General features: G+C 71.9%; 50 protein-coding genes and 2 pseudogenes (1 of these 52 cut by a window edge). 34 read left to right on the forward strand and 18 right to left on the reverse strand.

Annotated elements, in window-relative coordinates; all coding sequences use genetic code 11:
• A partial coding sequence (locus AB0N07_RS06795; RefSeq protein WP_365832798.1) for an FMN-binding protein occupies positions 1 to 590 on the reverse strand: 590 nt, incomplete at its 3' end.
• Positions 591 to 609: 19 nt separating this feature from the next.
• Entirely contained in the window at positions 610 to 1,947 is a 1,338-nt protein-coding gene (locus AB0N07_RS06800) for a ferredoxin reductase family protein (protein WP_365832801.1), read from the reverse strand.
• 152 nt (positions 1,948 to 2,099) lie between these two features.
• On the opposite strand from AB0N07_RS06800, the gene AB0N07_RS06805 reads away from it, so the two are divergent.
• From AB0N07_RS06805 to AB0N07_RS06820, 4 genes are all read left to right on the forward strand, one after another.
• Positions 2,100 to 2,789 (forward strand): response regulator transcription factor, encoded by a 690-nt coding sequence (locus tag AB0N07_RS06805; protein ID WP_365832802.1) that lies wholly within the window; start codon positions 2,100 to 2,102, stop codon positions 2,787 to 2,789.
• Positions 2,786 to 4,258, forward strand: coding sequence for a HAMP domain-containing sensor histidine kinase (locus AB0N07_RS06810; RefSeq protein ID WP_365832804.1), 1,473 nt, complete (start codon positions 2,786 to 2,788; stop codon positions 4,256 to 4,258). Before AB0N07_RS06805 ends, AB0N07_RS06810 begins: the two co-directional genes overlap by 4 nt.
• A 53-nt stretch (positions 4,259 to 4,311) precedes the next feature.
• The gene (locus tag AB0N07_RS06815) at positions 4,312 to 5,313 is read left to right on the forward strand and encodes an NAD-dependent epimerase/dehydratase family protein (RefSeq protein ID WP_365832806.1); all 1,002 of its coding nucleotides are present in this window, start codon (positions 4,312 to 4,314) and stop codon (positions 5,311 to 5,313) included.
• Positions 5,314 to 5,496: 183 nt separating this feature from the next.
• On the forward strand, positions 5,497 to 5,802 hold the full coding sequence (locus tag AB0N07_RS06820) for a hypothetical protein (protein WP_365832808.1): 306 nt from the start codon (positions 5,497 to 5,499) through the stop codon (positions 5,800 to 5,802).
• Positions 5,803 to 5,806: 4 nt separating this feature from the next.
• Here AB0N07_RS06820 and AB0N07_RS06825 read toward each other — a convergent pair whose 3' ends face one another.
• Both AB0N07_RS06825 and AB0N07_RS06830 read right to left on the reverse strand, forming a co-directional pair.
• Positions 5,807 to 6,919, reverse strand: a complete 1,113-nt coding sequence (locus AB0N07_RS06825; RefSeq protein ID WP_365832810.1) for a HAMP domain-containing sensor histidine kinase — start codon at positions 6,917 to 6,919, stop codon at positions 5,807 to 5,809.
• A 2-nt stretch (positions 6,920 to 6,921) separates the two neighbouring features.
• Positions 6,922 to 7,659: a response regulator transcription factor gene (locus tag AB0N07_RS06830; protein ID WP_365832812.1), complete on the reverse strand. Its 738-nt coding sequence runs from the start codon at positions 7,657 to 7,659 to the stop codon at positions 6,922 to 6,924.
• A 184-nt stretch (positions 7,660 to 7,843) separates the two neighbouring features.
• Between AB0N07_RS06830 and AB0N07_RS06835 the strand changes: the two genes are divergently transcribed.
• The 3 genes from AB0N07_RS06835 to AB0N07_RS06845 all read left to right on the forward strand — a co-directional run bounded on the left by AB0N07_RS06835 (position 7,844) and on the right by AB0N07_RS06845 (position 10,550).
• Positions 7,844 to 8,527, forward strand: coding sequence for a glycosyltransferase family 2 protein (locus tag AB0N07_RS06835; RefSeq protein WP_365832978.1), 684 nt, complete (start codon positions 7,844 to 7,846; stop codon positions 8,525 to 8,527).
• 5 nt (positions 8,528 to 8,532) lie between these two features.
• Positions 8,533 to 9,141 (forward strand): DUF2064 domain-containing protein, encoded by a 609-nt coding sequence (locus AB0N07_RS06840; RefSeq protein WP_365832980.1) that lies wholly within the window; start codon positions 8,533 to 8,535, stop codon positions 9,139 to 9,141.
• Positions 9,142 to 9,851: 710 nt separating this feature from the next.
• Positions 9,852 to 10,550, forward strand: a complete 699-nt coding sequence (locus AB0N07_RS06845) for a methyltransferase domain-containing protein (RefSeq protein WP_365832982.1) — start codon at positions 9,852 to 9,854, stop codon at positions 10,548 to 10,550.
• A 93-nt stretch (positions 10,551 to 10,643) separates the two neighbouring features.
• Here AB0N07_RS06845 and AB0N07_RS06850 read toward each other — a convergent pair whose 3' ends face one another.
• Both AB0N07_RS06850 and AB0N07_RS06855 read right to left on the reverse strand, forming a co-directional pair.
• The gene (locus AB0N07_RS06850) at positions 10,644 to 11,099 is read right to left on the reverse strand and encodes a hypothetical protein (protein WP_365832814.1); all 456 of its coding nucleotides are present in this window, start codon (positions 11,097 to 11,099) and stop codon (positions 10,644 to 10,646) included.
• Positions 11,099 to 12,337, reverse strand: coding sequence for a molybdopterin-dependent oxidoreductase (locus AB0N07_RS06855; RefSeq protein WP_365832816.1), 1,239 nt, complete (start codon positions 12,335 to 12,337; stop codon positions 11,099 to 11,101). The genes AB0N07_RS06850 and AB0N07_RS06855 overlap by 1 nt, the downstream gene beginning before the upstream one ends.
• Positions 12,338 to 12,407: 70 nt before the next feature.
• Here AB0N07_RS06855 and AB0N07_RS06860 point away from each other — a divergent pair, with 70 nt between their 5' ends.
• A complete protein-coding gene (locus AB0N07_RS06860; protein ID WP_365832818.1) occupies positions 12,408 to 13,766 on the forward strand; it encodes a hypothetical protein in 1,359 nt (452 codons plus the stop codon).
• Here the strand turns inward: AB0N07_RS06860 and AB0N07_RS06865 are convergent.
• Positions 13,742 to 16,602, reverse strand: a pseudogene (locus AB0N07_RS06865) (SpoIIE family protein phosphatase). The gene AB0N07_RS06860 and the pseudogene AB0N07_RS06865 overlap by 25 nt on opposite strands.
• A gap of 211 nt (positions 16,603 to 16,813) precedes the next feature.
• Here AB0N07_RS06865 and AB0N07_RS06870 point away from each other — a divergent pair.
• Positions 16,814 to 19,903, forward strand: a complete 3,090-nt coding sequence (locus AB0N07_RS06870; protein WP_365832820.1) for a beta-N-acetylglucosaminidase domain-containing protein — start codon at positions 16,814 to 16,816, stop codon at positions 19,901 to 19,903.
• Between the two features lie 79 nt (positions 19,904 to 19,982).
• Here AB0N07_RS06870 and AB0N07_RS06875 read toward each other — a convergent pair whose 3' ends face one another.
• Positions 19,983 to 20,747, reverse strand: coding sequence for an SIS domain-containing protein (locus AB0N07_RS06875; RefSeq protein ID WP_365832822.1), 765 nt, complete (start codon positions 20,745 to 20,747; stop codon positions 19,983 to 19,985).
• A 171-nt stretch (positions 20,748 to 20,918) separates the two neighbouring features.
• Between AB0N07_RS06875 and AB0N07_RS06880 the strand changes: the two genes are divergently transcribed.
• From AB0N07_RS06880 to AB0N07_RS06905, 6 genes are all read left to right on the forward strand, one after another.
• The gene (locus tag AB0N07_RS06880; RefSeq protein ID WP_365832824.1) at positions 20,919 to 21,803 is read left to right on the forward strand and encodes a MurR/RpiR family transcriptional regulator; all 885 of its coding nucleotides are present in this window, start codon (positions 20,919 to 20,921) and stop codon (positions 21,801 to 21,803) included.
• A 110-nt stretch (positions 21,804 to 21,913) separates the two neighbouring features.
• Entirely contained in the window at positions 21,914 to 26,137 is a 4,224-nt protein-coding gene (locus AB0N07_RS06885) for an NEW3 domain-containing protein (protein WP_365832826.1), read from the forward strand.
• Entirely contained in the window at positions 26,134 to 26,844 is a 711-nt protein-coding gene (locus AB0N07_RS06890) for a peptidyl-prolyl cis-trans isomerase (protein WP_365832828.1), read from the forward strand. The genes AB0N07_RS06885 and AB0N07_RS06890 overlap by 4 nt, the downstream gene beginning before the upstream one ends.
• 141 nt (positions 26,845 to 26,985) lie before the next feature.
• Complete coding sequence (locus tag AB0N07_RS06895; protein ID WP_365832829.1) at positions 26,986 to 28,362, forward strand: extracellular solute-binding protein; 1,377 nt, start codon at positions 26,986 to 26,988, stop codon at positions 28,360 to 28,362.
• Positions 28,363 to 28,388: 26 nt separating this feature from the next.
• A complete protein-coding gene (locus AB0N07_RS06900; RefSeq protein WP_365832984.1) occupies positions 28,389 to 29,384 on the forward strand; it encodes a sugar ABC transporter permease in 996 nt (331 codons plus the stop codon).
• Complete coding sequence (locus tag AB0N07_RS06905) at positions 29,381 to 30,259, forward strand: carbohydrate ABC transporter permease (protein ID WP_365832831.1); 879 nt, start codon at positions 29,381 to 29,383, stop codon at positions 30,257 to 30,259. The genes AB0N07_RS06900 and AB0N07_RS06905 overlap by 4 nt, the downstream gene beginning before the upstream one ends.
• Here the strand turns inward: AB0N07_RS06905 and AB0N07_RS06910 are convergent.
• The gene (locus AB0N07_RS06910; RefSeq protein ID WP_365832833.1) at positions 30,249 to 32,519 is read right to left on the reverse strand and encodes a glycoside hydrolase family 3 N-terminal domain-containing protein; all 2,271 of its coding nucleotides are present in this window, start codon (positions 32,517 to 32,519) and stop codon (positions 30,249 to 30,251) included. The genes AB0N07_RS06905 and AB0N07_RS06910 overlap by 11 nt on opposite strands.
• 127 nt (positions 32,520 to 32,646) lie before the next feature.
• Positions 32,647 to 33,735 (reverse strand): BadF/BadG/BcrA/BcrD ATPase family protein, encoded by a 1,089-nt coding sequence (locus AB0N07_RS06915; RefSeq protein ID WP_365832835.1) that lies wholly within the window; start codon positions 33,733 to 33,735, stop codon positions 32,647 to 32,649.
• A gap of 8 nt (positions 33,736 to 33,743) precedes the next feature.
• Between AB0N07_RS06915 and AB0N07_RS06920 the strand changes: the two genes are divergently transcribed.
• On the forward strand, positions 33,744 to 35,033 hold the full coding sequence (locus AB0N07_RS06920) for a glycosyl hydrolase (protein WP_365832837.1): 1,290 nt from the start codon (positions 33,744 to 33,746) through the stop codon (positions 35,031 to 35,033).
• A gap of 103 nt (positions 35,034 to 35,136) precedes the next feature.
• On the opposite strand, the gene nagZ is transcribed toward AB0N07_RS06920, so the two are convergent.
• The gene (gene nagZ / locus AB0N07_RS06925; RefSeq protein WP_365832839.1) at positions 35,137 to 36,627 is read right to left on the reverse strand and encodes a beta-N-acetylhexosaminidase; all 1,491 of its coding nucleotides are present in this window, start codon (positions 36,625 to 36,627) and stop codon (positions 35,137 to 35,139) included.
• Positions 36,628 to 36,772: 145 nt separating this feature from the next.
• On the opposite strand from nagZ, the gene AB0N07_RS06930 reads away from it, so the two are divergent.
• From AB0N07_RS06930 to AB0N07_RS06940, 3 genes are all read left to right on the forward strand, one after another.
• Positions 36,773 to 37,783, forward strand: a complete 1,011-nt coding sequence (locus AB0N07_RS06930) for a lysylphosphatidylglycerol synthase transmembrane domain-containing protein (protein ID WP_365832841.1) — start codon at positions 36,773 to 36,775, stop codon at positions 37,781 to 37,783.
• A 291-nt stretch (positions 37,784 to 38,074) separates the two neighbouring features.
• Complete coding sequence (locus AB0N07_RS06935; RefSeq protein ID WP_365832843.1) at positions 38,075 to 39,283, forward strand: hypothetical protein; 1,209 nt, start codon at positions 38,075 to 38,077, stop codon at positions 39,281 to 39,283.
• Positions 39,284 to 39,383: 100 nt separating this feature from the next.
• Positions 39,384 to 39,923: a hypothetical protein gene (locus AB0N07_RS06940; protein ID WP_365832845.1), complete on the forward strand. Its 540-nt coding sequence runs from the start codon at positions 39,384 to 39,386 to the stop codon at positions 39,921 to 39,923.
• 5 nt (positions 39,924 to 39,928) lie between these two features.
• Here AB0N07_RS06940 and msrB read toward each other — a convergent pair whose 3' ends face one another.
• The 4 genes from msrB to AB0N07_RS06960 form a co-directional block, all read right to left on the reverse strand.
• Positions 39,929 to 40,336, reverse strand: coding sequence for a peptide-methionine (R)-S-oxide reductase MsrB (msrB, locus tag AB0N07_RS06945; protein WP_365832847.1), 408 nt, complete (start codon positions 40,334 to 40,336; stop codon positions 39,929 to 39,931).
• Between the two features lie 13 nt (positions 40,337 to 40,349).
• Positions 40,350 to 41,738, reverse strand: a complete 1,389-nt coding sequence (gene murC, locus AB0N07_RS06950) for a UDP-N-acetylmuramate--L-alanine ligase (RefSeq protein WP_365832849.1) — start codon at positions 41,736 to 41,738, stop codon at positions 40,350 to 40,352.
• A 179-nt stretch (positions 41,739 to 41,917) separates the two neighbouring features.
• The gene (locus AB0N07_RS06955; RefSeq protein WP_365832851.1) at positions 41,918 to 42,391 is read right to left on the reverse strand and encodes an indole-3-glycerol phosphate synthase; all 474 of its coding nucleotides are present in this window, start codon (positions 42,389 to 42,391) and stop codon (positions 41,918 to 41,920) included.
• Positions 42,392 to 42,524: 133 nt separating this feature from the next.
• A complete protein-coding gene (locus AB0N07_RS06960; protein ID WP_365832853.1) occupies positions 42,525 to 43,355 on the reverse strand; it encodes a pyrimidine reductase family protein in 831 nt (276 codons plus the stop codon).
• Positions 43,356 to 43,392: 37 nt separating this feature from the next.
• On the opposite strand from AB0N07_RS06960, the gene zapE reads away from it, so the two are divergent.
• The 6 genes and pseudogenes from zapE to AB0N07_RS06990 all read left to right on the forward strand — a co-directional run.
• Positions 43,393 to 44,499 carry a cell division protein ZapE gene (gene zapE, locus AB0N07_RS06965; protein ID WP_365832855.1) on the forward strand — a complete coding sequence of 369 codons (1,107 nt, stop codon included), beginning with the start codon at positions 43,393 to 43,395 and terminating at the stop codon, positions 44,497 to 44,499.
• A gap of 153 nt (positions 44,500 to 44,652) precedes the next feature.
• Positions 44,653 to 45,045 carry a hypothetical protein gene (locus tag AB0N07_RS06970; RefSeq protein WP_365832857.1) on the forward strand — a complete coding sequence of 131 codons (393 nt, stop codon included), beginning with the start codon at positions 44,653 to 44,655 and terminating at the stop codon, positions 45,043 to 45,045.
• Between the two features lie 87 nt (positions 45,046 to 45,132).
• Entirely contained in the window at positions 45,133 to 45,711 is a 579-nt protein-coding gene (locus AB0N07_RS06975) for a carbonic anhydrase (RefSeq protein ID WP_365832859.1), read from the forward strand.
• Between the two features lie 8 nt (positions 45,712 to 45,719).
• The gene (locus AB0N07_RS06980) at positions 45,720 to 47,177 is read left to right on the forward strand and encodes a SulP family inorganic anion transporter (RefSeq protein ID WP_365832861.1); all 1,458 of its coding nucleotides are present in this window, start codon (positions 45,720 to 45,722) and stop codon (positions 47,175 to 47,177) included.
• Between the two features lie 101 nt (positions 47,178 to 47,278).
• Positions 47,279 to 48,088, forward strand: coding sequence for a slipin family protein (locus AB0N07_RS06985; protein ID WP_365832863.1), 810 nt, complete (start codon positions 47,279 to 47,281; stop codon positions 48,086 to 48,088).
• A 65-nt stretch (positions 48,089 to 48,153) separates the two neighbouring features.
• Positions 48,154 to 48,207: pseudogene (locus tag AB0N07_RS06990) on the forward strand (hypothetical protein); the annotation flags it as partial.
• Positions 48,208 to 48,236: 29 nt separating this feature from the next.
• Here the strand turns inward: AB0N07_RS06990 and AB0N07_RS06995 are convergent.
• Positions 48,237 to 48,377 carry a hypothetical protein gene (locus AB0N07_RS06995; RefSeq protein ID WP_365832865.1) on the reverse strand — a complete coding sequence of 47 codons (141 nt, stop codon included), beginning with the start codon at positions 48,375 to 48,377 and terminating at the stop codon, positions 48,237 to 48,239.
• Here AB0N07_RS06995 and AB0N07_RS07000 point away from each other — a divergent pair.
• The 3 genes from AB0N07_RS07000 (at position 48,376) to AB0N07_RS07010 (ending at position 50,052) form a co-directional block, all read left to right on the forward strand.
• Complete coding sequence (locus AB0N07_RS07000; protein ID WP_365832867.1) at positions 48,376 to 48,927, forward strand: YbhB/YbcL family Raf kinase inhibitor-like protein; 552 nt, start codon at positions 48,376 to 48,378, stop codon at positions 48,925 to 48,927. The genes AB0N07_RS06995 and AB0N07_RS07000 overlap by 2 nt on opposite strands.
• Positions 48,928 to 48,996: 69 nt before the next feature.
• A complete protein-coding gene (locus tag AB0N07_RS07005) occupies positions 48,997 to 49,854 on the forward strand; it encodes a polysaccharide deacetylase family protein (protein ID WP_365832869.1) in 858 nt (285 codons plus the stop codon).
• Positions 49,855 to 49,872: 18 nt separating this feature from the next.
• Positions 49,873 to 50,052, forward strand: coding sequence for a hypothetical protein (locus tag AB0N07_RS07010; RefSeq protein WP_365832872.1), 180 nt, complete (start codon positions 49,873 to 49,875; stop codon positions 50,050 to 50,052).
• A gap of 66 nt (positions 50,053 to 50,118) precedes the next feature.
• On the opposite strand, the gene AB0N07_RS07015 is transcribed toward AB0N07_RS07010, so the two are convergent.
• Together AB0N07_RS07015 and AB0N07_RS07020 are read right to left on the reverse strand one after the other, a co-directional pair.
• Entirely contained in the window at positions 50,119 to 50,790 is a 672-nt protein-coding gene (locus tag AB0N07_RS07015) for an ABC transporter (protein ID WP_365832874.1), read from the reverse strand.
• A complete protein-coding gene (locus AB0N07_RS07020; RefSeq protein ID WP_365832876.1) occupies positions 50,787 to 51,659 on the reverse strand; it encodes an ABC transporter ATP-binding protein in 873 nt (290 codons plus the stop codon). Before AB0N07_RS07020 ends, AB0N07_RS07015 begins: the two co-directional genes overlap by 4 nt.
• A gap of 53 nt (positions 51,660 to 51,712) precedes the next feature.
• Here AB0N07_RS07020 and AB0N07_RS07025 point away from each other — a divergent pair, with 53 nt between their 5' ends.
• The 6 genes from AB0N07_RS07025 to AB0N07_RS07050 form a co-directional block, all read left to right on the forward strand.
• The gene (locus tag AB0N07_RS07025) at positions 51,713 to 52,429 is read left to right on the forward strand and encodes an aminoacyl-tRNA hydrolase (RefSeq protein ID WP_365832878.1); all 717 of its coding nucleotides are present in this window, start codon (positions 51,713 to 51,715) and stop codon (positions 52,427 to 52,429) included.
• Positions 52,430 to 52,513: 84 nt separating this feature from the next.
• On the forward strand, positions 52,514 to 53,317 hold the full coding sequence (locus AB0N07_RS07030) for a DUF4142 domain-containing protein (protein WP_365832880.1): 804 nt from the start codon (positions 52,514 to 52,516) through the stop codon (positions 53,315 to 53,317).
• 124 nt (positions 53,318 to 53,441) lie between these two features.
• Positions 53,442 to 54,752 carry a DUF692 domain-containing protein gene (locus AB0N07_RS07035; protein WP_365832882.1) on the forward strand — a complete coding sequence of 437 codons (1,311 nt, stop codon included), beginning with the start codon at positions 53,442 to 53,444 and terminating at the stop codon, positions 54,750 to 54,752.
• Positions 54,753 to 54,824: 72 nt separating this feature from the next.
• On the forward strand, positions 54,825 to 55,577 hold the full coding sequence (locus AB0N07_RS07040; RefSeq protein ID WP_365832884.1) for a DUF4142 domain-containing protein: 753 nt from the start codon (positions 54,825 to 54,827) through the stop codon (positions 55,575 to 55,577).
• 103 nt (positions 55,578 to 55,680) lie between these two features.
• Entirely contained in the window at positions 55,681 to 56,481 is an 801-nt protein-coding gene (locus AB0N07_RS07045; protein WP_365832886.1) for a TIGR04222 domain-containing membrane protein, read from the forward strand.
• A gap of 98 nt (positions 56,482 to 56,579) precedes the next feature.
• On the forward strand, positions 56,580 to 56,612 hold the start of the coding sequence (locus AB0N07_RS07050) for an alpha/beta hydrolase (RefSeq protein WP_365832888.1). Its footprint extends 1,608 nt past the window's final position; 33 of the gene's 1,641 nt are visible here — the first part of the coding sequence; it begins with the start codon at positions 56,580 to 56,582; the stop codon falls past the right edge of the window.

Genomic DNA, 56,612 nt, shown 5'->3' on the forward strand with positions numbered 1-56,612 from the left:
GGCACCGCCGCCGTGGTCTGCGGATGGTTCGGCTGCTGCAGCATCCTCACAGCCGTGATCTTGTCGCCGGAGAAGGCCACCTGGACCTGCACGGGCCCCTTGTCGGTGTTCACCGTCGAACCCGAGACCGTCTGCGCGGCGGAGGCGGAAGAGGCTGAGGCCGAGGAGGATGCGGACGTCTTCGTGCTCGCAGCGTTCGAGTCGATCGCCGCCTGGAGGGACTCCTTGTAGGCCTCGCTGGTGATCGTCGCGCCCGACACCGTGTCGATGTCCGCGCTCTGCGCCTTCAGCGTCTCCGCGACCAGCTTCGGCACCGCCGCCGTGGTCTGCGGATGGTTCGGCTGCTGCAGCATCCTCACAGCCGTGATCTTGTCGCCGGAGAAGGCCACCTGGACCTGCACGGGGCCCTTCTCCGTCTGGATCGTCGTGCCCTTGACGACCGTGCCGGAGGAAGAGCCTGCGGAGGAGGACGCCGACGGCGTCGAGGCGGGCGCGGCGGTGGAGGTCGCAGCGCCCACGGACGGCTCGTAGCGCCAGACCGGGACCAGGCCCGCGATGCTCAGGACGACGACAGGTATGGCTCGCTTCACGATGTCTTTCCCGTCTTCCTCATCCGGCCAGGCTGAAGCGCTCGAAGTGGATCTGCTGCTTGGGCACGCCCAGCTCGCCCAGGCTGCGCAGCACCGCGTTCATCATCGGCGGCGGCCCGCACAGGAAGACGTCCCGGTCGCCGATGTCCGGCACCAGCCGCGCCAGCTCGCGCGGCGCCAGCTTGTCGGGGACGGCCGCTCCGGTGACCAGGTGCAGCACGGCGCCCTTGGCAGCCGCCAGCTCACGCAGCTCGTCGTAGAGGACGGCGTCGCGGTCCGAGGCCACGCGGTAGATGACGACCGCATGGCCCTCGATGTCCTCCAGGATGGCCCGGATGGGGGTGACGCCGACGCCGCCCGCGATCAGCAGGGACTCGGACTTCGTGCGGTGCAGCGTGGTGAAGGCGCCGTAGGGGCCCTCGGCGAACACGCGCGTGCCGACCTTCACATGCCGCAGTGCGGCGCTGCCGTCTCCCGCCGCCTTGGCGGTGAGGCGGAGGGTGCGGCCGTCGGGGGCGGCGGAGAGGGAGAAGGGGTTCGCCTGCCACCAGCGGTCGCGGGTCAGGAAGCGCCACAGGAAGAACTGGCCGGCCTGCGCGGGCATCCGGTCCAGGTCGCGCCCGGTCACGTAGATCGAGACGACGTTGTCGGACTCGTGGACGACGGCGGAGACCCGCAGCTGGTGGCGCAGGTTCCGCCACAGCGGCAGCACGAGGCGGCCGAGGACCACCGCGCCGAGGGCCACGCTCCACACGCCGTACCAGTACGTCTTCGCGGCGGACGACGCGGTGAACGTCGTACCGACCGCGACCTGGTGCGTGAACGCGAGCACCACGGCGACGTAGGTGTAGAGGTGGATGAAGTGCCAGGTCTCGTAGGCGAGGCGGCGGCGGGCGTAGCGGGCCGAGACGGCACCGACCACGAGGATGATGCCGAGCGCGACGATCGCGCGGAGCACTCCCTCGGTCGTCTCGGCGAGGTCGACGAACTCGCTGACGGGGCCGACGCCCGCGCCCTGGGCGTAGCCGAAGCTGATGAAGACGGCGTGCGCGAGCAGCGTCCACAGCAGGGCGAAGCCGGTCCAGCGGTGCCAGGAGGTCAGCCGGTCCATGCCGATCCGGCGGTCGAGCCAGGGCAGCCGGGCCACCAGCACCAGCTGGAAGGCCATGACGAGGGCGCCGTACAGGCCGGCGAGGCGGCCGATGACGATCAGGGCGTTGGAGGCGAAGCCCGCCTGGGCGAAGAAGTAGGCGACCACGGCCGCGTTCGCGGCGAGCACGGCGTACAGGCCCGTGCGGGCCACCACCCTGGGGCGTATCGCCGTGGGGGGCGCAGGGGGTGATTGGACGGTCGTCACGGGTCGGCAGCTCCTTGATCGGGTCCTGGGTGACCGAGCTTGGCTGGCGGGAGCTGTCGATAACCTGTCGTACAACTTACAAGTACTTATCGATGTGCCGGCTGTGTGCCCGGCCACACGGCCCGGCCTGCCGCGTACCGCACTATGAGCGGGTGGAAAAAGTACGCCTCCTGGTCGTGGACGACGACCCGCCCATCGCCGATCTCGTCGCGACCGTGGCCCGTTACGAGGGCTGGGACGCGGTCACCGCGAACTCCGGTGAGGAGGCGCTCAGGCTGGCCGGCGAGTTCCACCCGGACATCGTGGTGCTCGACCTGATGCTGCCCGACGTGGACGGCTTCGGTGTCCTGGACCGGCTGCGCGGCTCGGGCACGATGGTGCCCGTGGTGTTCCTGACCGCGCGCGACGGCGTCGCCGACCGGGTGGCGGGCCTGACCCGGGGCGGTGACGACTACCTGGTCAAGCCGTTCGCGGTGGAGGAGCTGATGGCCCGGCTGCGGACGGTGCTGCGGCGCAGCGCCGGACCCGGCTTCCAGCGCTCCGTGCTGCGGGTGGCGGACCTGACGATGGACGAGGACACCCGCGAGGTGCGGCGCGGCGACAAGCTGCTCACGCTCACCCCCACCGAGTACGAGGTGCTGCGCTTCCTGATGCGCAAGTCGCCGACCGTGATGACCAAGGCGCAGATCCTCGACCATGTGTGGGAGTACGGCTTCGGAGGCCGTTCGAACGTCGTCGAACTGGTCGTCAGCCGGCTGCGCCGCAAGCTCGACGACACGGGCGAGCCGCTGATCCAGACGGTGCGGGGCTTCGGGTACGTGATCCGGCAGGCGGCCGGGTGATCCGCCGGCTCCTCACGTCGTACCGGCGGCTGCGCCTCGGCACCCGGCTCGCGCTGGGCCTCGGAGCGCTGGCCCTGGTGGTGTTCGCCGTGGTCGGCACGGCCCTGACGACGTACATGCGGGACTACCTGTCGGCCCAGCTGGACGACCAGCTGGGACTCGCCCAGGTCGCGCAGTCCAAGAGCATCGCGGAGAGCGGCACCCTCGCGGGCAAGAAGTACTGGGGCTGGTACTACGCGGTGTACGACGTGTCGCACGGCGCCCCTGTGCTCCGCAAGCCCGAGGAGCCGGGCGACCTGCCCGAGGACATCGCCGGCCTCACCGCCGTGGCCAAGGCGCAGATCTCCGCGGACACGGAGGTGCTGCGCACCGAGGACATCGCGGGCCAGGGCGAGTACCGGCTGCGCAGCTGCGAGGTCAAACCCGGCGTGATCCTGGTCAGCGGGGCTCCGATGGGCGACATCGACGACACGGTACGGCGGCTGGTCACGGTCCAGGTGGTCGCCTTCGGGCTCGCCCTGCTGGCGCTGGTGCTGGCGGGCCGGCGGATGCTGCGCCGGGGCCTGAACCCGCTGAGCGACATGGCCCACACGGCCCACGGCATCGCCTCGCACGACCTGACCGAGTCGGCGGCCCGGCTGCCGCTGCGCGCCGACAAGCGGGGCGGCGGCCCGGAGGTCGAGGAGCTGCGCACCGCCTTCAACACCATGCTGGAGCACATCGACGACTCGCTCGCGGTGCGCGCGGAGGCCGAACAGCGCCTGCGCCGTTTCGTGGCGGACGCCTCGCACGAGTTGCGCACCCCGCTGATGTCCGTACGGGGCTACGCGGACCTCTTCCAGTACGCCGCCGCCAACGCCCCCGAGGAGCGCGACAAGCACCTGGCCCGGCTGCGCGCCGAGGCGGCCCGGATGGGCGTGCTCCTGGACGACCTGCTGCTGCTCGCCCGCCTGGACGCGGCGGAGGTGGACGCGCCGCTGCGGATGCAGGACACGGACCTCGTGGAGCTGGTGGACGAGGCGGCCGCCGCCTTCCGGGCGACCCATCCGGAGCGCCCCCTGAAGGTGACCTCCGGCCCGCCCTCGCTGAAGCTGCGTCTGGACCCGCACCGCATCCGCCAGGTCCTCGACAACCTGCTCACCAACGCGGCCGTGCACACGCCGGCCGGTACGCCGGTGTCGATGGCGATCGAGGTGACGGGCGACAGGGCCGTCGTGCGGGTCGAGGACACCGGCCCCGGAATTCCGGCCGCGGACCAGGAACGCGTCTTCGACCGCTTCTACCGCGTCGACAAGGCCCGCAGCCGGGACCGGGGCGGCAGCGGGCTCGGCCTGGCGGTCGCCAGTTCCCTGGTCCGCGCCCACGGCGGCACGATCGAGCTGCGCAGCGCACCGGGGTCGACGGTGTTCACGGTCTCGCTGCCGGTGCGCGCCCGGCTCCGGGGCCCCGGAGGTCTTACGGACCCGTGACGTCCCGGGCGCGGCCCACGTGTCCCGCCCGGTCGCGGCCCTAGCGTGGCCGCATGCGAGTACTGGTCACCGGCGGTGCCGGGTTCATCGGGTCCCATGTCGCGCGGGCACTGGAGGCGCACGGGCACGAGGTCGTCGTGTACGACGTCCGGGCCGATCCCGCCTCGGACGTACGCAGCCCCACGACCGTCCGCCGCGCCCTCACCGGTGTCGACGCCGTGTGCCACCAGGCGGCCATGGTCGGCCTCGGTACCGGCTTCGCGGACGCGGCCGACTACGTCTCCCACAACGACCTCGGCACCGCCGTCCTGCTCACCGCCATGGCCGAGGCGGGCGTACGGCGGCTGGTGCTGGCCGGCTCGATGGTGGTGTACGGCGAGGGGCGCTACGCCTGTGCGCGGCACGGGGTGGTACGGCCGGGCCCGCGCACGGTGGCCGACCTGGATGCCGGCCGCTTCGAGCCGCCGTGCCCGGTGTGCGGTGCGGCCCTGTCCCCCGGACTGGTCGGCGAGGACGCCCCGGTCGACCCGCGCAATGTGTACGCGACGACCAAGCTCGCCCAGGAACACCTGGCGGCCGCGTGGGCGCGCGCGACGGGCGGCTCGGCGGTGTCGCTGCGCTACCACAACGTGTACGGACCGGGGATGCCCCGTGACACCCCGTACGCGGGCGTCGCCTCCTTCTTCCGCTCGGCGCTGGCCCGCGGCGAGTCCCCGCGGGTCTTCGAGGACGGCCGTCAGCGGCGGGACTTCGTGCATGTACGGGACGTGGCCGCGGCCGACGTGGCGGCGCTGGAGGCGGGTTCGCGCGAGGGGGCGCTGACCGCGTACAACACCGGCAGCGGCGAGGTGCGCACGATCGGCGAGATGGCCGGGGCGCTGGCCGCGGCGTACGGCGGCCCGGAGCCGGTCGTCACCGGGGAGTACCGGCTCGGCGACGTACGGCACATCACGGCGGACTCGGCGCGGCTGCGCGCCGAGCTGGGCTGGAAGGCCGAGGTGGGCTTCGAGGAGGGCATGCGGGAGTTCGCGCGGGCCGGAATGCGTGAGGCATAGGCCCCCGACGGACCGGTGGTGCTGTCCGCATTCACGAAGCGGCAGCGGGCAGCACCACCACACATGGGAGCCGCCGGGGATGCGGGAGTTCACGCGGACGCACTGAGCGTGTCCACGCCTGGACGACGTCGTTGTCGTCGATCATGGCGCTGTTCGCCACAAATCAGTTGAAAGGACCGCAGAATGCTCCGGCGTACCCTCAAGCCCACCCGCACCCGGATCGCCGTGCTGCTCAGCGCACCGGTGGTCGGCGTGCTCCTCGTCGCCCCGGCGGCCTTTGCGGACACGCCGCCGCCGGGCAAGAGGGTCGACAGCGCCACCGTCATCGACAGGGCCTGCAAGCACGCGAGCGAGGACTCCGAGGACGGCGCGGACGGGACCTGCGACAAGCTCGTCGCACCGCTCCTCTCGCATGCCATCGGCCCCGGGAGCGGTCTCACCTGCCGGGAGATCTCCGCGACCGACATCGAGTGCCGCCCCGAGAGGTGACCCTTCAGGCCTCCGCCACCGGCAGGGTCACCTCGAAGCGGCAGCCGCCCGGGATGTTGCGGACGGTCGCCCGGCCCTGGTGCGCCTCCACGATGCCCCGCACGATGGCGAGGCCGAGGCCCGCCCCGGCAGGGGGAGTCCGGGCATGTGTGCCCCGCCATCCGGTGTCGAAGACGCGGGGCAGGTCCTCCTCCGGGATGCCGCCGCAGGCGTCCGTCACGGACACGACCACACCGTCCGGTGAGCGCTCCGCGGCGATCGCCACCGTGCCGTCGGCCGGAGTCCGCCGGATGGCGTTGACCAGCAGATTGCCCAGCACCCGGCTCATCTCCCTGCCGTCCACCTCCACCGGCAGGGGCTCGACCCGGTCGCCGATCAGCCGTACGCCGTGCTCGCGGGCCAGGGGGTCGGCGCCCGCGAGTGCGTCGCCGACGAGGTCGTAGAGGGAGATGCGGCTGGGGCTGAGCGCCAGTGTGCCCGCGTGGATGCGGGAGAGTTCGAAGAGGTCGCCGACCATGTCGTTGAGGCGCTCGACCTCGGTGCGGATCTGCTTGAGGTAGCGGTCCGGGTCGGCGGCGACGCCGTCCTCCAGCGCCTCCGACATGGCGCGCAGGCCGGCGAGGGGGGTCCGCAGGTCGTGGGAGATCCAGGCGACCAGTTCACGGCGGGAGGACTCCAGGGCGCGTTCGCGTTCCCGGGACTCGGCGAGTTTGGCGCTGGTGGCCTCCAACTCACGGCTGAGGGCGGCGAGTTCGGCGGTGGCGGGGCCGGCGGGCGAGGTGAAGTCGCCGCCGTCGCCGAAGGAGCGGGCGGCGAGGGTGAGGGCGCGGCTGCGGGCGGCGACCCAGCGGCCCAGCAGCAGGGCGGTGGCCAGCGAGACCACGGCGGCCATCGCGACGACGGTCGTGACGACCTTCAGGTCGTGTCCCGACAGGAACATGGCCTGCGCGACCGCGAGGGTGCCCGCGAGCATCGCGGTGACGGCGACGGCGGCGACCACACCGAGGTGCAGGGCGAGCGAGCGGCGCCGGATCAGCAGCAGTACACAGGCGCCGAGCAGTCCGGCCGCGGCGGCGCCGAGGAAGGCGAACAGGGCGATGAGGAGGTTGTCGCGCATGGTCACGCCTCCGCTCGGGAGACGTCGTCAGTGACGTCCTCGGAGCCGTCGAAGCGGTAGCCGACACCCCACACCGTCTGGATCAGCCGGGGCCTGCCGGGGTCGTCCTCGACCTTGCCGCGCAGCCGCCGTACATGGACGGTGACGGTCGACAGGTCGCCGAAGTCCCAGCCCCACACCTCGCGCATCAGGTCCTCGCGGCTGTAGACCTGGCCGGGGTGCCGCAGGAAGAAGGCGAGGAGGTCGAACTCCCGGATGGTGAGTGCGAGTTCGGCGCCTTTCTTGAGGGCACGTCGGGACGCCGGGTCGACGGCGAGCCCGGCCGCCCGCAGCAGGCCCGACGGCTGGGAGGGCCGGGTGCGGCGCAGCACCGACTCGACGCGCAGGACCAGCTCACGGGGGCTGAACGGCTTGGTGACGTAGTCGTCGGCGCCGACCTCCAGGCCGAGGATGCGGTCGTCCTCGTCGCCGCGCGCGGTGAGCATGATGACCGGCACCGGCCCCTGCCCCCGCATCCGCCGGCACACCTCCAGGCCGTCCATGCCGGGCAGCATCAGGTCCAGGACGACGAGGTCGGGCCAGTGGGCGGCGGCGCGGGCCAGCGCGTCGGGGCCGTCACCGGCCCGGTCCACGACGTACCCGGCGCGATCGAGATACCCGGTGACGACCTCGGCGACGGTGGGATCGTCGTCGACGACGAGCACCCGGGCGCCGCCCTGTCCGTACTGCTGCTGCTCCATGGAGCCAGCCTCGCACCGCGCACGCGCATACGCCGCCGTCGGCCCCTGACGTCCCTGTTTCGTAAGGAGCCGAAGCCCGATCTGCCCGATTTCCATTCGTAGGGTGAGTGCCGTGACGCCCCCTTCCGACAAAGACGTATCCGGCAAAGACGTATCCGACGTACGAGAACCGGGCGCGACGTCCGTGGACGTCGTACTCCCGTGCCTCGACGAGGCCGAGGCGCTGCCGTGGGTGCTGGAGCGCATCCCGCCCGGCTGGCGCGCGCTCGTCGTGGACAACGGCTCCACCGACGGCTCGGCGGAGATCGCCCGGGCGCTCGGCGCGAGGGTCGTGCGTGAGGCTCGGCGCGGCTTCGGTGCCGCCTGCCACGCGGGTCTGACGGCGGCCACGGCGGACATCGTCTGCTTCTGCGACTGCGACGCCTCGCTGGACCCGGCCGGCCTGGTGCCGTTCGTGGAGCGGGTCCTGGCCGGGGAGTCCGACCTGGTGCTGGGCCGGCGCCGGCCGCGGACGCGCGGCGCCTGGCCGTTGCACGCCCGCGCCGGCAACCTCGCCCTCGCCCGTCTCCTCCGCCGCCGCACCGGTCTGCGCCTGCACGACCTGGGTCCGCTGCGGGCCGCCCGTCGCGAGCCGCTGCTGTCCCTGGCCCTCACGGACCGCCGCAGCGGCTATCCCCTGCAGATGGTCGTCCGGGCCGCGGACGCGGGCTGGCGGATCGCCGAGTACGACGTCCCGTATCTGCCGCGCGCGGGCGCCTCCAAGGTGACCGGCACCTGGCGCGGCACCTGGCAGGCGGTACGGGACATGAGCCGGGTCCTGGCCGAGCCGCCGGTGGCACCGCAGGCACGCGAAGGAGTCCGCCCATGACCCCCCTGCCCACGCTCCTGGTCATCGCGAAGGAACCGAGGCCCGGGCGGGTGAAGACCCGGCTGACGCCGCCCTTCACCCCTCGGGAGGCGGCGGCGCTCGCCGAGGCGGCGCTGGCGGACACCCTGGACACCGTCGCCCGGACCCCGGCCCACCGCCGGGTCCTGGTCCTGGAGGGCGAGCCGGGCCCCTGGCTGCCGCCCGGCTTCGAGGTCGTACGGCAGTGTCCTGGCGGCCTCGACGAACGCCTGGCCGCCGCCTTCGCGCACTGTTCCGGCCCGGCCCTGCTCATCGGCATGGACACCCCCCAGGTGACACCCGAGCTGCTCACCGTGGACTTCGCCGACTGCGACGCCTGCTTCGGCCCCGCGGAGGACGGCGGCTTCTGGGCCCTGGGCCTGGCCGCCCCGGACCCGGCGCTCCTCCTCGGCGTCCCGATGTCGACACCCCGCACGGGCGCCGTCCAACGCGCCCGGCTGGCAGGCCTGCGCGTACGGGACCTGCCGCGCCTACGGGACGTCGACACGGCCCACGACGCCGAACTGGTCGCCAAGACCGCACCCACCGGCCGCTTCGCGGCCCAGCTGGCCCACCTCACGGCGGCGGACCGATGAGCGGCACGACGAACGGCGTCCCGCAACCGACAACCCGAATCGGACGCCGGCCACACACCGACAAGCCCCTGCAGGCGTCGACCCCGGCCACCGGCCTCGACGCCCAGGGATCCCACGAGGCGAGCCACTGCATGCCCCGCCGAGCGCCGGCCCCTGAGACCAACAGCACTCCACCCGGCACGCGCCCGACAAACCCGGCCGCCGACCTCAACGCCCCGAAATCCCACACGCCGAACGGCCCCAAGGCCCACCACCGACCAGCCCCTCAAACCCACACCCCCGCATCAGCCACCCACCCGACAACCCCTGCCACCGGCCTCATCACCCAGAAGACCCACACGCCCCACCGAGGGGCGATCACAGAAGCCAACAGCTCTCCACCGTCCCCCCGCCCGACGAACCCGGCCGCCGCCCTCAACCCCCAGCGGCCCTACGACCCGAGCGGCCCCACAGCCCACCACGAGCCGGCCCCGACCCCCGACAACTCCCCACCAAGCACCCGCCCCACAAACCCAGCCACCGACTTCAACACCCCGTGGCCCGCCAACGCGAGCAGCCCCATGACCCACCACGAGCCGACCCCGACGCCCGACACCCCCCCACCAAGCACCCGCCCCACGAACCCAGGCACCGGCTTCGGAGTCGTGCGGCCCTTCGTGCCGAGCCGTGTCGCGGTCCGTCGGGGCCCCGGAGACGGCCCTCGCTCAGCGATCACCCCGGTGGACGACGGCACCTGGTCCGCCGATCCCTACGCCTACGCCCTGCGCACCGGCCGCGGCCCCCTCTTCCTGCGCCGTGCCGACGGCTGGTTGCTTCTGCTGGAGGTCGAGCGGTGGTGTGCGGAGGCCGACGGTGTCGATCTGGAGGTGCTGCGGCGCTGTGAGGGTGCGGTGCTCGACGTGGGGTGCGGGCCCGGGCGGCTGGTCGTCGCGCTGGGTGAGCGGGGGCTGCCGGTGCTCGGGATCGACGTCAGCGAGGCGGCAGTGGCACGCACGGTGGCGCTCGGCGGGCAGGCGCTGCGCCGCTCCGTCTTCGAGCCGCTGCCCGCCGAGGGCCGCTGGGGCACCGCACTCCTGCTCGACGGCAACGTCGGCATCGGCGGCGACCCGCGCGCCCTGCTGGACCGCATGGCCCAACTCCTCGCCCCCGGCGGCCTGTTGATCGCCGAAACGGTGACGGACCCGGACGTCGACGAGCGGGTCCGGGTGCATGTCACCGACGCGCGAGGAGCCGTCGGCAGCCCCTTCCCGTGGGCCCGGCTCGGCACCCCGGCCCTGCTGCGGCATGCACACCGCGCGGGCTGGCGTGCCGCCGGTCAGTGGACGGCGGGAGGCCGATGTTTCGTCGCCCTGCGCAGCCGCAGCAGGAACAGCAACGCCGTCACCGGCAGCCGGCGGGCGAGGAAGTAGCCATCGACGGACAGGCCGGCCCTGGAGCACTTCGGCCCGCCACCAGGCCGCCCGGCTGCGGCACGCACACCGCGTCGGCAGCCGTGCACCCGATCACCGGACAGGCCGCTGCTTCGCCGCCCTGCGCAGCCGCAGCACGAACAACACCGCCGAGCCGCCGAAGAGCACGGCCGTCAGCAGCAGCCAGCGGGACAGGAAGCGGTCCGCGGACAGGCCGGTGGCCGACGCGTAGCGCGCCGTCACCTGCCCGCAGATCAGCGGGAACCAGACCAGCAGAAGCAGCAGCGACAGCGCGGCCGGCACCCGGACGTACCCCACCCAGCTGCGCCGCGGGCCCGCCGCCTTCACCAGCGCGCGGTCCGCCGCCGCGTACAGCGGCAGCAGCACCAGATCGTGCAACAGCGCCGCACCCACGAACCACAGCGCGACCCCGAACCAGTCCCCCGCGAGCAGCCGCACCCCCGCGTAGGCGGCGAGCGCGAACGAGCAGGCCAGCAGCAGGATCTGGAGCGGGCTGCCGAGCGGCAGCGCGAACCGGGGGCGCCTCATCACAGGTCTCCGAACGTCATCCGCGCCACCCACTTGGTGTTGAGCACACCGGGCGCCGCGGGCACGATGACCCGTGCCGGATGGCCGTGGTCGGGGGTCAGCTCCTCGCCGTTGACGAACAGGGCGAGCAGGGAACGCGGGTCGGCGACCTGGTTGGCGCGCAGGGCGGCCCGCCGGAACGCACCGTGCCGTTGCAGCGACTCCACGAAGACGTCCGGCGGATCGCCCTCGTACCCCACGAGGGCCGCGAGGTCCCGCAGCCGCACGCCCCGCCACCACTGGTCGGACGTCGACCAGCCCTCGACGCAGGCGATGGGCAACGCCGAGCTGTGCAGCGGGAGTCGGAGCAGGTCGGCGCGGCTGAGCCGGACGGTGCCGGCGCGACCGCTGACGGTCAGTCGCCACGCCTCCTCACTCCGCTCCGCCGCACTGATACCGGCGTACGCGGCGGTCTTGTTGATCTGGAAGCCGCCCGGCCCGCTGCCGGGGTCGGCGCCCCCGTGCGGGGCGAGTACGGCGGACCACCGCAGCCCGTCGAAGTCCTGCCCGACCGTCGTGGCGAACAGCAGCAGCGAGCCGCCTCCGACCAGCCCGAGGGCACCCCGCCGGGAGACGGTCGGCGGATCGGGGTCGGGGGACACCAACTCCCGCTCCTCCTCCGCTACTTGAGGCTGCTGACGCATACCGCGGAGATTGCGCAGGGCCGCCGGAGTCTTCAGCACCGCGTGCGCGACGAACGCGGCGAAGAAGACCCACGCCCCGTAGAAGTGCAGCGGGTAGAAGGAGCCGGGGAAGAGGTAGTCGAGCTGGACGTTCAGCACGCCGGTGACGAACTCGAACAGGCCGCCTCCGACCAGCAGCAGCAACGAGATCCGCTCCAGGGCGTGCGCGAGGGAGCGCGCCGGCGGCAGCGTGAACAGCTTCGGCACGACCGACCACAGCTTGGCCAGCAGGACGGGGATCAGCGTGATCCCGAGGGTGACGTGGACGCCCTGCGTGAACCGGTACAGCCAGTGCGGACCGGTCGGCCAGGAGAAGAGGTAGAAGCCGAGGATCCCCTTGTCCGGGGTCTGGTCGTTCACCGGCGACAGGTCCGGGTTGTAGGCCGCGTACGACAGCAGTCCCGTCACGAACAGCACGGTGATGCCGCCGAGCAGGACGATGCCGAGGACCGAGGTGAACCAGGGGCCGCGCAAGGGGCTGCGCCAGAAGGAGGGCGAGAAGGGAGTCCGTCTCATGCCCCGACCGTAGGTCCGGCGTGCCCCCGAAACGGGTCCGCGAACCATGACGAAACTCTGACGTCCGTGCATGTCAGCCGTCCGGGGGGAGGTTCCGCGGCCTAGCGTGTCCGCCGTGAACCGCGACCTCCGCCGAGACCTCTACGCCGCCGCGACCGCCGCGCTGCTCGTCGTGACGGCCGCCGTGGTCGGCACCGGAATCGAGCACCGCAACCGCTCCCTCTACGTCCCCTGGCCCCCGCTGCTGGCGAAATGGGAACCTCACATCGGCCCAGGCACCCCGGCGGCGATCGCCGTCGCGGTGGCCGTCGTGATCTACGGCCCCGCTCTCGCGGCCCGCCTGCCCTGGCGCCCGCTGCTGTTCGCCGTGTGGGGGGCGGGCATGGCCTGGACGTGGTCCCTCGCCCTGGTCGACGGCTGGTACCGGGGCGTGGCCCAGCGGCTCACCACCCGCAACGAGTACCTCCAGGTCATCGGCCGCTTCCACGACATCCCGCACACCCTGCGGGACTTCACCCACCACATCGTGAGCGGCCCTCACGACTGGCCGGCCCATGTCGCCGGGCACCCGGCGGGAGCGACCGTCACCTTCGTCCTCCTCGACCGGATCGGCCTCGGCGGGGGAGGCTGGGCCGGCGCCTTCGTCATCACCGTCGGTACGACCGCGGCGGCCGCGGTCCTGGTCGCCGTACGGGCGCTCGCCGACGAGCAGCTGGCCCGCCGTGCCGCGCCCTTCCTGGTCCTGTTGCCGGGCGCGGTGTGGGTGGGCGCCTCTGCGGACGGCTATTTCACGGGGGTCGCCGCCTGGGCCGTCGCGTTCCTGGCCCTGGCGGTGACGGGACACCGCCCGCGGGCGACGGGCTTCGTCTCGGGCCTTCTCTTCGGCCTGACGGCCTATCTCTCCTACGGCCTCACGCTCTTCGCCCTCATCGCCGCCGCCGTCCTCCTGCTGGGCTCCCGCCGCACCCGTCCGCTCCCCTTCCTGCTGACCGGACTGGTCGTCGTCCCCGCCGTGTTCACCGCGCTGGGCTTCAACTGGTGGGAGGCCTACCACCTGTTGGTCACGCGCTACTACCAGGGGGTGGGCGGCGTACGGCCGTACTCCTACTGGGTGTGGGCGAACCTCGCCTGCACGGTGTTCATCGTGGGCCCGGCGACGGCGGCGGCGCTGCGGCGCACCGGAGCGGCCCTCGTCGGGCGCTCCCCAAGTTCCGCCCTACGCCTGGCCGTTCTCACGACCGCCGCCCTCTTCGCCATCCTGGTCGCCGACGTCTCCGGCATGAGCAAGGCGGAGACGGAGCGCATCTGGCTGCCGTTCGCGGTGTGGCTGCTCCCGGCCTGCGCCTTCCTGGCCCGGCCGCGCGCCTGGCTCGCCGCACAGGCGGCGTTGGCGCTGCTCGTCAATCACCTGCTGCTGACCTGGTGGTGAGCTCGGGGAAGCGGCTGCTGCGTCCAGATCACCTTGCCGTAAGGCGTGTACCGGGTCCCCCACCGCTCAGTGAGCTGAGCCACCAGGAACAACCCGCGGCCCCCCTCGTCCTCCGTGAGAGCGCGCCGCAGCCGCGGCGAGGTACTGGTCCCGTCGGACACCTCGCACAGCAGCGCACGGTCGAGCAGAAGACGGAGCTGCACGGGCCCGGCGGCGTGCCGGATCGCGTTGGTGACGAGTTCGCTGGCGACCAGCTCGGTCGTGAAGGCGAGTTCGTCCAGCCCCCAGGCGGCGAGTTGTCCGGTGACCGCGGTGCGGGCGCGTGAGACGACCGCCGGGTCACTGGGCAGCTCCCACTCGGCGACCCGTTCCCGGCCGAGAACGTGGGTTCGGGCCACCAGCAGCGCCACGTCGTCGCTCGGCCGCTCCGGCAGCAGCACGTCGAGGACCGCCTCACAGGTGTCCTCCGGCGACCGGCCGGGAACACCCAGGACGGTACGGAGCCGGTCCAGACCGGAGTCCATGTCCCGCAGCCGGTCCTCGACCAACCCGTCGGTGTAGAGCACGAGTTGGCTGCCCTCGGCGAGTTCCAGCTCGACGGTCTCGAAGGGCATGCCGCCGAGGCCCAGGGGCTGGCCGGCTGGCAGGTCGACGAACTCGACCGTGCCGTCCGGGGCGACGACGGCGGGCAGGGGGTGCCCGGCGCGGGTGAGGGTGCAGCGCCGGGAGACCGGATCGTAGACGGCGTAGAGGCAGGTGGCTCCGACGATGCCGGAGTCGGCCTGCGTGCTCTCCACCGCCCAGCCCTCGCCCCGGTCCAGGCGTCCCACCAGGTCGTCGAGGTGGGCGAGGAGGTCCTCGGGCGGCAGGTCCAGGGAGCAGAAGTTGTGCACCGCGGTGCGCAGCCGGCCCATGGTGGCGGCGGCGTGCAGACCGTGGCCGACGACGTCCCCGACGACCAGGGCGACCCGGGCGCCGGACAGCGGGATGACGTCGAACCAGTCGCCGCCGACGCCGGCCTGCGCGGGCAGATAGCGGCAGGCGACCTCTACGGCGCTCTGCTCGGGGCGGCCCTTGGGCAGCAGGCTGCGCTGCAGGGCGAGGGCGGTGTTGTGCTCGCGGGTGTAGCGGCGGGCGTTGTCGATGCAGGTCGCGGCGCGCAGGACCAGCTCCTGGGCGAGGGAGAGGTCGTCGTCCTCGAAGGGTGCGGGCCGCTCGGAGCGGTAGAAGCTGACCACGCCGAGCGTGGTGCCGCGGGCCCGCAGCGGCACGGTGATCAGGGAGTGGACGCCCGCCGCGAGCACTCGCCCATCCGCTCGGGATCCTGCGCGATCCAGCCGCCCGCCTGCGCCAGAACGGGTTCCATGACGGACTGGGTGAGCTCCAGGCAGCGGGCCTGCGGCGTGGACGGGACGTACTCGACGGCGTCACCGACGTCGTACAGATTCGCCGGCTGCTTGCGTACGGCGCGGATGGCGACCCGGCGCAGCGCCGTCCGGCCGCCGAGCGCCACCGGCTCCTCGCCGCGCAGCACCGCGTCGGGCAGGTCGACGGCGACGAAGTCGGCGAACCGGGGCACGGTCACCTCGGCGAGTTCCTCCGCGGTGCGGGTGACGTCGAGGGTGGTGCCGATCCGCACTCCTGCGTCATGCAGCAACTCCAGCCGCCTGCGCGCCAGTACGGCCAGCCGGCCGACCCCGGGCTCCCCGACGAGCAGCAGCCGGCTCTCGGCGCCGTCGAGGATGTCGCCGACGGTTTCGGCGGCCTGGGGTGGCGGGGCCGGAGGCACGACGGCCCGTACGACCACGGCGGGGCGGGAGACCGTCGGGGCCGTCGCCTCGCCGTTGGGCCCGGGGGTCGCCACCGGCACCGGCCCGGCGACCGGTGGCGACGTCGGCAGCCCGAGGCCGCTCAGCCGTGGTCCGCCCAGGATGCGCGCCTCCACCGCGACGCCCGTCTCCCCGGCCTCGCCCATCACCTGACGCCGCAGCAGCGTGGCGATACGCCCGCCCGAGAGCGGGACCTCGTCGAGGGTGCGGCCCGGCGAGGCGATGAGTTCCTCGGCCCGCTCGCGCAGTACGGCGAGGTCGACCCGGCCGAGGCCGTCGCCGTCGTACCCGTCGCCGTCGCCCGACGCCGGATGGAAGGTCGGCCGTGCCGCTCCGCGCACGTCGAGGGCGGCCCGCCGGTAGGCGGCGAGGAGTGCGCGTTCCCGTTCCGTGGCCTGTTCGAGGAGGCGGCCCTCGATGTCCCGGGCAGCCGCCCGGACCAGCCGCAGCATGGTGAGGTCGCCGTCGCCGCGGAGGCAGGTGAGGTCCAGTACGGCCTCGATCCGGCCGCTCAGCGGGTTGCGGACGGGCGAGCCGGCGCAGGCGAAGGGCTGCAGACAGTCGGCGAAGTGCTCACGGCCGACGACGTAGATCGGGCCGCGTGCGGCGAGCGCGGTGCCGACGCCGTTGGTGCCGACCACCGGCTCGGAGGCGTCGAAGCCCGGGGCGAAGTTCACCTCGTCCAGCCGGTCGCGCAGCCGCAGGTCGCCGTCGAGACGCCGCACCATGCGGCCCCGCGCGTCGCACAGCGCGATCGACATGCCCATTTCCGCCAGGGAGGAGCTCAGTTTGGTCAGCACCGGGTCGGCCGCGCGCAGGAACCGTTCGTCCAGCGTCAGGCCCTGCTCGTAGGGGACCAGCAGATGGCCGGGTTCGAGCCCCGCGGAGCGGCAGCGCTTCCAGGATTCAAGTACCGAACCCCGGACGTCCGCCTCGACCCGCGCACCTGCCAGGAAACGTTCGTGGGCATCGACGAGTCCGCCGATGTCGTCCCAGGCGACGCACACCGAGATCACTTCCTCACCTGGAGCAGGCCCGGTCGCGCGCCGCCGATCGGTACGCCCGGGCGTGGTCCTCCAAGCGCTTTCACCCTAGCCCCGCTGTGACCCACACCACAACATCAGGCATCAACCGCTCCACACGCGCTCCATTGAATGATGCATTCAGCATCTCTAGCATCATGCGGTGGATGCATTCACCCTTGGCTCAGGAGAATCCATGTTCCCAGCCAGACGTCCATGGCGCTTCACCGCCGCCACGCTCCTGCTGACCGCCGCCCTGACCGCCCCCGCGGCGACCTCGGCGACGGCCGCCCCGACCGCACGACCACCGCAGGTATGGCCGACGCCCCAGCAGATCCAGAGGACGGCGCCGGGCCAACTCACCGTCCCCGCGCGGGTGGTCGAGGTCGTCGGTCCCGGCACCGACCCCTCGGCCCGCCGTCTCGTCGACTCCGTCCTCCGCGGCGCCGGCGCCACGCGCATCACCACCGTGCGGGCCGACGGCAGACCTCCGAAGGCCGGTCTCACCGTCTATCTCGGCGGCCCCACGGAAAACCCGGACACTGCAGGCATCCTGAAACGCCTGCACGCCAAGTCCGCCACCGGTCTTCCCTCCGGCGGTTACGCCCTCGCAGCCGGCCGCGCGTGGGGCCGCGCCCTTCTCGCCCTCTCCGGCGTCGACACCACGGGCACGTTCTATGCGGCCCAGACCCTGCGCCAACTGGTGACCGCCAAGGGCGAGTTGCCTCCGGTCACCGTCCGCGACTGGCCCACCGCCGCCCTGCGCGGAGTCGTCGAAGGCTTCTACGGCACCCCCTGGACACACACCGAACGCCTCAACCAGCTCGATTTCTACGGCCGCACAAAACAGAACGTCTACGTCTACTCCCCCAAGGACGACGCCTATCTGCGGGCCCGATGGCGCGACGAGTACCCGGCCGCCGAGCTGGCCGGGCTCAAGGAACTGGTCGACCGCGCCGACGCCAACCACGTCCGCTTCACCTACGCCCTCTCCCCCGGCCTGTCGGTCTGCTACTCCTCCGCGTCTGACATGGCCGCCCTCACCCGCAAGTTCGAGTCGCTGTACGGCATCGGCGTGCGGTCGTTCGCGATCCCGCTGGACGACATCAGCTACACCAAGTGGAACTGCGACGCCGACGAGAAGGAGTTCGGCACGGGAGGGGGCGCGGCAGGCGCGGCCCAGGCGTACCTGCTCAACCAGGTGTGGCAGGACTTCTCCGCGCACCACACCGGTCTGCAGCCCCTGGAAATGGTCCCCACCGAGTACTCCGACCTCGCCGACTCCCCGTACAAGAAGGCGCTGCGCGAGAAACTGGACCCGTCCGTCGTCGTGGAGTGGACCGGCGTCGGCGTGATCGCGCCGAGCATCACCACCGAGCAGCTGAAGCAGGCCCGCACGGTCTACGGTCACCCGATCCTGGTCTGGGACAACTATCCGGTGAACGACTACGTCACCAGCCGTCTCCTCCTCGGCCCCTACACCGGCCGCGAACCCGGTGTCGCGAGCGAGGCGGTCGGCGTGACCGCCAACCCGATGATCCAGGGCGAGGCCGGCCGTCTGGCCCTGTTCACCTCCGCCGCGTACCTCTGGAACCCGGCCGCCTACGACCCCCGCGCGGCCTTCCTCGCCTCCGTCCGCGACCTCGCCGGGCCATCGGCCGCGAAATGGTTGCGCGTCTTCGCCGAGAACAACTACTCCTCCCAGCTGGACGCGACCGAATCACCCATGCTCACCAAGCTCATCGCGGCCTTCCGCAAGGCCTACGCCGACGGCAACGGCCTCGACCGGGCTGCCGCCGCACTGACGTCGTACTTCACCGACATGGCAGCCACACCCGCCGAGTTGCGCACCCACCTCGCCAACCCGGCCTTCCTGGACGAGACTTCGGCCTGGCTGGACAAGCTCGGCCGCTACGGCAGCGCGGGCCGGACCGCCGTGGCCCTGCTGCTGGCCGACAAGAAGGGCGACACCGAAGCCGTCACCACGTACTGGAACCGGCTGAGGACCGAGCGCAAGGAACTCGACGCGATCCCCCAGCAGGTCTCGCCGGGCGTGATGGACCAGTTCCTCTATACGACGATGCTGGACACGGCGCCCGACCCCGGTGTCGACGCGTCCTTCGCCCCGGGTTCGCTGAGCCTCGAGCCGGGCGCGACCGAGACGGTCACGCTCCACCTCTCCGACAGGCGCTCCACCGCCTCCCGCACGGTCTCCTGGAAACTCGCCGTGCCCGAAGGCGTCACCGCCTCGCCCACCGAGGGCAGTGTCACCGTCCCGGCCGGTGGCAGCGCCTCGGCGACGGTCACCGTCACCGCCGGAACAGCCCGGGCAGTCCGCTCCCTCGTGGCGTCCGGCACCGGAATCCTCAGCCGCGCACTCCCGGTCCGGGTCACCGACGGAACGGGGACACCCAGGGCACTGACCGCCGACTTCAGCGGTGCTTCGGTGAGTTCGATCGACCTCTCCTCCGGGAAGAGCACTGACATCGCGGTGGGCGCCAACCCCGGTGAGGTGGTCGTGAGCGCCGACGGCCGCACCGCCTACGCCGCCAACCAGGGCTCGAACACGGTCAGCGTGATCGACGTGGCCGCCGGCAAGGTCACCGCGACGGTCGCCGTGGGCCGGGTCCCGGCGGGCCTGGCCCTCACCCCTGACGGCCGTAAGCTCTGGGTCGCCGACTACACGGACGGCACGGTCCAGCCCGTGGACACGACCACACTGACAGCGGGCACACCCGTCCCGGTCGGTTCCGGACCGGAGAACATGGCGATCACACCCGACGGCAGGACCCTGTACGTCGCCAACATCCACGACAACACGGTCTCGCCCGTCGACCTCGGCACCGGCAAGGCCGAGACCGCCGTCCCGGTCGGCCCGAGCCCCTTCAACGTGGTCGCCGCCCCCGACGGCAGGACGGTCTACGTCTCCGGCTCCGGCGGATCGACGGTCACTCCGATCAACACGGCGACGAACGACACCGAGCCGACGCTGCTGGTCACAGGCCAGGCATACGGTCTGGCCCTCTCCCCCGACGGCCGAACCCTCTGGGTCAGTCCCAGCAACGGCGACTCCGTGACCCCCGTGGACACGATCACAGGAGCTCCCGGCAAACAGATCCCGGTCGGCAAGTCGGCCTTCGACGTCGCCCTGAACTGGAATGGAACCACGGCGTACGTCACGACAGCCGACGAAAACGCCTTGGTACCGATCGACACAGCGTCGGGGAAGGCAGGGGCCCCCTTCACCACCGGCGCCTATCCACTGGCGGTAACAGTGACGCCTTAAGGGGCGCGGGGCTGTGTCGATTTGCGGCTCCGCCGCGTGGGCGCGACCAGCCCCCACCGACCCGCAGACGCACTGGGACCTAACTGGCGGTACGCCGAATCCTCCCGGCGTACCGCTTCTCCAACTCCAGATTGCCCTCAAACCCACCGGGAACGTTCGCCGACACATAGACCGGCGGACGGTCACCCGAGTCCAGGAGGAGCCTGGCGGCCTCGGCCACCGCCATCTGCACCAACATCACCCCGGTGAGGGTGGACAGCGCACAGACCGCCCCACCCCCCGGAAGCTCCAACAACGCATCCCCCCGCGGCGCCCGGTTGTCGAGCACGACATCAGCCAGATCGGCCAGCTTCTTCCCACTCTGATGCCCGGCGGGCACGGCCCTGGTGTGAGTGAGGGAGGTGATGGCCAGCACCCGGTGCCCCCGCTCCTTGGCGGCCAGCGCCATCTCGACGATCACATTGTTGACACCGGAGTTGGAGATGATCACGAAGAGGTCCTGGGGGCTCGGCCCGGCGAGGCGGTAGAGCCGCTCGGCCACCCCTTCGCTGCGCTCCAGGAGCGGATCGTCGAGAACGCTCGGGTCGTCGCCGCCGTAGAGAACCAGATCGGCGATGCTCAGCCGATTCGTCGGCACCAACCCGCCTGCCCGGCCCGCGAGTTCGAGGACCATGGCCTGGGAGTGGCCGGTACCGAAGGCCTGGATCACGCCGTCCGAGCGGACGCAGTCGGCGATCAGTCCGGCGGCGCCCGCCACCTCCTCGCGTGCGGACTCGGTGAGGCTCGCCAGGACGGCCAGGCTCTCCCGTGCGAAACCCTCGGCGCTCACAGACTCGACGGACACACGACACTCCCCACTGGTGGATTGAACCACCCCACCGGACTTCATGGATGAATCAATAAATCACATGGGCCATACAGCGAGCAATGCAGCGGGCCAATGCGTGAACATGGCTCGCCTTCGTGGTCCTGGTATTCAATCCATCCCCCTATGGGTGGCTGGTACCTTCTCCCCATGCCCTCGACGGACGTCACCACACTGATCCGCACCGAGCTTCCCCGGCTGGCCGGATCCCTCCGCAAGGTCGGCGAGCTGATCCTGGAGGACCCGGCCGCCGTGACCCACTGTTCGGCCGCCGAACTGGGCCGCCGCACCGGCACCTCACAGGCGACGGTGACCCGCTTCTGCCGCGCCATCGGGCTCGACTCCTACCAGCATCTGCTGATCGAACTGGCGCAGGAGCGCGGTCGCGGCGAGGTCTCCGACTGGGGCTCCGCCGAGATCGGCCCCGACATCTCGCCGGACGACAGCCTGGAGCGGGTCGTCCAGGTCGTCGGCGGCGCCGACCTGCGGGCGATCCAGCAGACCATCGACCGGATCGACCTCGACGCGGTCGAGCGCGCGGCCCAGGCGCTGGCCAAGGCCCGGCGGATCGATGTGTACGGCGTCGGCGGCAGCGGCACGGTGGCTCAGGAGACCGAGACCCGGCTGTTCCGCATCGGCTGCGCGGTCCGCGGCTGGACCGAGGTGCACGGCGCGGCCACCTCCGCGGCCCTGCTCACGCCGGCCGACGTGGCCATCGGGATCTCCCACTCCGGCGCGACCCGCGAGACCCTCGAACCGTTCGAGATGGCCAAGGAGCGCGGCGCCACCACCGTCGCGATCACCACCGACCCGCGCTCACCGCTCGCCCGGGCCGCCGACATCCGGCTCATCTCGGCCACCTCGGAGACCAGCTTCCGCACGGGCAGCATCGGCGGCCGCCACTCGGTCCTGATGATCGTCGACTGCCTGTACGTCCGGGTCGGCCAGCTCTCCTACCAGCGGGCCAGCGCCTCGCTCGCCCTCACCGACCACATCGCCCCGCAGCATGCGGTGAAGTCGCGCCGCACGAGGTGAAACCGGACACGACTGCATGGATGAACCACCGAGAATGCGTGAAGGTGGTTGTTTGAATCATCCCGGCGGTGCCAGGATGGGACTCCCCCGAGCATCCTCGTAGGAGACCCATGCGCGTCACCGCTGCCGAGTCGACCGAGCTCTTCGTCGGGACGACCGAGCATCCGCACCAGGTGATGGCCGTCGAGCTGAGCCACGCCCCGGGCCGCACGGTCCGGATCTCCGTCGTCGGCCCCGGTGTCTCCGGGACGACGGTCGCGACCACGGGCGACGACGGCACGGTCCGTGCCGAGATACCCGTGACGACCGACCTCGCACCCGGCGCGGGCACCCATGTCACGGTCACCGCCGAGGATGCCGGCGACCCCGCGCGGACCGGTGCGCTCACGGTCCCCTTCACGGCTGCCGAGCCCGGCTGGACGATGTTCATGGTCAGCCACTTCCACTACGACCCCGTGTGGTGGAACACCCAGGCCGCCTACACCGAGACCTGGGACGTCGCCGACGACCCCGCCGCCACCGGACTGCCCGCCCGGACCTTCGACTCGCGCGGCCAGTCCGGGATGAGCCTGGTCCGCGCCCACTGCGACCTGGCCCGTCGCGACCCGGCGTACACCTTCGTGCTCGCCGAGGTCGACTACCTCAAGCCGTACTGGGACTCCTTCCCGGAGGAGCGCGCCTTCCTGCGCGAGCTGATCCGCACCGGCCGGGTCGAGATCATGGGCGGCACCTACAACGAGCCCAACACCAACCTCACGGGCGCCGAGGCCACCGTACGCAACGCTCTGTACGGCGACGGGTTCCAGCGGGGGATCATGGGCTCGTCGCCGGAGACGGCCTGGCAGCTGGATGCGTTCGGGCACGATCCGCAGTTCCCGGGGCTGATGGCGGACGCGGGTATCAGCTCCAGTTCGTGGGCGCGCGGGCCGTTCCACCAGTGGGGGCCCGCTCTCTCCGTCTTCGGCGAGGAGCCGCGCGACCCCGGGCGGATGCAGTTCCCGGCCGAGTTCAGCTGGATCGCCCCGTCCGGGCGCGGGCTGCTGACGGCCTACATGGTCAACCACTACGGCGCCGGCTGGGCGATCGACAACGCGTCCACCCTGCCGGCGGCGGAGGCGGCCGCCCTCAAGCTGTTCCGGGGCCTGAGGTCGGTCGCCCTCACCCGCAACGTCCTGCTCCCGGTCGGCGGTGACTACGCGCCGCCGTGCCGCTGGGTGATGGACATCCACCGGGACTGGAACGCCCGTTACGTCTGGCCGCGCTTCGTCAGCGGCACACCGCGCGACTTCTTCGCCGCCGTGCGCGCCGAGCTCGACGCGGAGGGCCGCAAGGCGTCCCCGCAGACGCGGGACATGAACCCGGTCTACACCGGCAAGGACGTCTCCTACATCGACACCAAGCAGGCCCAGCGGTACGGCGAGACGCTGCTCGCCGACGCGGAGGCCTGGGCGACGCTCGCCTCGCTGGTCGCCGGGCATCCGTACCCGGACGCGGCGCTCGACAAGGCCTGGCGGCAGCTGATCTACGGCGCCCACCACGACGCCATCACGGGTTCCGAGTCCGACCAGGTCTACATCGACCTGATGACCGGCTGGCGCGAGCTGGCCGACCTTGCCGAGACCGTGCACGCCGACGCCACACAGGCACTGGCCGACCGGGTGACCCCGGGCGAGGGCGCCGACCTGGTCGTCTTCAACTCCGCGACCTGGCAGCGGCAAGACGTCCTCACGGTCGACGACCCGGGGCTCGTCCCCGTGGGCCTCCCCGCGGTCCGCGAGAGCGGGCAACTCCACGTCGTCGTACCGGAGTTGCCGGGCATGGGACTCAAGGCCCTGCCCCTCACCGAAGGCACCGTCCCCGAGTGGGCGCCCGGCGAGGGCACCACCATCCGCAACGAGTTCTACGAGGTCACGGTCGACCCGGCGCGCGGCGGCGGCGTCAGCAGCCTGCGCGCGCTCGCCGCGGGCGGCCGGGAGCTGCTGCGCGCCGGGGACATCGGCAACGAGCTCGTCGTCCAGGAGGAGTACCCCAGGCACCCGCGCTTCGGCGAGGGACCCTGGCACCTCACGCCGACGGGCACCACCGCCGCCCGCAGCCGTGACGTGGCGGCACAGGCCGAGGTCGAGCACTCCCCCGCCGGCGCACGCATCACCGTCCGCGCCGACCTCGGTCTGTTCCGGTACACACAGCGCCTGACGCTGTGGACCGGCGTTCCGCGCCTCGGCGTGACGACGACCATCGACGGCTACGACGGCGCCGACCGGCTCATCCGCGTGCGCTGGCCCTCCGACGTACAGGGCGGGCTGCCGGTGCACGAGGTGGCGGACGCGGTGATCGGGCGCGGGTTCGGGTTCGTGGACGTGGACAGCGAGCAGTTCCCGTGGACGCTGGACAACCCGGCCCACACCTGGTTCGGGCTCGGGTCGACGGCGCGGGTCGAACTGCGCGACGACACGGGCGCGTTGCTCGGCCGGCGGTCGATCGGGGTCGCCGAGCTGGTGTACGCCTCCTGGGACGCTGCGGGTGAGCTGGGGACGGCGCTCGCGGCCGCCCTGGTGCGCGCCGGGGTCACGGCGACCTCGACGATCGCCGACGGTCCGCGCTACGGCGACCTGGAGGTCGACTCCAACCTGCCCGACATCCGGATCGCCGTCGGCGGCCCGGACCGCAATTCCCTCGTCGCCGAGGCGTTGGGCTGGGACCCGGCCGCCGGGCGCGAACTGCAGCGGCAGCTCGCCGAGGGCGGTGTGGCCGCCGTCTGGGTCGCGCCGCGCGCCTCACTGCGCGAGGAGTGGGTGCCCGGGGCCGACCTGCGCGACCTCGAACGACTGCCGCTGCTGGTGGTGGCGGGCGCCGACGCCGAGGGCGACGCGAAGGCGGTCGACGCCCTGATCGCCGACCTGGACGACGCGACCGTCACGGCGACGGCAGCCGGCGGCGGCGAGGCCCTGCCACCGGGTGATGCCTGGGACGGGCGTGGCTTCGCCGTCCTCAACCGGGGCACACCGGGCTGTGTCGTCACCTCCTCGGGCGACCTCTACATGTCACTGATGCGCTCCTGCACGGGCTGGCCCTCCGGTATCTGGGTCGACCCACCCCGCCGCACGGCTCCCGACGGCTCGGGCTTCCAGCTCCAACGCTGGTCCCACACCTTCGAGTACGCGGTGGTGGGCGGCGAGGGCGACTGGCGGGAGCAGCAGCTTCCCCGCATCGGGCATGAGTTCAACCACCCGCTGAGCGCCCGAGTGCGACGCACATCGGAAGATGCGTCTCTCCCGAGGGAGTTGAGCCTGCTGCGCCTGGAACCGGCGGGCGAGGTCCTGCTGGACGCCCTCAAGCCGGCCGGTTCGCCGCTCGCCCGCGGGAGCGTGGCACCGGCGGACCCGGAACGCGGGGTCGTCGTGCGGATGCACGAGGTCAACGGCCGTCCGGTACGGGCGCGGGTGCACGGCCCGAGTCCCTGGACGCGGGGCGCCCGCACCGACGTACTGGAAACACCCGGAGAGCAACTGGCACCGGACGAACAGGGAGCCCTCTCCACCGGCCTGACCGGGTTCGAGATCGCGACGGTCCTGGCCACGCCCGTCGGGGGCTCCCGGAGCGTGTACGGCCCCGGAGTCGCCGCCCACGAGCCCGCGAAACCGGTCCACACCCGTTACTGGCTCCACAACTCGGGCCCCGCGCCCCGCGGCAACATGCCGGTCGCGGTGTACATCTCACCGACTACGCTCACCGCCTCCGGCGGCCCCTTCAACGCGACCGTCCGCATCTCCTCGGAACTCACCGACGCCCCCGTCTCGGGCACGGTGACCATCGAGGCACCTCCCGGCTGGTCCACCGAGCCCGCCGCACTGCCGTACGCCCTGAGCCCCGGCGGCTTCACCCTCACCGAGGTCACGGTGACGCCGCCGCCGGACGCAACACCCGGCCGGCACTGGCTGGCGGCACGGCTGTCGTACGAGGGGCAGACATACGAGGACGTCGCGGCCCTCGACGTACCGGGCGGGCCTGCCGGGCCAACTCTCCTGACGGACCTGGGTGTTGACCGGATCACGGTCGGGAGCGGCGAACGCGTCCGCGTCCCGGTGACCCTGCACAACACCACCCACGGCCCCATCAACGGCACCCTGTGGGCCGTGTCCTCCTGGGGCACCTGGCCCGGGGTCACCCCTGGCTGCCAGGGCTTCACGATCGCGGCGGGCGAGCAACTGGACTGCGCCATCGATGTAGACGGCACCACGATCCCCCCGGGCTCGTACTGGCTGCTGGCAAAGACCGCCTGGCACGGGCGGGTGGCCTACACGAAGGCCGTAGAGCTGGAGATGACGCCATGACAGACCACGCAGCAGTAGTACACGGCGAACCGGTCCCCAAAAGCCGCGTGGACGCTCTCCTGGAGACGGTGCCAGAGCGCCCCATTAGGGACGCGGGGCTGTATTCATCAGCGGCTCCGCCGCGGGGCGCGACAAGCCACGACGACGCAGCAGACGGCCACCGACATAACGAGGCACTATCCGCCCCGGCCCGCGCGGAGCGCCAACGCAGACGCTGGGCCACGCAAGTCGTCGTCGCAGACGAACTGGCCCGCAGGGCCGTCGCAGAACGGGGCCTCCCCCCGGTGCCGGAGGTATCGCCAACCCGCCTACTGGCCGTGGCCGAAAAGGACGTCGCAGACCTCGGCAGCATCGTCGCAGCGGCCCTCGCCCACTCCCCCGCCGCCCGCGCCCTCCTCGCCGAACTGGAAGCCGAACAGCACGTCCCCGAGGAAGCCGTACAGGACTACTACGACCGCAACCGGGACCGCTTCCTCACCCCGGACGCGCTACGGCGCGGAGTCGACCCGTTCGGACGGAAGGCGGCACCCACGGACTTCCTGCCGTTCGAGCAGGCCCGGCAGGCCGTCGCGGGCGAGTTGCGACGCGCGGCGGGCCGCCGCGCCTTCTTCGCCTGGTTCGACCGGGCACGGGCCGACGTGGTGTACGCCGCGGGCCACGAGCACCCCGGCGACCCCGCTCACCCGGACCACGAGCACCGCCACTGAGTCGTCGACGGAACCGCGGGCGGAACCGAAACGCAACACGGAAGCCATTGACCTCCGATGAATTCTGGTCCACCTTTTCATCAATCGGAGTCGAAGTTGGTTGATTGAACCAGTCTCTCGGCTGGTCCCAGGAGGGTGGACATGCGCGCTGGAAGACTCACCGCATCCGTGGCGGGAATCATCGCCCTGACGCTGACGGCGGCCGGCTGCGGCCTGTCCGGCGGCGGATCCGGCAGCGGGGACGGCACCGCCGGGGGCTGCAAGGTCGACAAGGGCAACGTCGGCTCGGGCAAGCTGACAGGTGACGTCAAGGGACAGATCACCTTCCAGACGACGAACCTGAAGAAGGACTTCGGGGCCTTCTTCAACGGAGTGATCGCCTCCTTCGAGAAGGCCCACCCCGGCGCCGAGGTCAAGTGGATCGACGACCCGGGCGACAACACCTTCACCCAGCGGACCGTCGCCGACGCCCAGGCCTGTACGTTGCCGGACGTCATCAACGTCAACGCCCCGACCGCGACCGCCCTCACCAAGGCGGGCTACCTGCTCGACCTGAGCGTGAAGGACCCGCAGGTCGCGAAGCCCTTCGTGCCGTCGTTCTGGAAGTCCGCCACCTTCAAGGACGCCTCCGGCTCGGCGATCCACACCACGCTCCCCTGGTACACCGGCGGCGTCCTGCTGACGTACAACAAGGACCTGCTGAACAAGGCGGGCATCGACCCCGCGAAGCCGCCGACGACGCTCTTCGGCCTGTTCGCCGACTACGAGAAGGTCGCCAAGGCGGGCAGGGGCAAGTTCTACGCGACGATGGCCAACCCGATCTGGCGGATACCTGCGGACTTCGACCAGATGAACATCAGGACGCTGTCCGCGGACGGCAAGTCCGCCGTCTTCGCCAATGATCCGAGGACCACCCAGTGGGTGGCCTGGATGGCGAAGCTGTACAAGGAGGGCGCGATGCCGAAGGACTCGCTGTCCTCCAGCAACGACCCGTCCACGCTGTACAGCCAGGGCAAGGTCGCCTACGGCTCGACGAACCCGAGTTTCGTGCGCTTCGTGAAGCAGAACAGCCCGTCGATCTACGCAAGGACAGCCGTCGGCCAGCAGCCCTACGACGCGCTCGGCCGCGCCTCCGCCGGCGCCCCGCAGTACATCTCGGTCGCCGCGACCAGCAAGCACGCGCCGGTGGCGCTCGCCTTCGCCGAGTACCTGACCAACGCCGAGAACCAGACGGCCTGGTGCAAGGACCCGAACGTGGTGATCTTCCCGACGACCACGGACTCGCTGAACGACCCGTTCTTCCAGAACGTCACCGGGAGCGACCCGTTCTCCCAGGCCCGCAAGCTCGTCGCCGACCAGCTCAAGACGGCCGACACCAACCAGACCAACCTCTCCCCGGCCGTGCAGAACGCGATCGTGGGACAGGTGCAGCTGGCCATGCAGGGCAAGAAGAGCCCCGCGCAGGCCGTCAAGGACGCCCAGGCGAAGGCCAACGACCTGCTGAAGCAGGCGGGCTGAGCGTGGCGACCGAGACCGCTGAGCCGGTGACCGTGCCTGGTACGGGGCGTACTGCCGCCGTGCCGGGCACGGCCCCGTCCCGTATCCGCCGCATCGGCCGGGCCGTGCTGCCCGGCCCCGTGCCGGGCGCCAACGGCGCGGCGCTGTACCGCCGTTGGTGGCTGCCCTGGCTGTGGACCGCGCCCGCGATCGTGTGCGCGGTGGTGTTCGGGGTGTTCCCGTTCCTCAACACCGTCATCCTCTCGTTCACGAACGCCAAGCCGCTCGGCGGCGCCGCGAGCTTCGTCGGGCTGGACAACTACACCCGGATGCTGGGCGACTCGGACTTCTGGCTGGCGACCCGCAACAGCATCCTGTACGCGGTCGTCGTCGTCCCGCTCATGGTGCTGCTGCCGCTGATGCTGGCCGTCCTGGTGGAGAAGAACCTGCCCGGCATCGGGTTCTTCCGTTCGGCCTTCTACACGCCGGTCCTCGCCTCCAGCGTGGTCGTGGGCCTGAGCTGGCAGTGGCTGCTGGCCGACGACGGGCTGGTCAACACCTGGCTGCAGAAGGCCCACCTGATCAAGTCCGCCGTTCCGTTCCTGTCCGACTCCTGGCTCATCCTCTTCTCCGCGATGGGCCTGACGCTGTGGAAGGGACTCGGCTGGTACATGATCTTCTACCTGGCCGCGCTCGGGAACGTCCCGAAGGAGCTGCACGAGGCGGCGCAGATGGACGGCGCCGGCGCGGTCCGCCGCTTCCGGCACATCACCGTGCCGGGCGTGCGCCAGGCGATGATGCTGGTCGGCACGCTCACCGGCATCGGCTGCCTCAGGGTGTTCACCGAGATCTTCATGCTGGGCAGCTCCACCGGCGGCCCCGGCGGCGCCGACCGCACCCTCCCGTTCTACATCCGCGACGTCGGCCTCGACCCGATCACCGGCAACGCCGGCTACGGCTCCGCGGTCAGCGTCGCCCTGTTCGTACTCACCCTCGGTCTGACCCTGCTGGCGCAGCGCCTGACGAAGGAGGACGAGGCATGACGACCGCCGTCGAGAAGCCCCGGCGGCTGATGCCGCGCTGGCGGGAGTACGGCCGCCCCGGCGAACTGGCCGTCCGCTACCTGCTGTTGCTCCTCGTGCTGGGCATCACGGTGGGCCCGCTGGTCTGGCAGTTCCTCGCGTCGCTGAAGGGCGTCGGCGAGGACGTCTTCGGCGCGGACGCCTCGCTGCTGCCGCACCACCCGACCCTGCGGGCCTACCGTGAGGTCTTCTCCCAGGTGCCGGTGGCGACGTACATCCGCAACAGCCTGATCGTGGTCGTCCTGTCGATCGTCAGCCAGCTCGTCTTCTCCACCACGGCCGGCTACATGCTCTCCAAGCCCGGCTGGAAGGGCCGCAAGGCGGTCTGGGTGGTGCTGGTCGCCTCCATGATGTTCCCCTTCGAGTCGATCATGGTGTCGCTGTTCCTGAGCATCCGCGACCTGGGTCTGGTCGACAACCTGGCGGGCGTGTGGCTGCCCGGGTTCGTCGGCGCCATCAACGTGCTGCTGATGCGGGGCGCGTTCCTGGCCGTCCCGCGCGAGATCGAGGACTCGGCGATGCTCGACGGCGCGAACGAGTGGCAGCGGTTCAGGTACCTGTATCTGCCCTCCGCGTGGGGCGCGATCATGGTGGTCACCGTCAACACCTTCATCAGCGCCTGGGACGACTTCCTGTGGCCGCTGATCGTGCTCCGCTCGGAGAGCCACATGACGCTGACGCTGGGCCTGTCCCGGCTGCAGAGCTCGTCGTTCGGCTATGACCAGCGGGTGGTCATGGCCGGTTCGGTGATCTCCGTCATCCCGGTGCTGGTGCTGTTCGTGATCACCCAGCGCTGGTTCTACCGGGGCGTCTCGGCGGGAGCCGTCAAGCTCTGACGGCCGGCAGGTCCAGCACGGCGGGTACGGCGGTGAGCGCGGCCCGCGCGGACTCGGCGACCCGGATCTCCACGGTCCTGGTCCCGGCGAGTCGGTCCCTGTCGAGCGGCAAGGTGACCGAACGGCACTCGCCGGGCACCAGGTCGGCACCCTCGAACGCGAACAGTTCGAGGGTGCGCGGCCATGTGGACGTGATCAGCCGCCGCAGATAGACCTGCACGACGGTACGGCCCTGCCGCGCACCGGTGTTGGTGACGTCCACCGTGACGGTGTGCCCGTCCGTGCGCGGCGGGCCGTACGCGAAGCTCGTGTACGACAGCCCGTGCCCGAAGGAGTGCAGCGGCTCGGCGCTCTCGTCCACGTAGCCGCCGTACTCGGTGTCCTTGTGGTTGTAGTGGACGGGGAGCTGGGCCGCCGAGCGGGGCATCGAGACCGGGAGCCGGCCGGCGGGTGCCGCGAGTCCGAGCAGTACCTCGGCGATCGCGTCGCCGCCCCAGGGACCCGGATACCAGGCGGTGAGCAGGGCGGCCGCGGTCTCGGGCACGAGGTGCGGGCGGCCCTGGACCAGGACGACGACGGTCGGCGTACCCGTCGCCACGACGGCGTCCAGGAGGACGTACTGGGCCCTGCCCAGCCGCAGTCCGGCGAGATCCACACCCTCTCCGCAGGTCGTCTCCGAAACGGCCGTGAGCGCGGCCCCGTTGGCCGCGAAGTCCGTCTCCCGGCTGCGGGCGCTGCTGCCGCCCAGCACCAGCACGGCGATGTCGGAGGCGGCGGCCGCGGCGACCGCCTCGGGGATGCCGGAGAGGTCGCCGCCGGTGAGGGCGCAGCCGCGGGCGTACCGGATGTCGGTGCCGGGCGGGGCGAGCTTGCGGAGCCCGTCGAGGACGCTGCTGCCGGTGCGCTGCGGGGCGGTGTAGTCGCCCGACTGGTGGGCGGAGGTGGCGGACTGGGGTCCCAGGACGGCGATACGGGAGACGGTCGCCGGTATCGGGAGGGCGCCGCCGCTGTTGTGAAGGAGCGTGACCGAGGCACGCGCGAGAGCGGTGCTCAGGGTGCGGCCCTGCTCGGAGGACGGCAACTCACCGCTGTCACAGGGCCGTTCGAAGAGCCCGAGGCGGAACTTGAGGCGCAGGACGCGGGCGACGGCGGCGTCGAGGACGGACTCCTCGACGAGCTCCCTCTCCACGGCCTCCTCCAGATGCGTGAAGCCCTCGTCCCACAGGCTCAGGTCGACCCCGGCGTCGAGGGCGAGAGCCCCGGCGGAGACCTTGTCGCCGGTGATGCGGGCCAGCCGGTCCACGGCCAGCCCGTCGGCCATGACCAGCCCGGAGAAGCCCCAGCTCTCCCGCAGAAGCCCGGTGAGCAGGGCGCGATTGCCGGAGCAGGGCATCCCGTCGACCTCGTTGTACGCGGCCATGACGGCGGCGGCCCCGGCGCGGACGCCTGCGCGGGCGGCGAGGAGGTGGATCTCGTCCAGCTCCCTCCAGCCGAGCTCCGACTCGGCGGAGTTGCGGCCGCCGACGGTGGCGCCCTGCCCGGCGAAGTGCTTGAGCACGACGGGTGCCTTGTCGTCGGCGAAGAACTCGGCGTGCTCCCCCTGCATGCCCCGCACCAGTGCCTCCGCCATCCGGGCGGCGAGGCAGGGGTCCTCGCCGAAGCACTCCTCGGTGCGGCCCCAGCGGGGGTCGCGGACGATGTCGAGCGCCGAGACCAGCGCCAAGTGACCGCCACGGGCTCGGAGTTCGGCGGCGGCGTGCGCGGCGGCACGCTCGTACAGCCCGGGGTCCCAGGTGGCGCCGACCGCCAGGTTGACGGGGAGGACCGTGCCGTCCAGGGCCATGTGGCCGTGCGGCACCTCCTCCACGAACAACGCGGGTATGCCGAGCCGGCTGCGCTCGAGAACATGCCGCTGCACCAGCTCCGCGAGAGCCGCGCTGTCCTGAGCGCCGGGCCCACTGCCGTGGTCGACACCGGACCAGGCATCGGCGCGCATCAGCCCGTAGAGAGCACCGAGCCCCTCGAAACGGTCGGTCTCGGCGTACAGCGCGTCGGTGAGTTCGTAGCCGCCGTCGGAGGTGCGGCGGTAGGCGTCCCAGCCGTACATCCGCTGGTTGAGCTGACCGACCTTCTCACGGAGGCTCATACGGGCGAGCAGGTCATGGACGCGGGCGTCGACGGGCGCGTCGGGGTCCCGGTAGAGGGGACGGCCTGCTTGCGTGTGTTCGGCGCGTTCGGCCGCGCACTCCGGCTTCGGCATGCGGCCGGTCCTTTCCTTGCTGGCGGGTCGGGCTTCGTGGGTGTCGGTCGGGCTTGGCCGACGCCGGCGCGGCGTGGCGGGTGCCGGGTGGGTACCGGGGGCCGGTTGGCTTCGCGGGTTGTGTCGGTCACAGGAGCAGGCGGGCGAGGGCTACGGAGCCTGCGCAGCCGTCGGCCACCCGGTCGAGGGTGAGGCCGAGGGCCTCTAGGCGGGTGGTGAGAAGGGCGGTCAGGGGGCCGCCGGGGCCGAGGAGGCCGCCGGTCGCGACCATACGCTCACCAGGCTGCGGCGCCAACGCCCTTACGGCGTCGGTCAGTTGCTCGGCGGCCTCGTCGAGGATCGCCCCGGCCACCGGGTCCTTCTGCCGGGCCGCCTCGGCCACCAGCGGAGCGAGCCGGGCCAGCCGGGTCGGCGGTTCGGCCATGACGACGGGAAGCAGATGCATGCGGTAGGCCTCGCGATCGGCGAGCGACCACGTGGCGGAGCCGGGCAGCGTTCCAGGACCGCCATGCAGCACTCCACGCCCGGGGCCACCGTGGGGCTCCCCCGGCCCGGCAGGCGGCGCCCCCGGTTCCCGTCCCCCCGGCAGCACCTCGCCCGGCAGTTCCAGCGCCCGGCCCACCGCGCCCGCCAGTACCGTCGGCCCACCCCGTCCGTCCGCCATCCGCAGGGCGGCCCTGACCGCCTCGCGGCCGATCCAGAAGCCGCTGCCGTCGTCGCCGAGGAGCCAGCCGTCGCCGTCGACGGTGGCCGTGCAGCAGCGGTCGGTGATGCGCATGGCGACCGCGCCCGTGCCGGCGACGAGGGCGAGGCCGTCGGCGGGAGTGCCGGGGGCCGAGGCGAAGGCCGCCTCGATGTCGCTGCTGATGCCGATCGAGCCGGTGCTGATGCCGAGCCGGCGGAGGGCGGCGGTCAGGGCGGTGAGCGCGTTGAGACGGCCGGGGTCGTCCTCCGCCGCCCCGGTGGCGCCCGCGAAGCCGCCGGCCACCGCCGCGACACGGCCCCGCGCGGACTCCGGCACCGCCTGGGCGAGGGCCTCGGCGAGGTGGTCGGTGAGCCGGGGCAGCGGGACGGTGAGGGCGTTGCCCGGCCCGGCGGCCCCCTCACCGAGCACACGGCCGTCCGCCGCGGCGGCAAGAACCGCGCGGGTACGGGTGCCGCCGGCGTCGAGGCCGACCACCAGTTCCCGTGACTCTTGGTTGAAATCGTTATTCATCATCGACCATGGTGGTTGATACATTCAGCGAGGACAAGCCCCCGACCCCGCGGGGCCGGCGACCCGAGGAGGATCCCATCCCTACGCTCCGCTTCGGCGTCAACTACACGCCCCGCCGCGGCTGGTTCCACGCCTGGCACGACTTCGACCCGCAGCACGCCCGCGAGGACCTCGCCCAGATCGCGGGTCTGGGCCTCGACCACATCCGGGTCTTCCACCTCTGGCCGCTGCTCCAGCCCAACCGCACCCTCATCCGCACGGCCGCCGTCGACCAGCTGGCGCAGCTCGTCGACCTGGCGGCCGAGGCCGGCCTCGACGTCATGGTGGACGGCGTACAGGGCCATCTGTCCAGCTTCGACTTCTACCCGGAGTGGACCCGCAGCTGGCACCACCGCAACGTCTTCACCGACCCGGAGGCCATCGGGGCCCAGGCGGAGCTCCTGCGCACACTCGCCCGCTCCCTCGCCGACCGCCCGAACCTCATCGGCCTCCAGCTCGGCAACGAGCTCAACAACCTGGTCGAGCACAACCCGGTGACGCCGGCCGAGGTAGACCACTACCTCGACACTCTGCTGGCGGCCGCCCGCGAGGGCCTGCGCCCCGGGCAACTGGCGACGCACTCCGCGTACGACGCCGCCTGGTACGGCGACGACCACCCGTTCACGCCCGAGTCCTCGGCCCGCAAGGGCGACATGACGACCGTCCACCCATGGGTGTTCTCCGCCGACTGCGCCCGCCGCTACGGACCCGCCTCCTTCGAGGTGCAGCACCTCGCCGAGTACGGCACGGAACTCGCGAAGGCGTACGCCGACGATCCGGCCCGCCCCGTCTGGGTCCAGGAGACGGGCGCCCCCGAACCCCACATCCCGGCCGCCGAAGCCCCGGACTTCGCCCGCGCCACCGTCCTCAACGCGGCCGACTGCCAAGGCCTTTGGGGCGTGACCTGGTGGTGCTCCCACGACGTCGACCGCTCACTGGCCGACTATCCGGAACTGGAGTACACCCTGGGCCTGTTCGACTCCACGGGCCACCCCAAGCCGATCGCCACCGCTCTCGCCGGCACGATCGCCGATCTGCGCGCGAAGCCCGCCTCTCCGCAACCACGCACCACCGCCCTGGTGTTGGACTGCACGCCTTCGACCCGCTCGGTCTCCGGCCCGGGCGGCACGTACTTCGACGCATGGATGCGCCTGCGCAAGCAGGGCGAACGCCCGGCGGTGCTGCTGGCCGAACTGGCAGAAGACAAGGGCTGCCTGGCGGCCCGGGGAATCGCCCAGACCGTACAACCGCGGGGCTGAGAGCGCCCCTTGAGGGGCGCGGGGCTGTGTCGATATGCGGCTCCGCCGCGGGGCGCGACCAGCCACAACGGCGCCGCAGACAACCAACGACCCAACCCGGCACTCACAGCGAAGCGCCCAGCACCTCCGCCACCGCCCGCAGATTGACCCGCCCCCGCCCGAACGAGCACAGGTCACCCCCCTCCGGCATCCCGGTGTCCACGCGTACCGCGTCCGGACGCCGGGCCAGCAGGGCGTCGCGGAAGTGCGCCTGCCAGGGGTGCAGCCCGGCGTCGCACGTGGCCACGACCAGCGGCGAGCCCGCGGCCAGCCGCAGGATGCTGTCGACCATGGCGCCCTGGTCGCAGGGCTCACCACTCACCGCCGTACCGCTCGCCGCAGGGTCGAAGGGGCGCAGCTCCGTCAGGAGGTCCTCGCCGCCCCAGTTGAGGGCGGGGTGCGGGGGCGGGAAGAGGTCGACGACATGGGCGCCCCGCACGGCGGGCGGCACGGCCCGGCTGCGTACGGCGCGGCGCGCCGCCTCCAGCCCGGCCCCGGCGTCCCAGGCGGCCACCACCCCGGCGGGGGTCGCATACCGCTGGGCGAGCCGCCGCACCCGCCCGGCCGCCTCCCACACCCGCTCCTCGGACAGCCGGCCGGAGTCCACCGCGTCGAGCACTTCGTCCCGGCAGCCCAGGGTGATCTCCAGGTCCGGTACGGCGACGATCACCTGGTCCGCGCCGGCGGCGAGGGCTATGCGCGCCCCGGCCGCCTCGCCGTAGCGGTCGGCGATGGCCTTCATCTCCAGGGCGTCGCTGACCAGCACCCCGTCGAAGCCGATGTCGTGACGGAGCAGATCGCCGAGGATGCGGCGGCTGAGCGTGGCGGGGCGGTTGGCGTCCAGCGCCGGATAGACGACGTGCGCGCTCATCAGCATCGGCACGCCCGCGGCGACGGCCGCGCGGAACGGTTCCAGGTCGGCGCGCAGCTCGTCGGCCGGCCGCGGGTCGACCGCGAGGTCGTGGTGGCTGTCGGTCTCGGTGCCGCCGTGGCCGGGGAAGTGCTTGGCGCAGGAGGCGATGCCACGGGCCTCGGTGGCGGTGATCCAGGCGTGCAGATGGCGGGCGGCGAGACCGGGGTCGGCGCCGAAGGAACGGGTGCGCACGATCGGGTTGTCGGCCCGGCGCTGGAGGTCGGCGACGGGGGCGTACGAGGCGGTGATGCCGAGGGTCGCGAGGTGGCCGGCGAGCGCGTCGGCGCAGCGGGCGGTCAGGTTCGGGTCGTCGGCGACGCCGAGGGCGTAGGAGCCGGGGACCTCGGGGGCACCGGCGGCGACCAGGTGGCCGATGCCGCCGCCCTCGTTGTCGATGGCCACCAGCAGATCGGGACGGATCGCCCGCAGTGCGTCGGTGAGCTCACGGACCTGTTCCGCGTCGCGCACGTTCCGGGTGAACAGGATGACGCCGCCGAGGCCGCGGTCGACGAGCCGCTTGAGGGTGTCGGGGAAGGTCGTCGTGCCCTCGAAGCCGGCGACGAGACAGCGGTGGACCGCCTCGTCCAGGTCGGAGGAGACGGAGGACAGGGCCGGGCCCACGGACAGCTGCTCGGAGGTCACCTCATGGATTGTTCTGGCTTATTCATCCGGAAGTCAACACTTCACTGGATGAATGATTCATCGACAGGGTGGCCGTCGCCCACCGGCCCGCGCCCCGTCGGCTCCCGGACACCACGGCGTCACACCCGGCGGGAACGGTTCCGCCGTGGCCCTGCTCCCGCTCGACGACGCCCCCGGCCGACTCCCCACCGGCATCCCCCTCCCGACCTCGAACCGCTTCGGCGCCCCTCGCCTCCTCCGCAGCGCCCTGGTCCTGCTCCCGCTGCTCCTGATCGGCGGGTGGGCGGTGATCGACTGGCGGACCGTGTACGACGGCACCGCCCGGCTGGGTTCCGCCGACCCCTGGTGGCTGCTGGTCGCGCTGTTCTTCACCTGCTTGGGCTGGCTGTCCGCCGCCTGCGTCCGGCAGGGCGCCCTGCCGGAGCGGCTTCCGGTGGGGCTGCTGATCGCCTCACAGTTCGCCGCCGGCGCCGCGAACCACGTACTGCCGGCCGGCATCGGCGCCCACGCCGTCACCCTGCGCTTCCTGCAGCGCCGTGGCATACCCGTGGCCAGGGCCACCGCCTCGCTCGCCCTGTACTCGGCGGTCAGGCCGGTCGCGAAGACGCTGGTGCTTCTCGTCTTCCTGCTGGCCTTCCCCGACCTGCTGCTGACCGGCGCCCTCGTGCCCGACGAGCGGACCTCGCTCTTGATCGCCGGGGCCGTGACCCTCGCCCTGGCCGGCACGGCCCTGCTCGTGACGACCGTACGGCCGCTGCGCCGCCCCCTCTTCGACGCCCTGCGCTGCGCCCTCACCGACATACGGCTGCTGCACACCCGGCCCGCGAGGATCCTCGCCCTGTGGGGCGGGGCGGCCGCCGCACCGCTGCTCCAGGCGAGCGTTCTCCACGCGGTCGGGGCGGCGCTCGGCCTGTCGCTGTCCTGGGTGCAGGTCGCCTTCGCGTTCCTGGCCGCGAGTACGGCGGTCGGGGCCGTGCCCGCACCGGGCGGCATCGGCCCGGTGGATGCGGCCGTCGTGTTCGCCATGGTCGCGCTCGGCGCCCCCGTGGACCTGTCGGCGACGGCCGTCATCGGCTACCGCGTCCTGACGGTCTGGCTGCCCTTGCTGCCGGGGGCGCTGGTGCTGTCGGCGCTGGTGCAGCGGAAGGTGTTGTGAGGGTCACCGCCGGGCTTCGGTCGTTGCGTCGGTGCGTTCGTATGTCCGACAGGTCGGACATCCAGGGTGACAGCGGCGGCGAGCGTGTCTTCGGCCGAGCTGCGAGCGGGCGTCGGACCTGTGCGGTTCCCTGCGGTGCAGCCCGGATCGTGGCCCCGGACAGGCAACCCACAGCGCCGAGTCCCCCTCTGACAGGATGACGGGGCAGTACCCGCGACCTCGGCCGTCCCGACGCCGGGCGCGGGCCGAGGGGGAGGACGGAAAGTGCGGAAGTGGAGGACGGCGACAGCCGTGCCCGGGGACGGGGCACGGCTCGGCCGTATCGGCGGCTATCCGGTTCGCTGGCACATCGCACTGCTGGCCCTGTGGACGGTCGCCTGGTTCTTCGTGGCCGAACGCCACGAAGCCGTGTCCTGGCACTATCTGGTGGAGGGGCAGCAGCTGCTCTTCCAACAGATCCCCGGCGGCGGCCTCGCCCTCTACGCCAACCACCCAGACCTGCAGATCGGACCGGTCAGCTTCCTGGTCGCCGGGCTGTTCGCCCCTTTCCCCGCCGAACTCGGCGAGAAGCTCGCCGATGCGTTCATGTCCGGCCTGGGCCTGTACATGCTGGTGCTGGTCGGCCGGGCCGCCGCCGACCACTACCGGGGCACGGGACTCAACCACAAACGCCTCCAGCAGCGTGTGCTGATCGCCGGGGCGGCCTTCATCCCGATGTGGGTGGAGGTATCGGTGCGTTTCGCGCACCTGGACGACGTCATGGCGCTGTTCTTCACCACCCTCGCCGTACGGGCGCTGGTGCGCGGCAACGCGACGGCCGTGGGCGTCTTCCTGGCCCTGGCCGTGGACTCCAAACCCTGGGCGGTCGGCTTCCTGCCCCTGCTGCTGGCCCTGCCGCGCCCCGCCCGGCTGCGCTCCGCCGCCTGGACGGTCGGCCTGGTGGCCGTCGCCTGGCTGCCCTTCTACCTCACGCATCTGGACACCCTGTCCGCCGCACGCTTCACGATCCCGAACCAGCCCGCCTCGGCCCTGCGCTGGTTCGGCGTGCACGACCCCGCCACCCCCTGGTGGGACCGTCCCGCACAGATGGCTCTCGGCATGGCCCTGGGCGCCCTGGCGGTCCGTCGGCACCGCTGGCCGGCCGTCGTGCTCCTCGCCGCCGACGCCCGCATCGTCCTGGACCCGAGCGTGTACACGTACTACAACGCCTCGGTCCTCCTCGGCACCCTGATCTGGGACTCCATCGGCCAGCGCCGGCTGGTCCCCTGGGTCAGCTGGCTCGCCCTCATCTCCCTGTACGGCAGCGCCCTGTTCATCCCCTCGGACTCCGCCCAGGGCCTGATCCGTCTGGCCTTCGCGGCCGGTTCCGCCGCCTATGTCCTGTTGTGGCCCCACCGCCCACCGCGCAGCAGACGCCACGGCCGAAGGTCACCGGCCCGGGCCCACCCGACGAGCCCGCTCGACCGTCCCGCCGGGTCGGACGCGCCACAGAGCTGTTGATACAGCACCGCTGAACGGAAGCGGTGACTCCGCGCAGTCGGCGGGCAGAAATGCCCCGAGGCGGCCACGCATGCCTCAACACCACTACGGGGGTGCTGACTTGACCGTCATCGTCGGCCTGGTTCACCGCAAACGAGTACATCTGGCCGGAGACTCCGCGGGCAGTGACGACTACCGGCTCACCATCTGCCGCGACCCCAAGGTGTTCACCAACGGACCCTACGTCCTCGGGTACACCACCTCCTTCCGCATGGGCCAGTTGCTGCACTACGCACTTGAGGCCCCGCACCCGGAAGGTGCCCTCTACCGCTTCATGGCCACGACCTTCGTCAACGCGGTCCGCGCCTGCCTCAAGGACGGCGGCTGGGCGCGCAAGGAGTCCGAGCAGGAACAGGCCGGCAGCTTCCTCGTGGGCGTCCACGGCCGGCTCTTCGCCATCCACGGCGACTACCAGGTCAGCGAGTCCGCCGACAGGTACGCCGCGGTCGGCTGCGGCGACGAGTACGCCCTCGGCGCCCTCCACGCCACCGCCGGCCTCGGCCTGAAACCCCGCGAACGCCTCACCGCCGCGCTGCGTGCAGCGGATCATCACAGCGGCGCGGTCGCCGCCCCCTACACCTACGCCAGGACGGCGGACTAGGACGGTCAGCCCTCGTCAGCGGTCAGCCGCAGGGAAATGGAGTTGATGCAGTACCGCTGGTCGGTAGGGGTCGGATACCCCTCGCCCTCGAAGACGTGCCCGAGATGCGACCCGCACCGCGCGCACCGCACCTCGGTGCGCACCATGCCGTGCGAGCGGTCCTCGATCAGCTCGACCGCGTCGGTGTCCTTCGGGTCGTAGAAGGACGGCCAGCCGCAGTGCGACTCGAACTTCGTGGTCGAGGTGAACAGTTCGGCGCCGCATGCGCGGCACGAATACACGCCCGTCGTCTTGGTGCCGGTGTACTCACCCGTGAAGGCCGGCTCGGTCGCAGCCTGCCGCAACACGGCGTACTCGGCCGGGGTCAGCTCCGCACGCCACTGCTCGTCCGGCTTTTCGACGTCGTACGACATGAAGCTCAGCCCCTTACTTCGCGAGACGGTCCAGGATGCGCGGTCCGAGGTCGGTGACGTCACCCGCGCCCATGGTGAGAACGAGATCACCCGCCTTCGCCATTCCCGCCACGGCCTCGGGCACCTCGGCCTTGTCGTGGACGGGTGTCACGTCCGCGCCCGCGGCCTGCGCCGCCTCGATGATCAGCTCGCTCGTCACGCCCGGGATCGGGTCCTCACGGGCCGGATAGACGTCTAGGACCACCGACGCGTCCGCCAGGGCCAGCGACTGCCCCATCTCCTTGCCGAGCTCCTGCGTCCGCGAGAACAGGTGCGGCTGGAAGACGACCAGGATCCGCGCCTCGCCCGCCGCGGCGCGCATCGCCTCCAGGTCGGCGGTCATCTCCGTCGGGTGGTGGGCGTAGGAGTCGATGACCTGGACCCCGGCCGCCTCGCCCTTCAGCTGCAGTCGGCGCTTCACACCGGTGTACGCGGCCAGGGCCGGGGCCAGCTCGGCAGCCGGGACGCCCAGGGCGACGCCCGCCGCGAGGGCGGCCACGGCGTTGTGCGCGTAGTGACGGCCGGGCACGGAGACGGCGAAGGTCAGCTCCTGTCCGTCCAGCAGGACCGTGACCTCGCTCTTCAGCCCCTGCGGTACGACCGACAGGACCCGTACATCGGCGTCCTCGGCCTCGCCGTACGTCACCGTCCGCACCGAACCGGCGAGCCGCCGGCGCAGTTCGCGCGCACCCTCGTGGTCGGAGGAGATCACCAGCGTGCCGCCCGGCACGATCCGTCCGGCGAACGTCTCGAAGGACTCGTAGATCTCGTCCATGGACGCGTAGTTGGCGTGGTGGTCGAGCTCGACGTTGAGGACGATCGCGACCTCGGGCGCGTACTTGTGGAAGCTGCGGTCCGATTCATCGGCCTCGGCGACGAAGATCTCGCCCTCGCCGTGCAGGGCGTTGGAGCCGGGCGCGTCCAGGTCGCCGCCGATCGCGTACGACGGCTTCAGGCCCAGCTCGCTCAGCGAGACGGCCAGCATCGACGTCGTGGTCGTCTTGCCGTGCGTCCCCGCGACCGCGATCGGCCTGAGCCCGTCCATCAGCGCGGCGAGGGCGTCGGACCGGTGCACCACCGGAATCTCCAGCTCGGCGGCCCGGGCCAGCTCCGGATTGTCCTTCCGGATCGCCGACGACACGACGACACAACTGGCGTCGTCGGCGAGATGCTCCGCCGCGTGCCCGACATGCACGGTCACACCCAGCGCCCGCAGCGCCTCGGCGGTGGCGGACTCCTTCGCATCGCTACCGGCCACCTTGCCGCCACGCTGAGCAAGAATCTTCGCGATCCCCGACATCCCGGCCCCACCGATGCCGATGAAATGCGGTCGCTCCATGGCGGGGGGAAGGCCGGGTGCCATGCGTTTTCTCCCTGTGCGTGCGGTACGGCGGCGGTTCAGCGCCCCAGCCTATTCGGTACGACAACCGCCCCCGACCATTGGACGCCGGGAACTGCACCACCCCAGGGGCGCGGGGCTGTATCAATGTGCGGCTCCGCCGCGCGGGCGCGACCAGCCCCCACCGACCCGCAGCCAAAGAACTACACCTTGCTGTGCGAGAACAACTTCAGCACCGGCACACCCACCTTGTGCCGAGCCCGGGACGCCCAGTCCCGGTGAAAGAACTCCTCCACGTAGTGGGGATCGGTCAGCACGATCACCTCGTCCGCCCCCACCTCGTCCACGAGACCCTTCAACGCATCCAACGGATGATCCTCGATCAGCCGCCCCTCGGCGGAGCTGCCCGCAGCCTGCAAGGCCTGCAGCGACACCTCCAGCGCCTGCTCCCCGAAGGGCCGTGCGGCCTCCCCCTCGGGAACGTCCCGCTCGCGGGCGACCTCGTCCAGTTCGCCGAGCGCGACGTCGTCGATGGCCCGCAGCAGGCGGTCCGCCTGGTCGCCGCGGGGCTGGAGCAGCACGTGGAAGGAGACCTCCTCGTCTCCGTGCAAGCTGGTGACGAACTCCACGTCTGCGGACGTCAGGGCCTTCTCGATCATCAATACGCTTGTGAACACCGGGCGCCCCTTCTGTGGAAACCATCCTGCCCCGTGATGTCACGGGGACTGCGAGATTCAGTGTGCCCGCCCCGAGCAAAGCGGAACGGTAGGTTCCGCCGTTTTCGGGACCGGCGGTACCGCTGAACGATTCTCAGGGCCGCCGGTAGCGGGTGAAGAGGAAACCCTCCTCCTCCAGCAGCGACGCGAGGACGAAGCGCTGCGGAACCGCGACCGACGGTCCGCCCGCGATGCGCTGCGCGTCGCCGGCGGTGAGCATCGGGGAGACGGCGAGACAGAGCTCGTCGAGCACCCCGGCGGCCACCAGCTGGCCGAGCAGCCGTGGGCCCCCCTCGGTCAGCAGCCGGGTGTACCCGAGGTCACCCAGGGCCCGTACGGCGCGGGCGGGCTCCACGCCGACGCCGTCACCGGCGATCACCACCCGGGCGCCGGCCTTCTCGGCGGCGGCGACCCGGTCCGGGGCCGCCGCGGCGCCCGTCAGGACCAGGGTCGGCACCACCGGCGACGTGAACAGCGGGAGCGAGAAGTCCAGGTCCAGGCTGGCGCTGACCACCGCGATCGCCGGCGCCGGCGGCTGCCCGGCCGCCTGTCGCAGCTCCGCGAACTCCGCACGCGCGCGTGCCGGCCGGTACCCCTCCTGACGTACCGTTTCCGCACCGACGACCACGACGTCCGCCAGCCCGCGCAGGGTGCCGAAGATCCGCATGTCGGCGGCGCTGGAGATCGGCTGCGACCGCCCGTCGTGCTGGGCGGCCCCGTCGAGCGTGGAGACCATGTTCGCGCGCAGCCACGGGACGGGCCGTCCCCCGGCGGTGGGCTCGGGGTAGGCATAGGCGGCGGCGAGTTCGGCGAGGCTCCACTCGCGGTCGACCAGGACTTCGGGAACACCGGCCACACCCTCCTCACCCGGAGTTCCAGGGGCTTTCGGCACTGTCTCGTCGGTCACAGGGAACAGGCGTCGCATGTCGTGCAGTGTGGCACGGCGCTTAGCATGGGGAACCGTGTCGTCCTCCCCTTCCGCCCCCGGCCTCAGCCCGATAGCCGACGCGGCCCCGCTGTCCCTGTGCGCCCGTGCACCGCACGTCCCCGCGGACCGCCTGGTAGCCGAGATGGTGCCGCCGCCGCGCTTCGACTCGGTCCGCTTCAGCACCTACATACCGGACCCGAACCAGCCCAGCCAGACCGAGGCGGTCCGGGTCCTCGAGGGCTTCGCGGCCGGGCTCGGCGGGGCGCACGCCGTCGGCGGCGGTAAGCGCGGCTTCCTCGGATTCGGGAAGCCGAAGGCGCCGAAGATCCCGGCCGGCCCCCGCGGCGTCTACCTCGACGGCGGTTACGGCGTCGGCAAGACCCACCTCCTCGCCTCCCTCTGGCACGCCACCCCGGCGGAGCCCGCGCTCAAGGCGTTCGGCACGTTCGTCGAGCTCACCAATCTGGTCGGCGCTCTGGGCTTCCAGCAGACCGTGCAGACGCTCAGCGGCCACCGTCTCCTGTGCATCGACGAGTTCGAGCTCGACGACCCGGGCGACACCGTCCTCGTGTCGACCCTGCTCGGCAGGCTCGTCGACGCCGGTGTGGCTCTGGCCGCCACCTCCAACACCCTCCCCGGCAAGCTCGGCGAGGGCCGTTTCGCGGCCGCCGACTTCCTGCGCGAGATCCAGGGCCTGTCCGCCCACTTCCGCGCCCTGCGCATCGACGGCGAGGACTACCGCCACCGCGGCCTGCCCGAGGCACCGGCACCCTTCTCCGACGAGCAGGTGACGAAGGCGGCGTACGCCACCCCGGGAGCCTCGCTCGACGACTTCCCGCACCTTCTCGACCACCTCGCCAAGGTCCACCCCAGCCGCTACGGCGCGCTGGCCGACGGCCTGAAGGCGGTCTGCCTCACCGACGTGCGCCCCGTCCCCGACCAGTCGACAGCCCTGCGGCTCGTGGTGCTCGCGGACCGGCTCTACGACCGTGAGGTGCCGGTCCTCGCCTCCGGGCTGCCCTTCGACCGGCTGTTCAGCGAGGAGATGCTGAACGGCGGCTACCGCAAGAAGTACTTCCGGGCGATCTCCCGGCTCACCGCGCTGGCCCGAGACGGCAAGGGACTCGCCGAGAGCGACTAGTTCAGGCCACCCCACCAGCGCATTTCAGGCTCTCTTCAGCTGGAAACGTGAAGTTAACCCTGCAAACAACTTTGCAGGGTTAACGTGTTTCTTGACCGGTGATTGACCATCCCTTGGTCGATGCGAGAAACTGAGCGACGGGAAGGGGGGCGCATGTTCCGAGGTACGACGACCCGTACGGTCCTGGCCGTGCTCGCCGCCGCCCTGCTTGCCCTCACCTTCTTCGCACCCACCACGTCCTTCGCAGCCGCGCACACGGTTCGTCATGCCGTGGCCAAGGATCTGCCCGGAAACAAACTCTCGGGCAAGGCGCTGCGTGACGAGTCCGCGACGCACCGCGACTGCGGACGCTCCGGGGAGCCGACCGGCCCCCTGCGCCCCCGCGACCGGCACGCGAACACCGGAGGCACACCCGAGGAGCCCGAGCGCCAACTGCTGGCGCAGGACCCGGCCTCCGTCCACGAACCGGTCGCGAACCGCGCCCATCATCTGTCGAGACCCTCGACATCCCACTCTCCGGCGGCACTTCAGGTCTTCCGCTGCTGAGAGAGAAGCAGAACAGCGCATTTCCCCCACCTCTGTCCTGCCCACACCGACGCGCCGTCGTGGCGCGCCAGGAGGAGTCACCACATCATGCAGCCCCTCATCGACAACGCCCGTACGTTCGGACAGCGCCCTGAGGAGTTCGCCAAACTCGCCGAAGGCCAGTCCCCGCAGGTGCTGTTCATCACCTGCTCCGACTCCAGGGTCGTCCCGGCCCTGATCACCGGCGCCCGCCCGGGCGAGCTCTTCGAGCTGCGCACCGCGGGCAACATCGTCCCGCCGTTCGCCTCCGAGCACCCCACCAGCGAGGCGGCCACCATCGAGTACGCCGTGGAGGTGCTCGGGGTCGACGACATCGTCGTCTGCGGCCACTCGCACTGCGGCGCGGTCGGTGCCCTGGTGCGCGGCGACGACCTGACCGCCGTCCCCGCGGTGCGCGACTGGCTCGCGCACGCCACCCCGCGCCCGGCAGGCGCGGCCGAGGACCCGGCCGTCACCGAGGGCGTGCAGAGCCACGTCCTGACGCAGTTGCTGCGGCTGCGCTCCTACCCGTTCATCGAGAAGAAGCTGAAGGACCGCCAACTGTCCCTGCACGCCTGGTACTACGAGGTCCACACCGGCGCCGTCCTGGCGCACGACACCGCCTCCGACGTCTTCAAGGCCCTGTGAGCGCCGCGATGACGACCAAATACCCTTATCTGAGGCAGGACTTCCTCGCCTCCATAGTCGTCTTCCTGGTCGCCGTGCCGCTGTGTGTCGGCGTGGCGGTCGCCTCCGGCGTCCCGGCGGAGCTGGGCCTCGTCACCGGCATCGTGGGCGGTCTCGTCACCGGGTTCCTGCCCGGCAGCAGCCTCCAGGTCTCGGGGCCGGCCGCCGGCCTGACCGTGCTCGTCTTCGAGGCCGTCAGCGAGTTCGGCGTCGGCACGCTCGGCGTGATCGTGCTGATGGCCGGTCTGCTCCAGCTCGCCATGGGCTTCCTCAAGATAGGCCGCTGGTTCCGGGCGATATCCGTCTCCGTCGTCGAAGGCATGCTCTGCGGCATCGGCCTGGTGATCATCGCCGGGCAGATCTACGCGGCGGCCGGTCTGAAGGCCCCGTCGACCGGCATCGGCAAGATCGCGGGTCTGCCCGGGGCGTTCGCCGACGCGCTCGGGAGCAGCGCGGCTCTGGCCTCGCTCGCCATCGGGGCGGGCACCATCGCCGTCATCGTGTTGTGGAAGAAGCTGCCGAAGGCGGTGCAGTCCGTGCCCGGCGCCCTCGCCGCGGTGGTCCTGGCCACGGTCGCCGCCCTGGCCTTCGGCCTGCCGGTCGCCACCGTCACCGTGGAGGGCCTGTTCGGTGTCGTCCAGGTGCCCGGTGCCGGCGCCTTCGGTGAGCTGGCCACCCCGGCCATCTGGGGCACGATCGTCGCGTTCGCGCTGATCGCCTCGGCCGAGAGCCTGTTCAGCGCGGCGGCCGTGGACCGGCTGCACGACGGTCCGCGCACCGAGTACAACAAGGAGATGGTCGCCCAGGGCGTGGGCAACACGGTCTGCGGCCTGCTCGGCGCCCTGCCGATGACCGCGGTCATCGTGCGCAGCTCCGCCAACGTCAACGCGGGCGCGAAGACCAAGACCTCGCGGGTGCTGCACGGCGCCTGGCTCCTGCTGTTCGCCGCCGCGCTGCCGTCCACCCTGGCGCTGGTCCCGATTCCCGCCCTGGCCGGCATCCTCGTGCACGCGGGCTGGAAGCTGATCCCGTTCCGCGAGATCTCGTCGCTGTGGCGCAGCCACCGGGGCGAGGCGCTGATCCTCGTGGTGACGGCGGTGTCGATCGTCGCGGTGAACATGTTCGAGGGCGTGCTCATCGGTCTGGCGCTGTCCGTGGCGAAGACCGCCTGGGAGGCCTCGCATCTCAAGACCGAGGTCGTCGACAAGGGTGCGGGGCCCATCCAGGTCCACCTCTCGGGCAACGCCACCTTCCTGCGGCTGCCGAAGATCCTCGACAGCCTGGAGGCGCTGCCCCAGGACCGCCCGGTCGAGCTGGACCTGTCCGGGCTGCACCACCTCGACCACGCCTGCCGTACGGCTCTGGAGAACTGGGCCGAGCGGCACAGCGCGGTCGGCACCGAACCCGTGCGGGTCACGGCCGCATAGCTCGCCGGTGGCTGGTCCCGGGTCCGTCGTCGCCCGGGACCAGCCACTGGGCATATCGTTACAGAAGCAGACTTACCAGCCCTCTGACAGAGGGGGTCGTGATGGTTCCTGAGCTGGTGACGGCGACCGTGGTGGCCGGTTCCGCGGGGATCGTCTACCTCGCCGCGGCGGCGAAGGTCGTCAAGCAGTTCGAGCGGGGGGTGGTCTTCCGCCTCGGGCGGCTCGCCGGTGCCGTGCGGGAGCCCGGATTCACGATGATCATCCCGTTCGTGGACCGGCTCAACAAGGTGAACATGCAGATCGTCACGATGCCGGTGCCTGCCCAGGAGGGCATCACCCGGGACAACGTGACGGTGCGCGTGGACGCCGTCGTCTACTTCAGGGTGGTCGACCCGGCGAACGCGCTCGTCAAGGTCGAGGACTACAAGTTCGCGGTCTCCCAGATGGCGCAGACGTCCCTGCGGTCGATCATCGGCAAGAGCGAGCTGGACGACCTGCTCTCCAACCGCGAGAAGCTCAACGAAGGCCTGGAGCTGATGATCGACAGCCCGGCCGTCGGCTGGGGCGTGCAGGTCGACCGGGTCGAGATCAAGGACGTGTCCCTGCCGGACGCGATGAAGCGCTCCATGGCCCGCCAGGCCGAGGCCGACCGCGAGCGGCGGGCCCGCATCATCAACGCGGACGCCGAACTCCAGGCCTCCAAGAAGCTGGCCGAGGCGGCAAAGGAGATGTCCGAGCAGCCCGCGGCGCTGCAGCTGCGGCTGTTGCAGACGGTGGTCGCGGTGGCCGCCGAGAAGAACTCGACGCTCGTGCTGCCCTTCCCCGTGGAGCTGCTGCGGTTCCTGGAACGGGCGCAGGAACACCCGCCGCCTGCGCCGGCGCCCCCGCCGGACCACCAGATCGAGACATGACACGTGTTACACCGGGTAAGGGCCTGCTCGACCTGCCGAAAGGCTTCCGCTAGCAGGCCGTCAACTGCGCGGGCGGGCCCAGCCCTTGGGTCACCTGGCTCGCCTGCGAGCAGACCGAGGACGCCTTCCTCGAGCCCTTCGGCCTCTTCTACCGCAGGACTTCGGCCCGAAGGGCGTCACGCAGGCGCACGATGTACGTCAACTGCTGCCCGCCCGGCACGGCGCTCGCGGTGACGGGACCCTGGCGCAGGTAGCGGGGGCGCATGTGCGCGGCTAGCGTTTCGTCCATGCAGTGCAGGCTCGTCATCGTCGCCGCCGCGGCGACAGTGGGGCTCGCCTCGGGCTGCGGGGACGACGGCGGTGGTACGTCCGTCCCCGCACCCAGCGCCGCGCGGCGGATCACCGTGACGAGCAGCGCCTTCTCCGAGGGCGGCACCGTCCCCCGCCGCTACACGTGCGACGGGGCGGACGTCTCGCCGCCGCTGGACCTCTCCGGGGTCCCCGGCACCGCCGCCGAACTGGTCGTGCTGGTCGAGGACCCGGACGCCCCGCTCGGCACCTTCGTGCACTGGCTGATGTGGGGCATCGACCCGCACGACACCCACTGGGCCGCCGGCCAGGTACCCAAGGGTGCCACCCAGGGCCGCAACGGCTTCAAGAAGAACGCGTACGGCGGCCCCTGCCCGCCCAGGGGAAAGCCCCACCACTACGTCTTCTCGGTCTACGCCACCGACAAGACCCTCACCCTGTCCGCCGACGCCACAGCCGACGACGTCAGACGCGCACTGACCGGCCACACGGCGGCCTCCGGCACCCTGACGGGCCGCTACGGGCGCTGATCGCCGGGCCTTGACCGGAGCAGTGCGCCGATCCACGATTCGCCCGCTTCATGCCTTTATGTTCGTACGATGATCAGTCTCGTACGACCCGTACGCGTACGCCATGCAGCCGCCGCCTGTGCAGTCGGCGCCGTGCTCACCGCCTGTGGCGCCCCCGCCACGCCCCACGCCGCCCGCCCGGCCCCCTCCGCGACCTCCGCCGCCCCGTCCCGGCCCCCGACCCTGGCCCCCGGCCCGGCAGGTCTCACCCCCGTCTTCAAGAACGGCCCGCGCACACAGGGCAGAACAGTCGCTCTCACCTTCGATGCCGACATGACCGCCGATCAGGGAGCGCGGGCCGCCGCGGGCGAGCGGTTCGACAATCCGGAGCTGATCGCGACGCTGCGCGCGCTGAAGGTTCCGGCGACCGTGTTCATGACCGGGCGGTGGGCGGACGAATACCCGTCGCAGGCGCGGTCCATCGGGCGGGACCCGCTCTTCGAGGTCGCCAATCACTCGTACAGCCACTACAGCTTCACCGGGAACTGCTACGGCCTGCCGACCGTCTCCGAGGCCCGGATGCGGTCGGACGTGGAGCGGGCGTACGCCGCGTTCCGCAGGGCCGGGGTGCCGAACGCGATGCCGTACTTCCGCTTCCCGGGCGGCTGTTACGACCGGCAGGCCCTGAAGGCGCTGTCCGCGACCGGCGTCACCGCCGTGCAATGGGACGTGGTGAGCGGCGACGCCTTCGCCACCGACGCGGACGCGGTGGCCCGGCAGGTGCTGGACGGGGTACGGCCGGGCTCGGTCGTCGTCATGCACTGCACACGCAGCGCGGCGCCGGCGACCGAGCGGGCGGTCCGCCGGATCGTGCCGGAGCTGCGCAAGCAGGGCTACCGGTTCGTGAAGGTGTCCCAGCTGATCGGAGCCACGAGGGGCCGGCAGTGAGCGGCTTACGCTGGGGGTGTGAGCGAGGACCACTGCACCATCCGCAACGCGACGAAGCCGCCCCGGGAGGACGGGCCGCCGTATGCCGAGTGCGTACTCTGCCGCGAGCCGACCGAGTACCCGGAGTCGTACAAGGGGATCACCCTGTGCCCGGTGTGCGAGTGGCAGGAGGCTCAGCGCACCGCCTGCTCAGGATGACGGCCGGGACGTGAGGCGCAGGCTGCCGCGCCCCGTAGGGCGCGGGGACGTGTCGACGACGCCGGCTCAGGGTGAGCGGCGGGACGTGAGGGCGCAGGTCGCTGCGATTGCCGCTGTTGCGAGGACGGCTGCCGTGGTCAGTGGGAGCAGGGGGACGGGGATCCTGCCCGACTGGGAGCCGGTGACCAGGTCGCTGACCGCTGCCTGCGCCGGGGAGCCCGTCGTCACCGCCGACAGCAGCGCCGTGAGCAGCATCGCCGGGACCGCCCGGCCGGGTGCGCGCAGTACCGGCCAGTTGGTGAGTGCGCCGACCGCCGTGCCGAGCAGTGCGCAGGCCTGCGCGGCGAGGAGCCCGGCCGCGGCCGCCGGGAGCAGTGCGATCCGGGTCCGGTTGTCCGTGCTGACCGGCGCGCTGATCAGGGTCACGACGAGGACCGCGGCCGTGCCGAGCACCGCCGCTGCCATCAGGGCCACCAGCAGCCGGGCCAGATGCGCCCGCCCCGGCCCGGAGGCCGCGGCCACGCAGGCACGGGCCGCGGGCGGTTCGACGGTGACGCAGATCCTTACCAGCCAGGCGGTGACGGGCAGCAGGGCCGCGGCCGCGTAACCCAGCGAGTCGAGGACGGGCTGCCCGCTCTGCACACCGATGCCGAGGAACGCCGCGTACAGGATGACCGGCGGCAGCCAGCGCTGCGAGCGCAGCAGAAGGGCGGCCTGGTAGCGCAGGAGGGCGGTCATAGGCGGCTGTCCTTGGCGTGTTGGTCGATGGGCTGCACGCTGACCACGTGCCACGGCGGGCGGGCCGTCAGCAGGGTGCGCAGCACGACGTCCGAGTGGGAGGCGGGGACGGTGAGGCGGTGGGTGCCCGGCGCGGCCTCCTCCGCACAGACGAGGGCGCCCAGTGCCTCGACGGGCGGCTGCCCGCCCTGCGGGCCCTGCACCTCGACCACCACCTGCGGACCGTCGTGCGGTGCGGCGGTCTCGCGGGTACGGCGTTCGAGGCCGCCGTCGCGCACTGTGTACGTGGTGTCGGACACCCCCTCCAGACGGCGCGGGTCGTGGTCGACGAAGACCACGGCGCAGCCCGCAGCGGTTCGCTCCGCGACGGCCCGCTCCAGTTCGGTGCGGGCGGCCGCGTCCAGGCCCGTCCAGGCCTCGTCGAGGACGAGCAGCTCCGGCTCGGCGAGCAGGGCCTGCGCGACGGCGACCTTCTGGCTGCTGCCCTTCGACAGCTGGGCCATGGGGGTGCGGGCGTGCGCGGCTGCGCCGAAGCGGTCCAGCCATTCGCCCGCGGCGCGGATCGCCGTACTGCGGGAGAGGCCGTGGATGGTGCCGAGGTGGGTGAGGTAGCCGTGCGGGGTGAACGGGAGGGCCGACGGGAAGCGTTCGGGGACGTAGGCCGTGCGGGGGCGGCCGGTGATACGGCCCTCGCTGGGGGCGTCCAGGCCGGCCAGCAGACGCAGGAGGGTGGACTTGCCGGTGCCGTTCGGTCCTTCGACGCGGGTCAGTGTGCCCGGCGTCACGGCGAGGTGGACGCCGCGTAAGACCCAGGGGCCGCGGATGCCGTAGCGGCGGCCGACGTTGTCGAGCCGAAGATCACGTCGCATGACGGCATCTTCGCAAAGTGGCACTGCCCGGCGCCCCCTTAAGGTTGGCTGGTGTGAGCCAAGACGTGACGTCCGCCGACGACAGCCCCTTCCGGTCCGAGCCCAACGGGCGCGATCAGGCACCCCAGTTCGTGCTGCCTCTCGTCGTGCACATCGAGAAGCCCGCGCCGCCCGCCCGCACCGACGCACTGGAGACCGCCGCCCGGGCCGTACTGGTGATGCTCAGCGACGAGCGGTCCCTCGGCGACGGGGAATGGGCCCAGGTCGTGTCGGACTGGCAGGACGCCCGGATCCGCAAGGTGGTGCGGCGCGCCCGCGGTGCCGAGTGGCGGCGGGCCGAGGCGCTGCCCGGGATCACGGTGAGCGGCAAGTCGGCGGAGGTACGGGTGTTTCCGCCCGTACCGCTCGACGGGTGGCCCAAGGACCTGGCCAAGCTGCAGGTCTCCGGCACCGATCTCGACGACCCGGAGCCGCCGGCGAAGGCGGATCCCGCGGTGCCCGTGCTGTGGCTGAACCCCGATCTCGACATGTCCGCAGGCAAGGCGATGGCGCAGGCGGGGCACGGCGCTCAACTGGCCTGGTGGGAGCTGTCGGACGAGGAGCGGGCGGCCTGGCGGGACGCGGGTTTCCCGCTCGCCGTGCGGAGCGCCGACCCTGGACGCTGGGGCCGACTGACCACGAGCGGGCTGCCGTTGGTGCGTGACGCGGGTTTCACGGAGATCGCGCCCGGCTCCTGCACGGTGGTGGCCGATCACCCTGCGCTGCGCTGACCCGAACACGCCACGACTTTGCCAGCCATTTAGCTTTTTTTCTTTCGCTTGAACAATGCGGGAGGCCGGACCGTACTCCCTGGCATGCGGATCAACGGTACGGCCCTGCTCGTCGCGGGCCTCGTCGTCACCATCGGAGCAATCGCGTTCCCGGTGTGGTCCTACGCCGACCGGTCGGGCACCGGTCAGGCGAACGTCGCGGCGGGGACCGTGAACACCCAGTGGGGTCCACTGACCGCCGCCGACCGCGATCTGATCGTGCGGGTGCGGCTGGCCGGCCTGTGGGAGCTGCCCGCCGGGCAGCAGGCGGTCGAGCGCGCGCCCAGCCAGGCGATCAAGGAGGCGGGCGACCACCTCATCGTCGGCCACACCGACCTCGACAAGCGGGTGCGGATCGTCGCGGCCCGGCTCGGCGTCGAACTGCCGAACCAGCCGAACGAGCAACAGCAGGGCTGGCTGCAGGAGATGACCGCGGCGACGGGCGCGGAGTACGAGTACAAGTTCGTGAACCTGCTGCGCGCCGCGCACGGCAAGATCTTCCCGGCCATCGGCACCGTCCGGAACTCCACCCGGAACACGCTGGTACGGCAGCTGGCCTCGGACGCCAACCAGACGGTCCTCGACCACATCACGGTGCTGGAGAAGACCGGCCGGGTCGATTTCGACGCCCTCGCCAACGACGCGGTGGCCACCACGACCGCCGGCCCGACCGGCCCGTCGGCACCGGTACCCGGCCAGGTGGTGCCCTCGGCGCCCGCCGCCGGGGCCACCGGTGACGTCGGCACGACGTCCCGGCCGTCGCCGGGCGCGCCGGGCACGGTCAACACCGACCGGCCGGATCCGGTGGACCCGGTGGACCCGGTGGGCTCCGAGGGTGTGCTGCGGTGAGCCGGGCCGGCCGGACCGAACCTCAAATGTTGCTCTGAAGGTTCCGGCGACGGGATTCGCGTGCGAGCGGCGGGGCCATACCCCCGTCACGTTCTTCGGGGAGACGGCAGGGAGGGGACGGACCATGGAGCGGCTGGGAACGGGCATCGGGTGGCGGCCGGAGATCGCCGAGGCCGTGGAGCGCATGCCGGGCGTCGACTGGGTCGAGGCCGTGGCCGAGAACGTGTGCCCCGGGCACCTCCCCGAGTCGCTGCGGCGGCTGCGCGAGCGCAGGGTGACCGTGATCCCGCACGGGGTCTCGCTCGGCCTCGGCGGCGCCGACCGGCCCGACGAGCACCGGCTCACCGCACTCGCCGAGCGGGCCGAGGCGCTGGGTGCGCCGCTGGTCACCGAGCACATCGCGTTCGTACGGGCCGGCGGGCCGCTGACGGCGTCCCCGCTCCTGGAGGCCGGACATCTGCTTCCGGTGCCGCGCACCAGGGACGCCCTCGACGTGCTGTGCGAGAACGTCCGCATCGCACAGGACGCGCTGCCGGTGCCGCTCGCCGTCGAGAACATCGCCGCGCTGATCTCCTGGCCGGGCGAGGAGCTGACCGAGGGGCAGTTCCTGTACGAACTCGCCGACCGGACGGGCGTACGGCTCCTGATCGACGTGGCCAACCTGCACACCAACCACGTCAACCGTGGCGAGGACCCGGCCAAGGCGCTGGCGGAACTCCCCCTGGAGGCCATCGCGTACGTGCATGTCGCGGGCGGCTTCGCACGCGACGGCGTCTGGCACGACAGCCACGCCCACCCGGTGCCACAGCCGGTCCTCGACATCCTGACCGACCTCGCCGCACGGGTCTCGCCGCCCGGGGTGCTGCTGGAGCGGGACGAGAACTTTCCCGAACCTGCTGTCCTGGAGGGCGAGTTGGAGGCGATCCGGGCAGCCGTGGCGAAGGGACGGGCGATACGCGAGGAGACCGTGACAGAGGCGGCGGAGGCGGTCGTGGGCTCCGTCGCCGCCCCTGCGACCGATGCCGCCCGGCAGCGGCTCGGGCTCGCCCAGGCCGCCCTGCTGTCCGCGCTCGTCGCCGGGACGCCCGTGCCGGAGGGGTTCGACCGGGTGCGGCTGGGGGTGCAGGCGCGGGCGCTCGCCGGGAAGCGGGCGGATGTCGTGGCCAAGGTCGCGCCCGAGCTGCCGGTGATCCTCAAAGAAACGTACCGGCCCGCCTTTCTCGCGTACGCCCAACGGCACCCGATGACCGGCGGCTATCGCCGGGACGCCCTGGACTTCGCCGGGCGGCTGCTGCTCGACGGGCGCCCGGAGGACGGCCGGGCCCGGCGGGAGCTCAGGGAGTGGTGGCTGGAGCGGTCGGGGCCCGTCCCGCGCTCGCAGCGGCCGGCGGCGAGGATGGCCAGGGCGGCCCGGCGGGTGCTCCTGCACCGCTGAGCGCCCGGGTGACAGCCGCGACAGCGGGGCCCACCGAACCCCGCAGTAATATGCCGTGCCGTAGGAGGCACCATGCGACCGCGACCACCTGTCACCGGCCGAGGCATATTCAGCGGCACCGGGGTCATCATCATCGGCCTGACGGCCACCCTGCTGGCGTTGATCTTCCCGATCTGGTCGTACGCCGACCGGTCCGGGACCGGCGTCAGCGTGCTGAACGCCGACACCGTGTCGACGCAGTACGGGCCGCTGTCCGCGCTCGACCGCGACTTCATCACGAAGGTCCGGCTGGCCGGACTGTGGGAGCTGCCCGCCGGGCAGCAGGCCGAGCAGAAGGGCAGCACCCAGGCCGTACGGACCGCGGGCCAGCATCTGGTCCTGGGGCACACCTTCCTCGACCAGCGGGTACGGGACGTGGCGGCCAAGCTGGGGCTGCAGCTGCCCAACGAGCCCAACGAGCAGCAGAAGAAGTGGCTGGCGACCCTGAACGCGGCGCAGGGCACGGACTACGACAGCAAGTTCGCCAACATCCTGCGGCTGGCCCACGGCAGGGTGTTCTCGGTCGTCGCCCAGGTCCGTGCGAGCACCCAGAACTCGCTGGTGCGCGCGCTCGCCGACGACGCGAACACGACCGTGCTGGACCACATCAAGGTCCTGGAGGCCACGGGCTACATCAATTGGGACGCCCTCGCCCAGGACATGGCCTCCCCGAGCACTCCCCCGCCGGCGGACCCGACCACGGGCCCCGGCCCCGTCGTCCCGCTCGAGCCGTCCTCCTCCCCGACCTACACGCTGCCGCCGGCCGCCTCCAGCCCACCGCCGTGACCTCGGCCGGGCCGACAAACGGAACGTCACATACCCACAACACTCCGTCCGCATGGTGAACAAGGCATGGTGTTTCCCCGGGCATCTGGCATAGAAACGCGGCATGTTCTGGGTTGTTCTCCTGCTGCTGGCCTGGGCCGCCGCCGGCACCGCGTGCACGCGGTTGTGCCTGGCCGCCGTACGTGCGGCGGCCGGGGACGCGGACGGCGCGGCGCATGCCCGGCGTCATGACCTGACGCTCTACGAGGCCGCGTTCCTGTCCGGCGGACCCGGCAGGGTCGCCGATCTGACCATGGTCTCCATGGCCCGGCAGCGGCGCCTGCTGCTCGCCCACACGGGCTGGGCAACGGTTGTCGACCCGCGCGGCCGGGACGACATGGAGCGGTCCGTCATAGGGGCCATCGGGCCCGAGGGACAGAGCCGCATCGCCCCGGTCCGGGCCGCGGCGGCCTCCGCGGACGCGGTCGCCGGCCTCGGCGACCGGCTCGTCGACGCGGGCCTGGCCGTGCCTGCCGGTGCCCGGACCACCGTCGCTGCCGGAGTACGCCAGGTACAGCTCGCCGCGGTGGCCGTGCTCGTACTGGGGGCGGTCGCGCTGCTGGTGCCCGCCCAGCCGGACATGCCGCGCGGCCTGGTCGCCCTGTGGTTCGCCCTGCCGCTCGCGCTGACGCTGAGCTGCCTCGCCATCGCCCGGGTCGAGGCCCACCCCTACTCGCGCTGGGCCTCCCCGGCCGGGCAGCGGCTGCTGGGCGCCCTGACCCGGCGCGCCTCGAACGGTGACGACCGTACGTATCTCACCACCGTCGCCGTACGAGGCGTCCGCGCGATCGGCGAACCGGACCTGCGCGCGGCCTTCGCGCACCGCGACCAGTCCTGGCGTGAATCACACGCCAGGGGCGCATAGGGGGCATTGAGGCCGACACCGCCGGGGCGGTGCTTGCCTTCTTCATGCACCGAACGAAACATCCCTTTTGTCGCTGCCATGCACCGAAGGGATACGTCATGAGAGCTGCCGCCCTCTACTCGGCCGCCGGA

The organism is Streptomyces sp. NPDC051172, assembly GCF_040682555.1.
Taxonomy (GTDB): Bacteria; Actinomycetota; Actinomycetes; order Streptomycetales; family Streptomycetaceae; genus Streptomyces.

What these genes read in the sequence shown, in the direction of transcription:
- AB0N07_RS06815 (WP_365832806.1), top strand. Translation starts at nt 4,312, where the DNA reads ATGCGAGTACTGGTCACCGGCGGTGCCGGGTTCATCGGGTCCCATGTC.
- AB0N07_RS06820 (WP_365832808.1), top strand. Translation starts at nt 5,497, where the DNA reads ATGCTCCGGCGTACCCTCAAGCCCACCCGCACCCGGATCGCCGTGCTG.
- AB0N07_RS06825 (WP_365832810.1), bottom strand. Translation starts at nt 6,919, where the DNA reads ATGCGCGACAACCTCCTCATCGCCCTGTTCGCCTTCCTCGGCGCCGCC.
- AB0N07_RS06830 (WP_365832812.1), bottom strand. Translation starts at nt 7,659, where the DNA reads ATGGAGCAGCAGCAGTACGGACAGGGCGGCGCCCGGGTGCTCGTCGTC.
- AB0N07_RS06850 (WP_365832814.1), bottom strand. Translation starts at nt 11,099, where the DNA reads ATGAGGCGCCCCCGGTTCGCGCTGCCGCTCGGCAGCCCGCTCCAGATC.
- AB0N07_RS06855 (WP_365832816.1), bottom strand. Translation starts at nt 12,337, where the DNA reads ATGAGACGGACTCCCTTCTCGCCCTCCTTCTGGCGCAGCCCCTTGCGC.
- AB0N07_RS06860 (WP_365832818.1), top strand. Translation starts at nt 12,408, where the DNA reads ATGTCAGCCGTCCGGGGGGAGGTTCCGCGGCCTAGCGTGTCCGCCGTG.
- AB0N07_RS06870 (WP_365832820.1), top strand. Translation starts at nt 16,814, where the DNA reads ATGTTCCCAGCCAGACGTCCATGGCGCTTCACCGCCGCCACGCTCCTG.
- AB0N07_RS06880 (WP_365832824.1), top strand. Translation starts at nt 20,919, where the DNA reads ATGCCCTCGACGGACGTCACCACACTGATCCGCACCGAGCTTCCCCGG.
- AB0N07_RS06885 (WP_365832826.1), top strand. Translation starts at nt 21,914, where the DNA reads ATGCGCGTCACCGCTGCCGAGTCGACCGAGCTCTTCGTCGGGACGACC.
- AB0N07_RS06890 (WP_365832828.1), top strand. Translation starts at nt 26,134, where the DNA reads ATGACAGACCACGCAGCAGTAGTACACGGCGAACCGGTCCCCAAAAGC.
- AB0N07_RS06895 (WP_365832829.1), top strand. Translation starts at nt 26,986, where the DNA reads ATGCGCGCTGGAAGACTCACCGCATCCGTGGCGGGAATCATCGCCCTG.
- AB0N07_RS06905 (WP_365832831.1), top strand. Translation starts at nt 29,381, where the DNA reads ATGACGACCGCCGTCGAGAAGCCCCGGCGGCTGATGCCGCGCTGGCGG.
- AB0N07_RS06910 (WP_365832833.1), bottom strand. Translation starts at nt 32,519, where the DNA reads ATGCCGAAGCCGGAGTGCGCGGCCGAACGCGCCGAACACACGCAAGCA.
- AB0N07_RS06915 (WP_365832835.1), bottom strand. Translation starts at nt 33,735, where the DNA reads ATGAATAACGATTTCAACCAAGAGTCACGGGAACTGGTGGTCGGCCTC.
- AB0N07_RS06920 (WP_365832837.1), top strand. Translation starts at nt 33,744, where the DNA reads ATGGTGGTTGATACATTCAGCGAGGACAAGCCCCCGACCCCGCGGGGC.
- msrB (WP_365832847.1), bottom strand. Translation starts at nt 40,336, where the DNA reads ATGTCGTACGACGTCGAAAAGCCGGACGAGCAGTGGCGTGCGGAGCTG.
- murC (WP_365832849.1), bottom strand. Translation starts at nt 41,738, where the DNA reads ATGGCACCCGGCCTTCCCCCCGCCATGGAGCGACCGCATTTCATCGGC.
- AB0N07_RS06960 (WP_365832853.1), bottom strand. Translation starts at nt 43,355, where the DNA reads ATGCGACGCCTGTTCCCTGTGACCGACGAGACAGTGCCGAAAGCCCCT.
- AB0N07_RS06970 (WP_365832857.1), top strand. Translation starts at nt 44,653, where the DNA reads ATGTTCCGAGGTACGACGACCCGTACGGTCCTGGCCGTGCTCGCCGCC.
- AB0N07_RS06975 (WP_365832859.1), top strand. Translation starts at nt 45,133, where the DNA reads ATGCAGCCCCTCATCGACAACGCCCGTACGTTCGGACAGCGCCCTGAG.
- AB0N07_RS06980 (WP_365832861.1), top strand. Translation starts at nt 45,720, where the DNA reads ATGACGACCAAATACCCTTATCTGAGGCAGGACTTCCTCGCCTCCATA.
- AB0N07_RS06985 (WP_365832863.1), top strand. Translation starts at nt 47,279, where the DNA reads ATGGTTCCTGAGCTGGTGACGGCGACCGTGGTGGCCGGTTCCGCGGGG.
- AB0N07_RS07000 (WP_365832867.1), top strand. Translation starts at nt 48,376, where the DNA reads ATGCAGTGCAGGCTCGTCATCGTCGCCGCCGCGGCGACAGTGGGGCTC.
- AB0N07_RS06995 (WP_365832865.1), bottom strand. Translation starts at nt 48,377, where the DNA reads ATGGACGAAACGCTAGCCGCGCACATGCGCCCCCGCTACCTGCGCCAG.
- AB0N07_RS07005 (WP_365832869.1), top strand. Translation starts at nt 48,997, where the DNA reads ATGATCAGTCTCGTACGACCCGTACGCGTACGCCATGCAGCCGCCGCC.
- AB0N07_RS07015 (WP_365832874.1), bottom strand. Translation starts at nt 50,790, where the DNA reads ATGACCGCCCTCCTGCGCTACCAGGCCGCCCTTCTGCTGCGCTCGCAG.
- AB0N07_RS07020 (WP_365832876.1), bottom strand. Translation starts at nt 51,659, where the DNA reads ATGCGACGTGATCTTCGGCTCGACAACGTCGGCCGCCGCTACGGCATC.
- AB0N07_RS07030 (WP_365832880.1), top strand. Translation starts at nt 52,514, where the DNA reads ATGCGGATCAACGGTACGGCCCTGCTCGTCGCGGGCCTCGTCGTCACC.
- AB0N07_RS07035 (WP_365832882.1), top strand. Translation starts at nt 53,442, where the DNA reads ATGGAGCGGCTGGGAACGGGCATCGGGTGGCGGCCGGAGATCGCCGAG.
- AB0N07_RS07040 (WP_365832884.1), top strand. Translation starts at nt 54,825, where the DNA reads ATGCGACCGCGACCACCTGTCACCGGCCGAGGCATATTCAGCGGCACC.
- AB0N07_RS07045 (WP_365832886.1), top strand. Translation starts at nt 55,681, where the DNA reads ATGTTCTGGGTTGTTCTCCTGCTGCTGGCCTGGGCCGCCGCCGGCACC.